This window comes from Acidovorax sp. 22279 (assembly GCF_052045435.1).
Taxonomy (GTDB): domain Bacteria; phylum Pseudomonadota; class Gammaproteobacteria; order Burkholderiales; family Burkholderiaceae_C; genus Acidovorax; species Acidovorax delafieldii.
Genome location: NZ_JBQEOV010000023.1, coordinates 1 through 55,813, shown reverse-complemented (window position 1 = coordinate 55,813; position 55,813 = coordinate 1). Strand labels below are relative to the sequence as shown.

Sequence of the window (55,813 nt, the reverse complement as noted above, 5' to 3'; positions counted from 1 at the left end):
CTACCCCGCCGCGCGGGTGGTGACGGAGTCGGTGCAGGCCGGCGACTCCAATCCCCACGAGGTGCGGATTGCCTTTGACGGTGACGCGGTGCTGTTTTCCGACGAGGCCGAGCGCGTGTACCAGGCCGAAGGGCTGGCCGCCTTCCAGCAGCACGAGACCGACAAGGCCGCGCAGCCCCTGCCCGACGGCCCTTTCAAACCCCTGCTGGCCGCCTTGCACCGACTGCAGTCAGCGGGCGAGGCCGGTGGCACCGGCATGCACATCCGCACCGCGCTCGTCACCGCCCGCAGTGCCCCCGCGCACGAGCGCGCCATCCGCACCCTGATGGACTGGAACATTGCGGTAGACGAGGCCATGTTTCTGGGCGGCCTGCCCAAGGGCGAGTTTCTGCGCGAATTCGAACCCGATTTCTTCTTTGACGACCAGACCGGTCACGTCACATCGGCAGCGCGCCATGTGCCTGCAGGGCATGTGAACAGCGGCATCTCGAATCCGGCGCGGGTTGTGGGGAACTGATCGCTGAAGCCTTCCCTGCAAGCTTGCGGGCTCTGCCACTCCGTGCCCGGCCCTCGCGAAAAGATCTGCAAAGACTTGCAACGCCCGGTGAAAGCCTGCAAAGCCTCGGTTGCAAACCACCGCCCTCGCCCCTCATGTGCCACCATGGCCATTGAGATTTCGAAGGAGAACACTTTGCGCATTCGCAAACCCTGGGTGCCCCTGTGGCTGCGGAAACCTGTCCTGGCGACGGTGGCCCTGTTGGCAGCCTGTGCAGCACTGGCACAAACGCCCCCACCAGCACCGGCCCCTCCAGCGGAGACACACGCCGCCACAGAGCTCGCAGCGGCAGTGAGCCCGGGCGAGCTGAAGGCACAACGTGAATTCAAGATGCTGGACTTCAACGGAGACGGCAAGCTCAGCCGCTCTGAGGTAAAGCTGTTCCCGCGCCTGGCGGCAGCCTTTGACGAGGCCGACACGGATGGCGATGGCTTTGTGTCGTATGCCGAAGTCCGTGCCTTCGCCGCCAAGTACCGCGCCGAGCGTGATCGCCAGCGAGCAGCGGCACAAGCGGCTGCGACGTCGGCGGCACCGGCTGCGCCGCCCCCTGCGCCAGAGACCCGTCCGTGAGGAACGCTGGTTGCACTTTGCCAAGCGGCAAAGCCCCAAAAAAACCAGTTCAATCGACTTGGAGCGCTAGTGCAATATGCGCTGTCAGCTATCCAATTAATAGCAAATAATACCTGGCGCATCGAGGCAGTACCCACAGCTTCTGTGCGCACGGCACCGTGCACCCACTGAATGCAGCGCCTGTACGTCACAGTTTGCCGCTGCGCAGTGGCTTCGCTGCACTGCACCGGGCTCGCCAAAGCACGCAATGGGCCGCCTTCAGGGCAGGCAGCCCGGCAGCGCCAGCTGCTCAGGCGCCACCGGTGCGCTTGACCTTGGGGTCGGTGTAGGTCAGCGGCTCGTTCTTGGCCTGCTGTGCCAGGCGCTCCTGCAAGGTCATCTTGTTGACGTCCTGCGCGACCTCTACCGCGCTGCCGCTGGCGCGCCACATCGACTGGATGAACTCCAGCAGCTGCTTGTAGATCGGCTCTTTGGGAGGCTCCGGCGGCTCTTCGACGGTGTCTTTCTTTTTTACCGCCGTCCAGTCCCGGTTGGGCGCCTCGGGCGCCGAGGGTTTGTCCGGCTCGCGCACGATCGCCCCCTCACCCATCCGGTCCATGGACTCGACAGGGTTGGGAGCGTTGATGGGACGCACCGGAGGCGCACCCGAGGCGCCAGTGGAATACAAATCAGCGCCCTGAGGACGCCAGGACGGCGATCGATCGACAGGTGGCATTTGCATGACATTGGCCCGTAGTTGAACAAAAGGTACAGAGGGTCTTTCGGCCTCTTCGTACATTCATTACGGCAAAAAGAAGGGTGAATTTAGGTCTTTTTCACCGATTGAACAAAATTTAGGGTTTTCCCTAGTGAAAAGCCAGCTTTTCGGGACGGTTCAGCGTCAGGCAGGGACCATGAAGGTGCCAAACAGTGCCCCGAATGGGCCGAATCGGCCGAACAGCGCGCTGGGCGCACGCCGAATGTCGCAACAGCACCACGCCGTCAGAAGGCCGGGCGCCCGCAGGCCATCACCCGCTGCAGGGGAACAGGCAGAGAAGTAAGCGGCTCGGGCCGTGCGCAAGGAATGCGCAAGAGGGGGGTCTCCGCCGGCCCCCATTCCCGACAGAGCATTTTGACGGTCTTGCAAGGAGCGCAGACAGGCCCCTAAGGCTGGCAGGACAAGGTCCGAGCCCAGGACGGAGTCGGCTTGACTCCGCCTTACAAGGTCAAAGAAAGCGTTCGAGCAACCGGCGCGAATGCTTGTCCAGCGCCGTGGTGTCCTTCACACGGAACTGCAAGCCGTCGCCCCCGGCAATCAGCAGCCGGGTGCGCCCGCCCAGGCGGCGGATGTCTTCTTCGGCCTTGAGCACCAGGCGGGCAGGCCCCCGGTCGGTCTCCACATCCCAGGTGCTAGGGGTCGAGAAACTAGAAACGGTGAGGATTCTCTGGATAGTGGGCACAAACTCGCGCACCTCCAGCTCTTCATCAATGAGCTGCCGGGCGGCGCCCGTCACGGCCTCCAGCCGGGGAACCCACAGCAGCTCATGACCGTCGGCGCCCACCAGGGACAGCCCCTCGCCCGGCGCGGCGATGGGAAAAGCACGCACGGGAGTCACGCCCTCATGGGCCGTGCCATCGGCCAGGGTCAGGACGACGCGGCCGTGCGGGTTGCGTGTGAGCTGGAAGGCAGGGGTGGACGACGATGGGGTCAGGGAAGCATTCATGGCAGGGTCGCTCACAGCGTCTCAGGGGTTGCCGGCGGGGTGGGCCGGGTGCAGCAGGCTGCTGTCGATGATCACGCCCGCCGCCTGCGCATCTTCTTCGGCGCGGCGGGCCTGGGCTTCGTACAGCCGCCAGTAGGCGCCCTGCTTTTCCATCAATTCATCGTGCGGGCCCACTTCCACCACCTCGCCGCGGTCCATGACCACCAGGCGGTCGGCCTTGCGCAGGGTGGACAGGCGGTGGGCAATGGCGATCGTCGTACGGCCTTGCACCAGGTTATCGAGCGCCTTCTGGATTTCCTTTTCGGTCTCGGTGTCCACCGCCGAGGTGGCCTCGTCCAGGATCAGGATGCGTGGGTCGATCAGCAGCGCGCGCGCAATGCTGATGCGCTGGCGCTCGCCGCCCGACAGGCCCTGGCCGCGCTCGCCCACCAGCGAGTCGTAGCCGTGCGCCAGGCGCAGGATGAATTCATGCGCATGGGCAGCGCGGGCGGCGGCCACGATTTCCTCGCGCGTCGCTTCGGGCTTGCCGTAGGCGATGTTCTCCGCGATGGTGCCAAAGAACAGGAAAGGCTCCTGTAGCACCAGGCCGATGTGGCGGCGGTAGTCGGCCACCGCAAAGCGACGGATGTCGATGCCATCGACCTGGATGGACCCGTCGCTCACGTCGTAGAAGCGGCTAATCAGGTTGACCAGCGTGCTCTTGCCCGAGCCACTGTGGCCCACCAGACCAATCATCTCGCCGGGGCGGATGTCCAGATCCAGCCCCTTGATGACCGCGCGGCTGCCGTAACGGAAGCCCACGCCCTGCATGCTGATGGCGCCCTGCACCTTGTCCACCTTGACGGGTTGGACGGGGTCGGGCACGTTGCTCACATGGTCCAGGATGTCGAAGATGCGCTTGGCGCCTGCGGCGGCCTTCTGGGTGACCGAAACGATGCGGCTCATCGAATCCAGCCGCCCGTAAAACCGCCCGATGTAGGCGATGAACGCCGTGAGCACACCCACCGTGATCTGGTTGCGCGACACCAGCCAGATGCCGAACGCCCAGACCACCAGCAGCCCGATTTCGGTCAGCAGCGACACCGTGGGGGTGAACAGGCTCCAGGTCTTGTTGAGCTTGTCGTTCACTTCCAGGTTGTGCTGGTTGGCATCGCGAAAGCGCTGGGCCTCGCGCTTTTCCTGGGCAAAGGCCTTGACCACGCGGATGCCGGGGATGGTGTCGGCCAGCACATTGGTCACCTCGGACCACACACGGTCGATCTTTTCAAACCCGGTGCGCAGGCGGTCGCGCACGGTATGGATCATCCAGCCAATGAAGGGCAGCGGCACCAGCGTGACCAACGCGAGCCACGGGTTAATGGAGAACAGGATCGCCGCCGTCATCACGATCATCAGCACATCGGTGATGAAGTCGAGCGCGTGCAGCGACAGGAACACGTTGATGCGGTCGGTCTCCGACCCGATGCGCGCCATCAGGTCGCCGGTGCGCTTGCCCCCAAAGTAGTCGAGCGACAGGCGCAGCAGGTGCTCGTACGTGGTGGTGCGCAGGTCGGCGCCGATGCGCTCGGACACCAGCGCCAGGATGTAGGTGCGCGCCCAGCTCAGGCCCCAGGCGGCCAGCGCCGACAGCAGCAGGCCGCTCAGGTACAGCAGCACCAGGCCAGGTTCGATCTGTTTGCCGTTCTGGAACGGAATCAGGATGTCATCCATCAGCGGGATGGTGAGGTAGGGCGGCACCAGGGTCGCTGCGGTGGACGCCAGCGTCAGGGCAAAACCGGCCGCCAGCTGTTTGCGATAGGGCCGCGCAAAACGCCACAGGCGCAGCAGCACCCAGGTGGAGGTCTGGGGTGGCTGGGCACGGGCACAAGCCGGGCACTCTTCGGTGTCGGGCGGCAGCGGCGTGTGGCAGGTAGGGCAAGCGGGCTCGTCGGCTTCGTCCTCGGCACCGCTGTCGCCCCGGGCGCTTTGCTGCTCAAAACGTTGCACCAGGCGCAGCGCCTGCGCATGGTGCGCCAGGGTAAAGCGCCACTGGGCCAGGCGCTCCTGGGGGTTGTGCAGCTCGAGCGAGCCCACTCCGCCATGGTCATGCAGCTTGAGCGTCAGCCCTTCACCCAGGGGCCAGCTGCGCCAGGTCGTGGTACCAGGGTCGCAGGCCAGCAGCCGTTCGGAGGTCACCACCACCCACCCCGCCGCAAAGCGCAGTGTGGCGCTCAGGTCAACCGGCAAAGCCGCCAACACGTTCTCTTTGGAAGCGAGCATGGCCCGCAAATCGGCCCCCACAGGGCCAGAAAAGACACCCGAGGCGTCCACAGAATGGTGATGTTGCATTTTTGGTTGGGTTTTCCGCCACCGGCTGCCTGCGGTGGCCGCTCTCGCGAAAGCAAGAATTCTCACCGATACTGCACGCCACGGTGCGACGGCATCCTCCTGTAACGTCTGTGGCGGCCTTTTGGCTGACACTGCGCACAGGCCCTGGACTGGCGCACAATCATCGTCCACAAAATTCCCTTTCGTCCCCCTACCGCACAGCCCTTACCAAGGCCGGAACCACAACCGCTGCAATCCATGGCGAAACTCAACGACATCCAACTGCTTCGCATCAACTACCTGCGGGGCCCCAATATCTGGACCTACCGGCCGGTCCTGGAAGTCTGGCTGGACCTGGGCGAGCTGGAGGACTACCCCTCCAACACCATCCCCGGCTTCAATGACCGCCTCACGGCCTGGCTGCCAGCGCTGATCGAGCACCACTGCGGCGTGGGCGAGCGCGGCGGCTTCCTGCAGCGCCTGCAGGAAGGCACCTGGTGCGGCCATGTGCTGGAGCACATCGTGATCGAGCTGCTCAATCTGGCAGGCATGCCCACCGGCTTCGGCCAGACGCGCAGCACCAGCCAGCGCGGCGTGTACCGCATGGTGTTCCGCGCCCGCGACGAAAGCGTGGCCCGCGTGGCACTGGCCCAGGGCCATGCACTGATCATGGCGGCCATCAACGACCAGCCTTTTGATGTGCAGGCCGCCGTGGCGCGCGTGCGCACCGAGGTGGACGACCAGTACCTCGGCCCCAGCACCGCCTGCATCGTCACCGCTGCCACCGACCGGGGCATTCCCCACATCCGCCTGAATGACGGCAACCTGGTGCAACTGGGCTATGGCGCCCGCCAGCGCCGCATCTGGACCGCTGAGACCGAGTACACCAGCGCGATTGCTGAAGGCATTGCCAGCGACAAGGATCTGACCAAGGGCCTGCTCAAGTCCTGCGGCGTGCCCATCCCCGAAGGCCAGGTCGTCAACAGCCCCGAGGAAGCCTGGGAGGCCGCGCAAGACATCGGCCTGCCCGTGGTGGTCAAGCCCTCCGACGGCAACCACGGCCGGGGCGTGACGCTGGACCTACGCAAGCAGGAAGACATCGAAGCGGCCTACCACGTGGCCTACCCCGAGGGCAGCGACGTGATGGTGGAGCGCTTCATCCCTGGCGACGAGCACCGCCTGCTGGTGGTGGGCGGCAAGGTGGTCGCCGCAGCACGCGGCGAGCTGGTCACCATCACCGGCAACGGCCGCTCCACCGTCAAGGAACTCATCGACACCCAGCTCAACTCCGACCCGCGCCGGGGTTACGAAGAAGAGTACCCGCTCGAAATCATCGACCTGGCCACCGACACCAAGGTGCAGCTCGAACTCAAGCGCCAGGATCTTGAAGCCGACTCGGTGCCCGCCGCTGGCCGCCAAGTGGTGGTGCAGCGCAATGGCAACGTGGCCGTGGACTGCACGGACGACGTGCACCCTGAAGTGGCGTACATCGCCCAGCTTGCCGCCAAGGTGGTGGGCCTGGACATCGCAGGCATCGACATGGTGGCCCGCGATATTTCCAAGCCCCTGCACACACAGGGCGGCGCGATTGTCGAAGTCAACGCGGGCCCTGGCCTGCTCATGCATTTGAAACCCGCCGTGGGCGCGCCGCGCCCTGTGGGCCAGGCAATTGCCGAGCACCTGTTCCCCTCCGACGCCGATGACGAAGGCCAGGCCGGTCGCATTCCGCTGGTGGGCGTGGCCGGCACGCGCAGCACATCGACCATCTCGCGCGTGGTGGCCTGGCTGCTGCACCTGAGCGGGCACCACACCGGCCTGGCCTGCCGCGAAGGGCTGTTTCTGGATCGTCGCTGCGTGGAGGCCACCGACTGCGCCCACTGGGAAGCCGCCCACCGCCTGCTGATGAACAAGATGGTGCAGGCCGCCGTGATCGAAAGCGACGCCCGCACCATCCTGCGCGACGGCCTGGCGTATGACCGCTGCCAGGTGGGCGTGGTGACCGACATGGACGGCGTGGAAACGCTGGCCGAATTCGATGTGCACGAACAGGACCAGATGACCAAGGTGATGCGCACCCAGGTGGATGTGGTGCTGGCCGAAGGCGCTGCGGTGCTCAATGCCGCCATCGCCCAGGTGGCCGACCTGGCCCCCCTGTCCGACGGCGACGTGGTGCTGTATGCGCAGGACGGCACGCTGCCCGTCATCGCCGAACACCGCGCCAAGGACAACGGCCGCGCCGTCTTCGTGAAGAACGGCCGCGTGGTGCTGGCCACGGGCAGCGCCGAGCATGTGCTGGGCGCCCTGTCTGATCTGACTTTTGGCCGCAACGCCGTGGTGCCAGACACCGACGCCCTGCTGGCCGCCATCGGCACGGCCTGGGCGCTGGACATTGCCCCCGACCTGATCGGCGCAGGCATCAAGACCTTCGAGCCCGAACTGGTACCCACCGCCGCCCTGCGGTCGTGATGGCCTCTCGTGCATTTGCCTTTGTTTGTTGTTTGACCCCACATCCCACGACCTGAACAGGGCCCCAGCGCTCTGATGGACCACTGAAAGAGACTTCCATGGATGTAACCCGCACCCGGGCCCTGCGCGGCCCCAACCTCTGGAGCCGCCACATGGCCATCGAGGCCGTGGTGACCTGCGCCGAGAACGAGCGCGCCGTGGGCCAGATGGCCGGATTCGAAGCCCGCCTGCGGGCCCTGTTCCCCGCCATCGGCGCACTGCACCCGGAAACCGGTGGCGGCGATGTGTCGCTGGCCCACGTGCTGCAGACCGCAGCACTGGCGCTGCAGGCGCAGGCCGGCTGCCCCGTGACCTTTGCGCGCACCACGGCCACCAGTGATGTCGGCGTGTACCAAGTGGTTGTCGAATACAGCGAAGAAGCCGTGGGCCGCAAGGCGTTTGAAGACGCGCAGCAACTCATCCAGGCCGCGCTGGGCAACGGCAGCTTCGATGCCGAAAAGGCCGTCGCCGACCTGCGCGAGCTGGACGAAGACGAGCGCCTGGGCCCCAGCACGGGCTCCATCGTCGAGGCCGCCGTAGCCCGGGGCATCCCCTACCGCCGCCTCACGCGCGGCAGCCTGGTGCAGTTTGGCTGGGGTTCCAAGCAGCGCCGTATTCAGGCAGCCGAGGTCGATTCGACCAGCGCCGTGGCCGAATCCATCGGCCAGGACAAGGACCTGACCAAGCGCCTGCTGCACGCCGCTGGCGTGCCCGTGCCGCTGGGCAAGCCGGTGGAGACTGTGGACGAAGCCTGGGAGGTCGCCCTCAAGGTCGGCCTGCCCGTAGTGGTCAAGCCGCAAGACGGCAACCAGGGCAAGGGCGTCACCGTCAACATCACCGACCGCGCACAGCTTGAAGAAGCCTACAAGAACGCGGCCGACTACGGCACCGTGATGGTCGAGCGCTTCTTGCCCGGCCACGACTTCCGCCTGCTGGTGGTGGGCGACCAACTGGTGGCCGCCGCCCGCCGCGAGCCGCCTCAGGTGCTGGGCGATGGCGAGCATACCGTGCGCCAGCTGGTGGACGTGGTCAACCAGGACCCCCGCCGTGGCGAAGGCCACGCCACCTCGCTGACCAAGATCCGCCTCGATGACATCGCCGTGGCCCGCCTGGCCATGCAGGGCCTGACACCCGACTCGGTGCCCGAGAAAGGCCAGCGCGTCATCTTGCGCAACAACGCCAACCTGTCCACCGGCGGCACCGCCACCGATGTGACTGACGACGTGCACCCCGAGGTTGCGGCCCGCGCCGTGGCCGCCGCCCAGATGGTGGGCCTGCACATCTGCGGTGTGGACATGGTGGCCGAGACCGTGCTGCGCCCCCTTGAAGAACAAGGCGGCGGCTTTGTGGAAGTGAACGCCGCCCCCGGCCTGCGCATGCATCTGGCCCCCAGCTACGGCAAGCCCCGCAACGTGGGCCAGGCCATGGTGGACAAACTGTTTGCCCATGGCGACGACGGCCGCATCCCTACCGTGGCCGTGACCGGCACCAACGGCAAGACCACCACCGCCCGCCTGATTGCGCACCTGTTCACGGCCCAGGGCCTGCGCGTGGGCATGACCAACACCGACGGCGTGTACGTGAACGGCCGCCAGATTGACAGCGGCGACTGCAGCGGCCCCAAGAGCGCCCGCAACGTGCTGCTGCACCCCGAGGTGGACGCCGCCGTGTTCGAGACCGCCCGTGGCGGCATCTTGCGCGAAGGCCTGGGCTTTGACCGCTGCCAGGTGGCCGTGGTCACCAACATCGGCGCGGGCGACCACCTGGGCCTGAACTACATCACCACGGTGGAAGACCTGGCCGTGCTCAAGCGCGTGATCGTGCAGAACGTGGCCCCCACGGGCTACGCGGTGCTCAACGCCGCTGACCCCATCGTGGCGGCCATGGCTTCGGCCTGCCCCGGCAAGGTGATCTACTTTGCGAGCGACCGCCACCACCCCGTGATGGTCACGCACCGCGCCCAGGGCCACCGCACCGTCTACGTGGATGGTGACTCCATCGTCGCCTCCGAAGGCTCGTGGCGCGAAACCATCCACCTGCGCGACGTGCCCATCACGCGCAACGGCAAGATCGGCTTCCAGGTCGAGAACGTCATGGCCTCCGTGGCTGCCGCCTGGGGCGTGGGCATGCCCTGGCAGACCATCCGCCGCGGCCTGTCGGGCTTTGTGAACGACAGCGACAACGCCCCCGGCCGCTTCAACATCATGGACTACCGGGGTGCGACGGTGATCGCCGACTACGGCCACAACCCCGACGCCATGCGCGCCCTGGTGCAGGCCGTGGACGCCCTGCCCGGCAAGCGCCGCAGCGTGGTCATCAGCGGTGCGGGCGACCGGCGCGACGAAGACATCCGCGAGCAGACCGTGATCCTGGGCGCCGCGTTTGACGACGTGATCCTGTACCAGGACGCTGCCCAGCGCGGCCGCGCCGACGGCGAAGTGATGGCCCTGCTGCGCGAAGGCCTGGCTGGCGCGCCGCGCACCACGCATGTGGAAGAGATCCGTGGCGAGTTCATCGCCATTGACACCGCCCTGGAACGCCTGCAACCCGGCGACCTGTGCCTGGTGCTGGTGGACCAGGTCGAAGAAGCGCTGGCCCACCTGGCCCAGCGCTGCACCGAAGGCGAGACCGCGGCATGACCGCTGCGCGCACGTTGGCAACTGCCGCCGTTGTGGCGCTTGCCGCCCTCGCGGGCGGCACAGTGCAGGCCGCATCGGGCGAAAAGATCGGCACCGTGGACACCGCGTTCCAGTGGATCGGCCGCGACCACGACATCATCGTCGAGGCCTATGACGACCCGGGCGTACGGGGCGTCACCTGCTACGTCTCGCGGGCACGCATCGGTGGTGTCAAGGGCACGCTGGGCCTGGCCGAAGACCGCGCCGAGGCCTCCATTGCCTGCCGCCAGGTCGGCCCCATCAGCATTCCCGAGCCACTGAAGAAACAGGAGGAAGTGTTCAGCGAACGCATGTCCATCCTGTTCAAGCGCCTGCGCATCGTGCGCATGGTGGACCCGGCCCGCAACACGCTGGTGTACCTGACCTACTCTGAAAAGCTCATCGACGGCTCCCCCCAGAACAGCGTGACCGCCGTTCCCGTGGACCGCGCCACCGCCATCCCGCTGCGCAAGTGACGGTAGCCCGGTGTGGCCGGGGCATCGCTCAGACATTAAAAAAAGGGGCTCCAGGCCCCTTTTTTGATCGTAGATGCCAGTAGCGCTAGTGCAATATACCTGAGCAGCTATCAAATAAATAGCATCTAGCCCTGAGCGGCAATCTGCCGCAGCGCCTGCTCAAACACCTCCACCGGCTGCCCACCCTGGATCAGGTGGCGCTCGTTGACGATGATCGCGGGCACCGAATGGATGCCGTTTTGCAGATAGAACTGCTCGCGCTCGCGCACCTCGTCGGCGTAGCGGTCTGAGGCGAGCAGCGCACGCGCCTCGGCCACATCAAGCCCTACCTCCCCCGCCACGCGCACCAGCACCTCGTGGTTGCTCGGGTCCTGCCCGTCGGTGAAATACGCCGTGAACAGCGCCTTCTTCAGCGCGGGCTGCACGCCCTTCTCTTCGGCCCAGTGCAGCAGCCGGTGCGCATCAAAGGTGTTGTAGATGCGGCTGCGCTTGTCCATGCTGAAGGTAAACCCCAGCGCCGCGCCGCGCGCCGCGATGGCCTCGCGGTTCTTCTGGCTCTGCTCGGGCGTGGCGCCGTATTTTTCTTGCAGGTGCTCGCCAATGTCCTGGCCCGCAGGACCCATCTGCGGGTTCAGCTCGAACGGCTGAAAGTGCAGGTCCAACGCGACCTCGCCCTGCAGCCGGTCCGCCGCCTGCTCCAGCGCCTTGAGGCCGATGATGCACCAGGGGCAGGAGACATCGGAGACGAAATCGATCTTGAGGGTGGTGGTCATGGGTCAAGTCTGTGGATGGCAAGCCAGGATGGTAGGACGGGCTGCAAAACCGCGGAGGCCGCAGGCTTAATGGTGCACCAACCAGCGCCTGCTTCGGGTATCACACCACCATGGGCGTTGCTCCGCCGTCCATCGTCAGAACCACGCCCGTGACGTAGCTTGCACGCTCGGACGCCAGAAACAGCACCACGTTGGCGACCTCCTCCGGCTGCGCCAGGCGACCCAACGGCACCTTGCTCGTCGCCTGTGCGAGCGCTTCCTGCTCCGAGATGTTGTGCATGCGTGCCGTGGCGATCATCCCTGCCTGCAACCGCTCGGTGTGGGTGGCGCCCGGGTTGACGGCATTCACGCGTACACCCTTCGGCCCGTAGGCGGCAGCCATGCCCGCGCTCATGAGCATCAGCGCCGCATTGGCCGCCCCGCCAGGCATATGGATGGGGCTGGCGACCTTTCCTCCGGCGCCCACCACATTGACGATGGCTCCCTGGCCCCGTGCGCCCATCTTCTTGACCACCAGATCCACCATGTGGACGTACGTGAAGAACTTGGCGTTCATCGCGTCGTGCCAGGCCTGCGCGCTCAAATCCTCGGGCGGTGTGCGCCGGGCAGCCCCTGCAGAGTTGACCAGCACATCGACGTCCCCAAAGGCGGCTTCAGCAGCCGACAGCGCTTTCGCCGCCGACTCGGGCTGCTGCAGGTCAGCGACATGGACGCTGATGCGCCCAGCGCTGCCATTGACATCCACCAATAACCGACCACGTGCGGCCTCCAGGTGTTCGGTGCTGCGCGATACCAGGCTGACGTGCGCCCCTTCGGCCAGAAACGCCGCCGCGCAGGCATAACCAATGCCTTTGCTGCCCCCCGTGATGAGGACATGCTTGTCCTTGAGATTCAGATCCATTGACTTGCTCTGAGAAAGGTGAAGTTGACCGGACCACGCCGCGTCATTCGATCGAAATGCCAGCCGCCTTCACCACGGCACCATACCGATCCAGGTCCCGCTTGATTTCGTCGCGGTATTGCTCGGCAGTTCCGGGTGTGGGCTCGATGCCCATTACACGCAATTTCTCACGCACGGCGGCATCGTTCAGCACCGCGTTCAGTTCTGTGTTCAGGCGCGTGATCACCGCCGCAGGCGTACCCACCGGTGCCAGCAGCCCCACCCACGAGTTGACAACAAAGTCGGGTACACCGCTCTCGACAAACGTGGGCACATCGGGCAAGGCGCTGGTACGCTGCGCGCTCGACACCGCAATGGCTTTGAGCTTGCCGGACTTGATGTGTCCGTGAGCGCCCGCCACCGCCGTGTACACCAGTGGAATCGTTCCCCCCAGCACGTCGGTCATGGCTTGGCCACCGCCCTTGTAGGGCACATGGGTCAGGTTGGCGCCCGTCCGGATTTTGAGCAATTCACCGGCAATGTGGGGTGTACCACCCGTCCCCGAGGTTCCAAACGAGAGACCTCCTTGTTGGGTCTTCGACAAGGCAATCACATCGGCCAGGCCCTTCACCGGCACGCCAGGGTTCGCCACGAGCACCAGGGTGGCATCGCCAATCTTGCCGACTGGCGCAAAGTCTTTGGCCGTATCAAAAGGCAGTTTCGAAAACACATGTGGATTGATCACCATGGTGCCGTCAAAACCCAGCACCAAGGTGTAGCCATCTGCTGGCGCAGACTTGACCAGCGCCGTGCCAATGTTTCCGGAGGCTCCCGGCTTGTTGTCCACCACGATTTGCTGGCCGAGGCGCTTGCCAAGACTTTCGGCAATCAGACGCCCGCTGGTGTCGGTGACGCCCCCAGGGGTGAACGGAACAATCAGCCGGAGGGGTTTGCTGGGCCAGACGTCCTGAGCGTACGTGGCCGCGGGCATCCCCGCCGCCGCGCCCAGGCACACCAGGGCTGACAGGGCGAGCAGCTTGCGCCGACATTGCAAGCCGGGCGCAGGCGGCACGTTGCCGTAGGGGATGAGAGATGGATGAGGTTTCATGTTTGTCTCCTTCGTGTTGTGTTTTGACGTCGTCATGTCGAGGGGGCGAAAGGCTCCAGCAGCCACGCGCCTCGCAAGTCAGGGTGTCTCGGCGTACTGGCGCTCAAATGCCCAGACGTCCTCGAAACCCATGAGCTGCGTCAACTCCGCGAAGGGCATCAAGCCAGCGTCGCTGTTCACCGACGAGCCCGTGCGCTGAAACTGCGCATACACCGTCTTCATGGCCTGGGTGGCGGCCAGCAAGGCAGTCACCGGAAAGATGGCGAGCTTGTAGCCAATGGACTCCAGCTCGCTGTGCGACAGCACGGGCGTCCGTCCGCCCTCCACCATGTTGGCCAGCAGGGGCTTATCCACGGTATGGCCGATCCTTCGCATCTCTTCCTCGCTCTCGGGCGACTCGACAAAAAGGATGTCCGCTCCAGCACGGGCGTAAGCCTCTGCCCGGCGCAGGGCCTCATCGAGACCAAGGCTGGTACGGGCGTCCGTGCGCGCAATCACCAGGAAATCGGACGAACTGCGGCTGTCGACAGCGACGCGAATCTTGCGCACCATGTCTTCCATGGGGATCACCCGGCGGCCAGGGGTGTGGCCACATTTTTTGGGGTATTCCTGATCCTCCAGCTGGATGGCTTGCGCGCCAGCAGCCTCGTAGCCCTGCACCGTGTGGCGCACGTTGAGCAAACCGCCATAGCCCGTATCGCCGTCCGCAATCAGCGGGGAGCGGGCCATGCCTGCCATGGCCTTCACCCGCCCCACCATGTCCGAATACGTGGCCAGCCCCGCATCTGGCAAGCCCAGGTGCGAGGCCACGGTGCCAAAGCCCGTCATGTACAAGGCATCAAAGCCGAAGGTGTCGGCCAGCCGCAGCGAGACCATGTCGTACACCCCGGGGGCGATCACCAGCCCGGGCTGGGTCAGGCGCTGGCGCAAAGAGGTGGGAGTAGGCATGGAGGTCTTGGAAAAAGAAGCAGATTCAGACATGGCAAAGGGAGTGATGTTGCAAACCGGGGTGTATGGGTCCGTTACTGCACAGTACGTGCCAACCCGCTACTCCGCCGTAAGCCGCTGATTTGATTGAAATTTCTCACATCAATGTGGCTCAGCAGCGGCGTGCATGTTCCATTGGTCGTTCCAATGTTTCATATTTATGTTTCACTTGCAGGTCAATGAAACGCAACAGCCTTTCGTTGAAATGCTTGCACAGCCAGTGCATCGTCCACACGCCCCTCCGCTCTATGCCAACCCCGGTCACACCACTTGCCAGCCGCCCTCGCCTTTGTTTCATGAGCTATCGCCAGATCCGGCTGATGGCCATGCCCATCGTGGCGGAATACCGGGACAGAGCGGATATCGAGGTGATCGACGGCAGCTTTGAGGTGGCGCTTGAGCTGGCCCGCCAGCGCCTGGACAGTGGGCTGGTCGATGTCTTTGTGAGCGCCGGGTCCAACGCCAGCCTGCTGCGCAGCGGGATCAGTGCCCCGGTAGCCACCATCCAGTTGAGTGGCTTTGACATCCTGCAGGCGCTCATCAAGGCGAGGGCAACGGCCGACCGCGTGGGCATCGTGATGTACGGCCACACGCTACCGGAGCTGGAATCCGTCAAGGGCCTGCTGAACATCGACATCCACCAGTACGCCTACCAGACGCCTGACTCGGCCCGCGCGTGCATCCGCCAGCTGCATGGCGATGGAATCCGCGTGGTCGTGGGTTCCAGCCTGGTGGTGGAACTGGCAGAAAACGCAGGCCTCGTTGGATTGCTGGCGTATTCGCATGCCAGCATCCGCCAAGGCTTTGAAGACGCCCTGGAGCTGGCGCGGGTGGCGCAGCTGGAGGCCGGGCGATACGAACAGCTCAACACGGTGCTGCACACGCTGCAAGAGGCAGTCCTGGCGGTGAATCAGTCCGAACAGATCATCGCCATCAACCCGGCGATGCAACGCATTTTGGGCCTGGTGCGTGCGCCGCGCCTGGGTGAACCCCTCGCGTCCGTCACCACCGATCTGTCGCTGCGCGAGACGCTGGAGGGCGGCCAGCCCGAACATGGCGCAGTGCTGCGCCTGCAAGGCCGCGACTGGATTGCCAATCGCACGCCCATTTACGAGGGCGGCCACACCACGGGTGCGGCGCTGACCTTGTACGACGCACGCACCATCCACGAAGCCGATAACAGCCTGCGCATTCAGCACCGCCGCAGTGACCACGCTGCGCGCCACCGCTTTGAAAGCTTGGCGGGGCAAGCCCCCGCGTTTTTGCAAGCCATCGCCAGAGCCCGCCTGTATGCCGCCACCGACTTCAGTGTCCTGATCACCGGCGAGAGCGGCACCGGCAAAGAACTCTTTGCACAGGCCATGCACAACGCAAGCCAAAGGGCGCGTCGCCCGTTTGTCGCCATCAACTGCGCAGCGTTCCCGGAAACGCTGCTCGAAAGCGAGCTGTTCGGCCACGAGGAAGGCGCTTTCACCGGTGCGCGCCGCGGCGGCAAGCGCGGGCTGTTTGAAGCAGCCCACACGGGAACCCTGTTTCTGGACGAAATCGGCGACATGCCACTCACGCTGCAAACCCGCTTGCTGCGCGCCTTGCAGGAGCGGCGCATCACCCGCTTGGGGTCTGTCACGTCCATCCCGGTCGATGTGCGTGTGATAGCGGCAACCCACCAGCCACTGCTGCAGATGGTGAATGCGCGCCAATTCCGCCAGGACCTGTACTACCGCCTCAACACCCTCACTTTGGCATTGCCTCCGCTGCGGGATCGCAAAGGCGACGTCCAAGTCTTGGCTGCGCGTTTGCTGGCCCACAGTCTGAGCCGGGTCGGCGTAACCGGCATCACAGCCGCTGAGGTGTTGGCCCAATGGGGAGGTGCCATGGAACAGCATCCCTGGCCCGGCAACGTGCGCGAGCTGGAAAACCTGTGCGACCGCATCGCCGTATGGCTGTCTCAGTACCGCCGCAGCGACAGCGTGGAGTGGAGCGGGCTGCGAGACGAATGCCCAGAACTGTTTGCGGCGATGCCAGACATCGAACAAGCCCCCGGTGCCCCAAACGCCACAGAGCACCCGCCAGAAAAACCTGACCGGCACACACGGGCCCTGGCAGCGCTGGAGCGCCATGAAGGACGCACCGGCGCAGCCGCTGCAGAGCTGGGGATCAGCAGGTCAACGTTCTGGCGATGGTGTCGAAAGCCGGTTTGAAAAGCGTACGAACTTGCGCAGGCACCTATCCACAAACAACCCGCCGACGAAGGCCAGCCGTGTTAGCGGGCTATCTCGACGCGCTACTGCCCATCGTGCCGCACCGCCGCAGCACTAGCTCTTGGCACGCAACTCCGTCTTCAACACCTTCCCATAGGCATTCTTCGGCAACGCCTCCACCCACCGGTATTCCTTGGGCCGCTTGAACCGCGCAATGTGCTCCAGGCACAGCGCATCCAGCACGGCATCGGCCACCGCACCGCCCTCCCCTGCAACCAGGAAGGCCACCACCACCTCGCCCCATTCCGTATCGCGCTGGCCGACCACGGCGACCTCGCGCACCTGGGGGTGGAGCAGCAGCACCTCTTCCACTTCGCGCGGGTAGATGTTGCTGCCGCCGGAGATGATCACGTCTTTGGACCGGTCCTTGAGCGTGAGAAAGCCATCGGCATCCAGCGCGCCCATATCGCCGGTGTAAAGCCAGCCGTCGCGCAGGGTCTGCGCTGTGGCGTTGGGGTTGTTCCAGTAGCCGGGCATCACGGTGTCGCCGCGCACCACCACCTCGCCGGTCTCGCCGGTGGGCAAGGGCTGACCCATGGCATCGACCACACGCACTTCCACCAGCGACTGCGCCACGCCCACCGACACCATGCGCTCGGCCCAGCGCGGGTGGTCGCGGTCGGCCAGCTGGGCGCGCGACAGGGCGGTGATGGTCATGGGGCTTTCGCCCTGGCCGTAGATCTGTGCAAAGCGGTTGCCCATCACGGCCAGGGCGTTGCGCAGGTCGTCGGCGTACATGGGGCCGCCGCCGTAGACGATGGTCTTGAAGCCTGAGACGTCGGCACCCATGGCACGCACATGGTCCACCAGGCGGTGCACCATGGTGGGTGCTGCAAACAGCGTGAGCTGGCCCACGCTGGCCGCGAGCTGCACCAGTTCGGCCGGCTCGAACCCGCCCGACAGCGGCACCACATGCCGCTCGCCGCGCAGCACCTGGGCGTAGTTGTAAAGCCCCGCCCCGTGCGACATGGGTGCGGCGTAGACCATGGCGTCGCCGGGCAGGATGTCGTCCACATCGGTGAAGTAGCAGGCCGTCATGGCCAGCAGGTTGCGGTGGGTCTGCATCACACCCTTGGGTCGGCCGGTGGTGCCCGAGGTGTAGAACAGCGAGGCCACGTCATGCGGCGCGCGGTCGCACACGTCCATGGGCGTGTGGGCGACTGCGGCGCGGTATGCGTCGGAGCCAAAGACCAGCACCGCGTCCTGCGGCGCCCCTGCCTCACGCACGGCGGGTGCCAGCGCTTCAGAGGTCAGCACCACGCGCGCGCCAGAGTCGGTCAGCACGTAGGCGAGTTCTTTGGCATGCAGCTTGTAGTTGACCGGCACCGACACGGCCCCTGCCCACAGGATGGCGTGCAGGGCTTCCAGGTATTCGGGCGCATTGGCGGCGTAGATGGCCACGCGGTCGCCCGGGGCCACTCCACAGCGTGTGCGCAGATGGGCGGCCAGCGCGGCGGTGCGGGCAGCCAGCGTGCCGTAGCTCCACAGCACCTGGTCGCCACGCAGCAGCGCGGGCTGGTGGGCGTACAGCAAGGCGCTGCGGCGCAGCAGGTGGGCGATGTTCATCGGACGCGCTCCAGAATGCACACGTAGTTGGCCACGGCCGAGCCGCCCATGTTGAACACGCCCGCCAGGGTGGCACCCGGCACCTGCAGGTCGCCCGCCTCGCCCAAGAGCTGCATGGCCGACACCACATGCATCGACACGCCCGTGGCGCCGATCGGGTGGCCCTTGGCCTTGAGCCCGCCCGAGGCGTTGACGGGCAGGCGGCCGCTGCGCAGCACGGTGCCGTCTTCCAGCAGGCGGTGGCCCTGGCCTGCGGGCGCCAGGCCCATGGCCTCGTACGTGAGCAGCTCGGCAATGGTGAAGCAGTCGTGCACCTCGGCCAGCGACAGGTCGTGCACCGCGCACCCGGCCTGCTGCAGCGCCTGCTGCCAGGCACGCCGGGGGCCTTCAAAGTCCACCACACGGCGGCGCGCCATGGGCAGGTAGTCGTTCACCTGCACCCGCGCCCGCAGGCGCACGGCGCGGGGGAAGTCGGCCACCGCATCATCGGCCGCCAGGATGAGCGCTGCGGCGCCGTCAGACACCAGCGAGCAGTCCGTCTTGCGCAGGGGCGCGGCAATCATCGGGTTGCGGTCGGACACGGTGTTGCAGAACTCAAAGCCCAGGTCCTTGCGCATGTGGGCCCAGGGGTTGAGCGCGCCGTTGGCGTGGTTCTTGGCGGCGATGCGTGCCAGGGTGGACGAGTGGTCGCCATGCGCGGCAAAGTAATCCTGCGCGATGGAGGCAAAAATGCCCGGGAAGCCGCCGGGCGGGTGGCCCGCCTCGCCGGAGTAGCCGCAGTCACCCAGGATGCGCGTGGTCTCGGCGCCGGAGACAGAGGTCATCTTTTCGGCGCCGATGACAAGGGCAACCCGGGCGCGGCCGGCTTCGATCGCGTCACACGCGGCATAGAGGGCCGCCGAGCCCGACGCGCAGGCGTTCTCCAGCCGTGTGGCGGGCTTCCACCGCAGGGCCTCGTCGCATTGCAGGGCCAGCGACGAGGCAAACACATCGGGCGTGAAGCCGCCGTTAAGGTTGCCCAGCCACACGCCATCCACCGCTGTGCCGTCGATGCCCGCGTGCTGCAGGGCCTCGCGGCCCGCGCGGGTGATGAGGTCTTCCAGGCCCATGCCGTCCAGCCGTCCAAACGGCAAATGCGCCCAACCCACAATCGCTGCACCCATGTCCATCCTCCGTTGATGCACGCCACGACGGCGCGATGGCAAGCACTGTAGGCAAGCGACGGCCCTCCGCACAGTCGCCGAACTACCCAAGGGAAAACCCGAAGCCCTGGCGCCCCGCGCAGCCAGCGCCATCAATCCCCCACACGCTATGGCGTTGAAACCGCATTGCCTAGACTGCACCTAAGAACCTGTTCACAAGCCACCGCACAACACACTGCAAGCAGTGTGCACCCCCTCCCACCCCTTTTTTCTGCACGACGACCATGACCCTGGACCAGCAAAAATCCATCCTTACCATCGCCCTTCTGGCAGCGTTTGCCGATGGCAACAAGGACGATGCCGAACGCGAAGAGATACGCCGCATTGCCGAGTCGCTCGCGGGCGACGGGGGCGTGGCCGACCTGCCGCGCATCTACCAGGACGTGCTGCTGCAGCGCACCAGCGTGCAGGCCGCCGTGCAGGGTTTGAGTGAGCCCATGCACCGCCAGCTGGCCTACGAGATGGCTGTCTGCGTGTGCGATGTGGACGGCCGCCAGACCGCGGCGGAGCGCGAGTTTCTGACCCGCCTCAAGGCGGCCCTGCAGCTGGGCGACCCGCAGACGGCAGCGTTTGACCAGCAAGCCGATGCGCTGGTGGACGTGGCCGAAAAGGCCGTGCCGATGGCGGTGCCGGTGGCCACTGCTGCGGCAGCGCCTCTGGCCGCAGCAGTCGGTGCAGGTGCCTCGGACGCAGAGCTGGACAAATCCATCCTGAACTATGCGCTGCTCAATGGCGCGCTGGAGCTGCTGCCGCAGTCATGGGCGTCGATGGCCATCATCCCGCTGCAGGTGAAGATGGTCTACGGCATTGGCAAGGCGCACGGGGTGGAGCTGGACCAGGGCCACATCAAGGAGTTCATCGCCGCTGCCGGCGTGGGCATGACGTCGCAGTACCTGGAGCAATTTAGTCGCAAGCTGCTGGGCGGCCTGTTGGGCAAGGTGGCGGGCCGCACCATCGGCGGGCTGGGCGGCGCTGCCACAGGCATGGCGTTTTCGTTTGCCACCACCTACGCGCTGGGGCAGGTGGCCAAGCGCTATTACGCCGGTGGCCGGGTCATGAGCACGGCCATGCTGCGCGAGACCTTTCAGGGCCTGCTCACGCCCGCCAAGCAGCTGCAAACGCAGTACTTGCCACAAATTCAGCAGAAGGCTGCGACGCTGGACGCGGGCCAGATCATGGCCCTGGTACGGGGCAAATAGCGAATGCTATCAAATTAGTAGCTGCTTGCACATATTCGACTAGCGCTTGCAGCCGATTTGACTCAAAAACCGTCCCACAGGCACGTAGTGGCCTGCTCAGACGCCCCGCCGCGCGCCACCACGCTGCGCGCACCCGTTGCCGCCGCGCAGCACCTTGCGATTCGGCAGGCAACACACCGCCCGGTGCATGACAGAATCCGACCATGCTCGACCACACGGATCCTGTCGCCTCCATCATCCCGGCCATGTCGCTCGATTCGCCGTCCGACAATGCCATGGCGGCCATGTCGCGGCTGGCCCTGGGGCCCGTGAACACGGACTATTACCTGAAGGTGTTCGAGCGCTTTGACGACACGGGCCGCACGACCACCACCTGGAACTGGGCCGCCTGCCTGTGCACCCTGAACTGGATGCTGTTTCGCCAGCTGTGGGGCGCCGCGCTGGTCTATGTGGCGGCAGCCGAGGGGCTGGCACTGATCGTGTTTGGCGTGGGCCGTTCGTTTTTGCACTGGCCCGTGGGCATCGAACTCGGGGTGCTGGGCGCCTTTGCGGTGCTGGCCTTTGCCGTGCCGGGGCTGTACGGCAACGCCATCCTGTACGCCGACATCCGCAAGCGCATTGCTCGCGCGCTGGCCGCGTCGCGCACCGTGCCGGAAGCCTGTGCGCTGCTCGAAAAGCAGGCCAGCTCGCGCAAGCGGCTGCAGGTGCTGGTGCTCGCAAACGTGGTGCTGGGCCTGGCCGCACTGATCGCCTACCTGGCGCTGTCGCCGTCGGACGTGAAGCCCCTGGCGCTGGAACCCGCCGTCACGGTGGCGCAGGCCACGGCAGCGGCCCAGGCGGCATCTGCCACCAAGCCTGTGGGTACCTTGCCGGTGCCGGAGGCCGAAGGGATCACCACACCGCCAACGCCGGCCCCTGAAGTGGCAACAGAACCACCGCCAGCGCCACCGCCAGCGACCACACCCGCGCCCCAGGCTCCTGCTGCAGCAGCAGCCCCCAAGCCTGCACCTGTGGCGTCGGCACCTTTGGCTGTCGCGCCCGCTCCTGCCGCCACTGCCGTTCAAAAATCGGCCGAGCCCCCAGCTCCAGCACTGTCCGCATCGGCCACGGCCGCCCCCCCAGCCGCCAAAGCGTCCACACCCAAGCCAGCCACGCCAGCCGCATCTACCCGCGCACCGACGCCTGCGGCCAGCGCCACCGCTACCGCCCCTGCACGCCGTGATGCCGCCAGCCGCGCAGCAGCCCCCACCAAGCCCAAGACACCGGCGGCAGCAGCGTCCTCCACCGCCGACACCGCGCTGCCCACGGTGGGCACTGCCCCGGGCTACTACATCAACGTGGGCCTGTTCGCCGAAGAAGCCAACGCCCGCAAGACGCAGGCGCGCTTGCTCAACGAAGGCCTGCCCGCGTTTCGCCAGGAGCTGAACAATTCCAAGGGTCGCCGCATCCGCGTGCGGGTGGGGCCTTACGCCACCCGCGCCCAGGCCGATGCCGCGGCCGAGGCGATCCGGGCGATGGCGCTGGACGCCGTCGTCTTCAAGCAGTAGCCCCCTGGATCTGGGGCGTAGCACTGTCCTACGCATGCGAATGCCCGACGCCGACGCAGGGTCGCCGAGTCTGCAGGTACGCTGAGCCCAGAGCAACTTTGGGCGTATGCACCATGACGCGAAAGACCTCCCCGCACCACAACGCCACCCGCCGGTGGGCCACCCTGGCCGCGGTGGCTGCGGGCGCACTGCTGCTGACGGGCTGTGCCCCTTGGCGCATATGGACGGCCGCCGACCTGGCCCGCGATGCACGCCCCTACACCGCTCAGCCCCCGCAGCCGACGCGGCGTGTGCTGGTGGTGGGAGACAGCACCGCCGTGGGCACTGGTGCCAGCACCGCAGCAGACAGCCTGCCGGGGCGCATCGGCCAGGACCATCCCCAATGGCGCATCGACAACCTGGCGGCCAACGGCGCCAAATTTGGCGATGTGGTGCAGCAACTGGAGCGCGCTGGCGGCGGCTACGACCTGGTGCTGGTGCTGGCAGGAGGCAACGATGTGATCCGCTTCACGTCTGAAGAGACGCTGCGCGACCAGGTACAGCAGACCGTGGCGCTCGCGCGCCGCAAGGGGCAGCAGGTGGTGCTGATGCCTTGTGGCAATGTGGGCCACGCGCCCTTTTTTGTGCCGCCCCTGTCGTGGGCCATGTCGCGCCGGTCCGAGGCACTGCATGCGCTGGTGCGGGAGGCAGCCAGCGCGCAGCAGGTGCACTACGTGCGCTTGCTCAAGCCGCGCGACCAGGACCCGTTCGTGACCCGCAGCCAGGAGCTGAACGCCGCCGACGGCCTGCACCCCAGCAGCGCGGGCTATGCGGAGTGGTACCGCGAGCTGGTGGCACAGGGTGCGTTGAACAGCCTCACGCCGTAGCCCCCGTTACCCGTCCGTTGACTCGCTACGGGACAGCCACTGCAGCACGGCATCGATGACCCACTGCGGGTCATCCAGCGGCAGGTCGTGCCCCGCCCACGGATGCGACCGCAGCGGCAGCCCCCAGGCCTGCGCAATGGCCTGCGAGCATTGGGGGGACACCAGGTGGTCTTTCAGGCTGCCCAGCAGCAGCACACGGTCCACGGGTGCGGCTGCCGGCGCGCGGTACCGCGCGGCCGCCACCAGCTGGCGCAGGGCATTGTGGGCCGACACCGGCCGTTGCCTGCGCACAGCAGCCCACTGCGCCAACACTCCGGTGGCAGCGGATGGCGCGCTGCGGCTGGTGATCTGCCACACCAGCTGCTCCGCAGCGTCCGCAGATCGCCACCGCCACGCCAGCCGCAGCAGGGGTGCGACGTTGTGCAGTTGCAGGCGGTGCCAGAACGGGCTGAACAGGCGCAGGCTGGTGTTGATGAGCACGCAGCCCGCCACCTCGTGGGGCGCCACGCGCGCCCATTCGGTGGCCACCATCGCCCCCAGCGACATGGCCAGCAGGTGGTAGGGCGGCGCCACGGCACGCTGCGCCAGCTCTGCACGGCAGGCTTGCACCATGCCCTGCACCGACAGGGGCGACACCAGGCCATGGAACTCGCCATTGCCCGGCAGGTCCAGCGCCAGCACCTGGTCGCCCGGCACCGCTTGCGCAAAGCGCTCGCCAAAGGCGCCCCAGTGCGCGGCCTCGCGCGTCAGACCGCGCAGCAAGATCCATTGGCGGGGTGGGCGCACTGGCATCTCAGTACCACGCCGCCAGGGCATCGGCACGGCGCTGCGCACGCTGACCGGGCGCGGGCACCCAGCGCGCGTGACTGCAAGCCGCGCGCGACAGAAAGTCGAGCAACGACAGGTGCCGCCGCAGCACCCGCTGCTGGCGGTGGTTGATGAGCGGATTGAAGATGCCGTTGCGCGAGAACAGCTGGCGCGGGTTCTTCTTGATCCACAGCCAAGAGCCCATCTCCAGCGTGAGCGGCAAGAAGGTGTGTGCGGGCACGTCGCGGCAGGCCTGCAGGTAAAGGTGGTCCCACAGATCGCCGTGGGCGAGGTACTGCGCGCTCTGCGGCTCGATGATGTACTGGTGGTTGCTGTGCGCCTGCAGAAAGATGTCTTGCAGCGCATGCAGCTCGGCCAGGTGCGGAATGGGCCGGCGGGTGTGGGCAAACGGGAACCACAGCCGGTCCTTGACCCCGAAGCCCGAGTGGCAGTCCAGCGCAATGCTGAAGGGCCGCGCCAGCAGCTGCTGCGCCACCACGTCGCACAGCGCCTGGCTCTCGGCCTCCATGGCCTCGCCCAGCCTGCCCCGGTACCAGGGCAGGCCCGCGCTCACGCGCTGCCCGCCAATGCCCCAGGGCACCGGGTCCACCGCGTCGACGGGCGCATTGCGCATCAGGTCCACCCCGCGCGGATTGGCGCGCGTGGCAGACCACATGCCGCCGGGGTTGACGATGGGCATGAAGACCAGGCGCACACGCTCCAGCTGCTGGTGCAAGGTAGTGTCCCACTGCAGCCGCATGACCACGTTTTGCAGGTAGGCGATGACCACCTCGGCACCAATGCGCTCCAGCCCATGCACGCCGCCAAAGAATCCGACGGCGGGCACGTCCAGCGCCGGGTTGCCCAACCCAATGGCATAGATGGGAAATTGCGTGCCCGATGCCACAGACACCTGCTGGACGACCTGCACCTGCAGATGGGGCGCCCCCAGGTCCAGGATTTTTTCCAGCGCCGCAAGCTCGGGCAGCATGTTCAATGGGTGGGGGTAAGTCGGTGTGTGGAGCACGCCAGAGCGCGTGCCAGGCAGTGAGGATAGCGCCCGGGGCCCAGCACGAACAGCGCTGCGGCCAACCTGTGGGGTTTGCGCGAACCGACGCGAAACCGTCACACAAGGGCGCTACCTTGCCTGCAGTCACCACCCTTTGGAAGAGGCGCAACATGCTCTGGAAACTGTTCGGACTGCAGCGGCTGCTCGATGAGCTGTTCGATGAACGCGGGTGGCTGAGCCTGGACCTGCCCCGCACCACCGGCTGGGACCACGATGATGTACCCGCCATCGCGCAAGACTGAGGCCTACCGCTGGGCCATGGGCTGGGCGATGCTGGCCTGTGCACTGGCCTGGGGAGTGGTGGAGTTTCTGGCCCTGCAGCGCGCGCGCTGGCAGCTGTGGCGAGAGCGGCTGCACACGCCTGCCCACCACTAGCAAGATCGCCATGAGCGACCGGCCGCAGGACCTGCACGAAGAGGTGGCCAACAGTGCGCTGCACGGTGCTGCGTTGGTGGGCGCCTGCCTTGCCGTGCCACAACTGCTGCAATCAGCGCCCGCCGCGCATCCCGCAGCCATAGGGGGTGTGCTGGTGTTTGTGGCCACCATGGCGCTGCTGTATGGCGCGTCCACCCTGTACCACGCGCTGCCGCCGGGGCGGGCCAAGGAATGGGCGCTGCGGCTGGACCATGCGGCGATCCACCTGTTCATTGCGGGCAGCTTCACCCCGTTTGCGTTGAGTGCGCCGGGCCACACGCACCATGTCACCGCCCTGGCCCTCGTCTGGCTCGCGGCCCTGGCGGGCTGCTGGCTGCAGCTGCGCACAAGGCGCACTGCGCCCTGGCTGTCCACGGCCTTGTATGTGGCGATGGGCTGGGTGGCGCTGCTGGCGGCCTTGCCCCTGATGGCCCATGTGCCCGCCGTGAGTGCGGCCTGGCTGGTCATCGGCGGGGCCGCGTACACGGCCGGTGTGGTGTTTTTTGTGATGGACGCCGTGGTGCGCTACGCCCACGCCGTGTGGCATGGCTGTGTCATCGCAGGCACGGGCTGTCACGTGATCGCGGTGCTGGGCCTGCAGGCGGCAGCTTAGCCACGCAGACAACAACGGGGCGCAAAGCGCGCTCGTGCAACGACCTCGCGGGCCCTGCGCAAGCCGTTGGCACAGCACCCATGCGACGGCTGCAAACACCTGCGGCACGCAGGCCCTATCGCGTCTGGCGTTATCGCACCTAAAATCACGCAGGTCCTCGCCCGCAGAGGCAGGGCCCATCGTCATTCCAATCAACGAAAAAACATCATGGCAACTGCAAAGAAAACTCCCGCTCCCGCAAAGAAGGTGGCCGTCAAGGCCGCAGCACCCGCCGCCAAGAAGGCAGCACCTGCAGCCAAAAAGGCGGCTCCAGCCGCCAAGAAAGCAGCCGCTCCCGCCGCCAAGCCCATGGCCGCTGCTGCCGCCCTGAAGCCCATCAAGGCTGCGTTCAACAAGACCACGCTGGTCGCCCATCTGGCCGAACAGTCGGGTGTGGAGCCCAAGGCCGCCAAGGCCGTGCTGGCTGCGCTGGAAGCCGCCATCCTGGGCTCGGTGCACAAGAAGGGCTCTGGCGAGTTCACGCTGCCTGGCGTGCTCAAGATCGGCCTGCAGCAAGTGCCTGCCAAGAAAAAGCGTTTTGGCAAGGACCCGTTCACGGGTGAAGAGCGCTGGTTCCCCGCCAAGCCTGCTTCGGTCAAGATCAAGACCCGCGCCCTGAAGAAGCTCAAGGACGCAACCGCCTGATGCACCCAGCGCCGCAAGGCGCCTGCTTCAGCACCGGGGGCCGCGAGGCCCCTTTTTCTTTTGGCGGAACCCGCAAGGGTGCACGACGACGCCTCCCCTACACGCCCTGGGCCCCGCGCAATCAGGCCCTGATGACCCATGGCGCTGCAGGGTGGGCGTACAACGCCTGCACCGCCGCCGCGCGGCGTGACAGCACCGCCCCCTGGTTGATGTAGCCCTTGTCAGTGATCTCCCCGGCGTCTGCATCAGGCGCCATGTCCATCACCATGGCCCGTGTGGGGCATTGCGAAGACCCAGCGCCCGCATCCCGGCGCGCGCGCATCACGGCCTGCAGTGCCTGCTCCAGCCGCTCAGCGTCGGCCGCACCGGCCGCAGACGGAAACACCAGCATGCCCACCTCATCGCGGTCATGCCCGGTGAGCACGATGTCCTGGACCAGCGGCGCCAGTTGCGACACCAGCTCCACCCGCAACGTGCCCACCGACACCCAGCTGCCGCTGGACAGCTTGAAATCCTCCGCCACGCGTCCGTTGAAGACCACGCCTTTGTCTGGCTGCTCCGCGTCCACCAGATAGCCCGCATCGCCGATGCGGTAGAACCCCTCGTGATCGAACGCGGCCGCCGTTTCGCGCGGCGCATTGCGGTAGCCTGCAAACACCGACACGCCACGAACCCGCATCTCCAGCTTGCTACCGTTGGGCACCAGCTTCAGCTCCAGCCCTGGCAAGGGTGCACCAATACAGCCCGCGCCTTCAAGGTGCCAGTGCGCGGTGGTGACGGCCGGCGCTGTCTCTGTGGATCCCCACGATGTCGTGAGCCACAGCGGCTGGGCGGGGCGCACGCGCCGCGCAACGGCCTGCAGGCGCTGCCAGGTCGATGGAGCCAGCGCCGCCGCCGCATAGAAGGCCAGCCGCATGCGCGCCAGCACGTCAGCGGCCAGGCCGTCGTCGGCCTCCAGAAACGGCAGCAGCATGTCAAAGCCCCGAGGGACGTTGAACAGCATGGTGGGCTGCACCTCGCGCAGGTTGCGCACCGTCTTGTCGATGAGCCCCGGCACCGGCCGCCCCTCGTCGATGTAGAGCGTGCCGCCGTGGCACAGCACCATGTTGAGGTTGTGGTTGCCGCCAAAGGTATGGCTCCAGGGCAACCAGTCCACCAGCACTGGCTTTTCGTGCTCCAGAAAGCGCCACGCCTGGGCCATCATCTGCTGGTTGGCGCAGAGCATGCGGTGGGTGTTGATGACCACCTTGGGCCGACCGGTGGAACCGGAGGTGAGCAGGTATTTGGCATGGTCATCGGGCAGCAGCGCCTGCATGGCCTGCTGCACCTGGGGCGTTTCCTGCCCAGCGAGCAGATGCTCCCAGGGCAGCGCACCCGGACACGCGGAGGCGTTGCGGCTGAACACCCGCACGGCATCGCTGTCCCAGCCGTGCAGGGCTGCCGCATAGACGCTGGCATCGGACGCATAGACCAGGCTGGGCTCCAGCACCGACAGCATGCTGTGCAGGCGGCTGTGGTCCTGGGAGCGCGCATACGCGCTCGACAGCGAACAGGGGGTGATGCCCACATGCATGGCCGCCAGCATGAGCACCGCATGATCCACCGCGTTGTCGGACAGGATGGCAATGGGCCGCCCTACTGGTAACCGCAGGTCCAGCAGCGACTGGGCCACGGCGCCCACCTGGCGGCGCAGCTGGGCATAGGTCAGGCTGCGCCAGCCTTCTGCATCGTCGCCGCGCTCGGCCAGCGCCAGCGCATCCGGCGTCTCGCGCGCCCAGCGTTCCAGCCATTCCCCCACACAGCGGGCGTAGGGTTGCAGCGCCATGGGAGAGCGCAGCGTGAAAGAACCATCGTCAAACTGGGTGCGCACAGCGCGCGCAGGGGCAATCTGGCGCTCGTCATCAAGAAAGGCTGGGTACATGGTGGGTTCTCGGGAACGATGGAGGTTCAAAACAGGGAACGCTGTGCCTTAGGTGTGCAGACCGGGATCGGGCTTGTTCAACAGGCCGGACACCTGCTTGGCGCGAAGCAACTCAATGAGCAAGGCATCCCGCGCACGGGCCAGATCGCTGGCTTGGCGCGTGCCTAGTGCTTGTGCGACCCCATCGGTCACCTGGCGCTGCAAGGTTTCGGTCATGGACGGCGTGCCCAGGTCCTGCCACCAGCTTTCGATGGGACCGCCCAGGTGGGCCAGCAGGTGGGCTATGCCACCTTCGCCACCCGACAGGTGCAGGTTCATGAACGGCCCCATCAGCGCCCACCGCAAGCCGGGACCCTGGGAGATGGCTGTGTCGATGTCTTCCACAGTGGCTACGCCCTGGTCCACCAGATGAAAGGCCTCGCGCCAGAGCGCCGCCTGCAGGCGGTTGGCAATGTGCCCCTTGATCTCACGCCGCACGTGGATGGGACGCTTGCCAATGCGGGTGTAGAACGCCATGGCATCGGCCACCGCCTGGGGCGTGGTGCGCTCGCCGCCGCCCACTTCGACCAGCGGGATCATGTGCGGCGGATTGAACGGGTGGCCCAGCACCACGCGCCCGGGATGTGCGCAATCCTTCTGCATGTCCGTCACCGCCAGCCCCGAAGAACTGGAGGCCAGCACCACATGCGCCGGGGTCACTGCATCCATGCGGCGGAACAGGTCCACCTTGAAGTCGAGCCGCTCGGGCCCGCTCTCCTGCACAAAGTCGGCCTGCGCCAGTGCATCTTCCAGCCGCACATGAAAGTGCAGGCGCTCCTGGCTTGCCCCCGAGGCCAGCCCCTGCTGCGCCAGCGCCACCCAATGCGAGGCGACGGCGTCCCGCAGTCGCTGCTCGGCCCCTGGCGACGGGTCGATGGCCTCCACGTCCAGGCCCCGCGCCAGAAAGTAGGCGGCCCAGCTTGCGCCAATGGTGCCGGTGGCCACCACAGCCACGCGCTTCACGGTGTGTGCCATGGGGAACCTTTCAGGACTCTGCCGTGAAGCCGACCTTCTTCACCAGCGGCCCCCAGCGCTCATATTCGGCCTGTTGCGAGGCCAGCATCTCCGCAGGCGTAGAGCCCTTCGCGATGAGCCCCACCACGGCCAGGCTGTCCATGACGGCCTTGTCCTTGATCGCTGCGTTGATGGCGGCATTGGCGGCAGACACCACGGCTGCCGGCGTGCGGGCCGGGGCGTAAAAGCCAAACCATTCCTCGGTCGTGAGTTCTGGAAAGCCCTGCTCTGCAAACGTGGCGACCTCGGGCGAAAACGGCGACCGCGCCTGACCCGAGGTGGCGATCAGCCGCAGCTTGCCCGCCTTGTGGTTGGGAATGAAGTCTCCGCTGGGCGTGACCATCGACGCGATCTGCCCGCCCACCACATCGGTGACGCCCGGGATGGAACCGCGGTACGGCACATGCTTGAGGTCCACGCCGTTGTTCAAGCCCAGCAGCGCACCGATGAAGTGCGGCGTGGAGCCCGCTGCGGGTGAGCCGTAGTTCGCCTGCCCGGGGTTGGCCTTGGCCCAGGCCAGAAAGTCCTTCACCGTCTTGACGGAGGCAGGCACCAGCGGCCCCACAGCCAGACCATGGTGCATGACGGCGCCGATGGACACCGGCACAAAGTCCTTGGCCGGGTCGTAGCTCAGGCGGCTGTAAATGTGCGGGTAAATGGACGTGCACGAAAATGGCGACAGCGTGAGCACGCTGCCATCGGCGGGCGCACCCTTGAGCGACTCCAGCGCGATGCGGCCGCCCGCGCCGGGCTTGTTTTCCACCACCGCGGGGTTGCGGGTGTAGGGCGATCCCGCCAGCTTCTCGCCCACCCTGCGCGCCACGCTGTCACCCGCGCTGCCTGCGGGAAAGCCGTAAAAGATCTTGACCTGGTCGATGGTCTGCGCCCAGGCGGCCAGCGGCGACAAGGCCCCCAGCGCAGAGGCGCAACCAACGTGGTGCATGAACTGGCGGCGGGTGTGCATCATCATGTGTCTCCTGTGGATGGAGCCGTCATTATTTTTTGACGCCCCTGCACATTCAGTCATCGCGATGACATTTGGACTCAGGGAATACGCGCACGCGCCTGTACAGCACACAGTGGCGCAGGAGACACTCTCACCATGTTGGTCAAACTGGCGCCCCCTACCCTCACCGATCTGCTGCTGCACTCTGCCTGGTTCCCGGCCCTGGACAGCGCCGCCCAGCAGCGGGTGATGGACGATGTGCGCGAGGTCGAAGTGCCCCAGGGCGGCGAGCTGTGCCGGCGCGGCCATACCCCGGTGCACTGGTATGGCGCCATCGAGGGGCTGCTGAAGTGGACTGTGACCTCGGGGGATGGCCGCTCGGTCACGCTCGGCGGACTGTCGGCGGGAAGCTGGTTTGGCGAGGGCACCTTGCTGCGCGGCACGCCCCGCACGGCCGACGTGATCGCACTGCGCCCCAGCCGCGTTGCGCTGGTGCCGATGGAGACTTTTGAATGGCTGCACGCCACGCAGCGCAGCTTTGACCACTTTCTGCTGCGCCAGATCAACGAACGCATGCACTGGTTTCTGGGTAACTTCACGGCCCACCATTTGCTCGATACCGACAGCCAGGTGGCCCGCGCGCTGGCAGGCCTGTTCCACCCCTGGCTGCACCCGGGCAGCGACACGCACTTGCAGGTGTCGCAAGAAGAAATTGCCAATCTCTCGGGCGTATCACGCCAGCGCTGCAACGCGGCGTTGAAGCGGCTGCAGGCCGCTGGCCTGCTGGAGATCGAATACGGCGGCATCACCGTGACCGACCTGGAAGGCCTGCGGCGTCAGGTGGAATAGCCCCTTTTTTTTGGCGTCACTGGGTGCATGGGCTACCGCCCGCTACTGCACCATCTGCCGCTATGTGGGCGAGTGGTGCGCTTGGATGAAGGCGACCGCAGCGGCCATCACCGCACCAGGCTGGTCACGGTGCGGAGAGTGCGCGCAGTCCGGCAATTCCAGCAACCGGGTGCCTGGCACCCGCTGGGCAATGCCCCGGATCTGGGCCAGGGTGCCGTATTCGTCATCACAGCCCTGGATGGCCAGCACGGGGGCGCGGATCTGGGCGACCTCTGGCTCGATGTTCCACGCACGGAAGGCCGGGTCCAGCCAGACGCGGTTCCAGCCCCAGAAGGCCGAATCCCCATCGTCGTGGTAACGCGCCAGCTTGTGGCGCAGATCGGTCTGTTCGTAAGCGTCCCGCGCGCGTTCGATGTTTTGCACCGTCACGTCTTCCACAAAGATGTGCGGCGCCATCACCACCAGACCTTGCACGCGCTGCGGCCAGCGTGCAGCCAGCAACAGGGCAATCGATGCGCCATCGCTGTGACCGAAGAGCCAGGCGGCTTCCTGCACTCCCAGTGCATCTAGGAATGCGGGCACCACCTCGTGTGCCTGCTGGTGCATGAAGTCCACGCCCCACACCTCGTCCGCGCGCCGGGGTGTGGAACGGCCATAAGCAGGACGAGAGAACACCAGCCCCCGAAACCCACCCGCATCGCACAGCTGGCGCGGGAAGTCCTTCCACATCGCCACGGAGCCTAGGCCCTCGTGCAGGAACACCACCAAGGGGGCAGTGCTGCGCTCGGGGGCTATCCACTGGTACTCGATATGGACCGTGCGGTTGCGCCAGCGCACTGGCACATGCTCTGTGCGCCCCACGGGGCTGGGTGGAACGCCGTTGGCACTCACGCCCGCTGCTCCCGTTCGCGCAGCCGAAAGCGCTGGATCTTGCCGGTGGCCGTCTTGGGCAGCTCGGGCAAGAATTCGATCAGACGCGGGTACTTGTACGGCGCCAGGCGTTCCTTCACAAAGTCCTTGAGTTCATCCGGTGTGACCGCCTGCCCATCTTTGAGCACGACAAACGCCTTGGTCTTGGTCAGGCCATCAGCATCCTGCGTGCCGACCACGGCTGCCTCCAGCACGGAAGTGTGCTGCATCAACGTGGCCTCCACCTCGAAGGGGGACACGTAAATGCCGCTGACCTTGAGCATGTCGTCGCTGCGCCCGGCGTAGGTGTAGTAACCCTCGGCATCGCGCACATATTTGTCGCCGCTTTTGGTCCACGCGCCCTGGAAGGTCTCGCGGGTCTTGGCGCGGTTGTTCCAGTACATCAGCGCAGCGCTGGGGCCCTGGATGTAGAGGTCACCAATTTCGCCCTGCGCCACCTCGCTGCCGTCTTCGCCGCGCAGGGAAATCTCGTACCCCGGCACCGGTTTGCCCGTGGTGCCGTAGCGCACATCGCCAGGGCGGTTGGACAGGAAGATGTGCAGCATCTCTGTCGAGCCAATGCCATCGATGATGTCGCAGCCGAAATGGTCCTTGAAGCGCTGCGCAATCTCGGCCGGCAGCGCCTCGCCGGCAGACGAGCACATGCGCAGCGCCACCGCACTTCGGGAAGGCAGGCGAGGCGAGGCGAGCATGCCGGCAAAACCGGTGGGCGCCCCAAAGAACACCGTGGGCTGGTGGCGCGTCCAGCGCTCAAACGTGGCGTCTGGCGTGGGTCGCTCGGCCATCAGCACCACTGTGGCGCCCACTGACAAAGGGAAGGTCAGGCTGTTGCCCAGCCCATACGCAAAGTAGAGCTTGGCGGCTGAAAAGCACACATCCTTGTCGGTCAGGCCCAGCACCGCCTTGCCATACAAATCGGCCGTCCACCACAGGCTGACCTGCGTGTGCACCGTGCCCTTGGGCTTGCCCGTGGAGCCCGAGGAATAAAGCCAGAACCCGGGCTCGTCCGGGCCGGTGCGGGCGGGCGCAGTCAGCGCGGAGGTGCTGGCGATGGCGGCCTGCATGTCCACCGCCCCTGCAGCCAAAGTGCCCTGCGGCTGCGACACCACGCAAGCACGCACCTCATGGTGGGGTGCCAGGGCCAGCGCCTCGTTCAGCACCGGCAGCAATGCGCCGGAGACCAGTGCCGCCTGCGCCCGGCAGTGCGTCAGCATGTAGGCGTAGTCGTCGGGCTTGAGCAGGGTATTGACCGCCACCGGCACCACACCCGCGTACAGGCACCCCAGAAACGCCACCGGCCAGTCGCTGGTGTCCAGCATCAGCAGCAGCACGCGCTCCTCGCGCCGCACGCCAGTGTTGGCCAGCACCGCCGCCAGCCGCCGTGCGCGGTCTTCCAGCGCGCTGTAGCTCAGGGTACCCTGGTCATCGATGTAGGCGATGCGGTCACCCCGCGTGCGGTTGAGAGCAAACAGATGCTCTGCAAAATTGAACTGTTCCGGAAGGCTGTTCATGGGGTGTCTCCGTCGCGATGGCGTTGTTTTTGTGGGTGGGTACGGGGGTCAGCAGCCCAGCGCAGCAAGCACTTCGGGGCTGGCCTGCACCGCACTGCGCTGGTGGTAGAAGTCCAGCGCCCGCAAGCCGCCCAGCTCGGCACCACCACCAGCCCGGCCGGGCCCGCCATGCAGCGACATGGGCATGACATTGCCGTGGCCCGTGTGCGCAGTGGCCACTGCCGGCGTCACCACATGCACACGGCCATTGCTCGCAGCCAGCGCAATGGCGGCCTGGGCCAGGGCCTTGTCGTCGGCACCATAGAGCGAGGTCACCAGCGAGCCCTGGCCACGCTGCGCAAGGGCCAGCGCATGGGGCAGGTCGTTGTAGGGCAGCAAGGTGGCCACCGGTCCAAACACCTCCACGTCATGAACGACGGAGGCCTTATCGGCATCGCGCGCGCCCAGCAGCACCGGTCCGACGCAGGCCGCCACGGCAGGGTCGGCATCGACCAGCGGCCGCGTTCGGCCGTCATACACAACGTCGGTATGGCCCCCCAGGGTGGCAATGCCTGTCTGCACCCCATCGAACTGCGCGCGGCTGACCAGCGAACCCATGCGCACTTCCGGGTTACGGGGGTCGCCCACCACCACGCGGGCCAGCTGGGCGCTGACCGCCTCGGCCACCGCAGCGTACGACGCAGCGGGGACCAGGATGCGGCGGATCGCGGTGCACTTCTGGCCGGACTTGACGGTCATCTCACGAACGACTTCGCGCACCAGCAAGTCAAAGGCGGCGCCGCCCGGCTCTGCGTCGGGCATCAGTAGCGCGGCATTGAGGCTGTCCGCCTCGATGTTGGCGCGCACCGAACGCTGCGCCACCGCCGGATGCGCCCGGACAACGCCCGCCGTCTCGGCAGAGCCGGTGAACGACACCACATCAAAGGGTTGCAGCGCATCCATCAGGCCCGCCGAGCTTCCCGCGATGATCGACAGTGCACCGGCGGGCAACACCCCTGCGTTCACCACGTCTTGCACCATGCGCTGGGTCAGCCATGCCGTGGATGTGCCGGGCTTGACGATGACCGGCATGCCCGACAACAAGGCGGGCGCAGCTTTTTCCCACAGCCCCCAGGCGGGAAAGTTGAATGCGTTGATGCACACCGCCACCCCTGGCCTCGGCACCTGCAGGTGCTGCGACTGAAAGACCGGTTCCTTGCCCAGCCTGACGGCGTCCCCGTCACGCAGCACGCGCACATCGCCCAGTGCGTCACCCCATTTGGCGTATTGGCCGAGCGTGAAGATGCCGCCGTCGATGTCCACCGCAGAGTCCGTCTTGACGGTGCCGGAATTGGCGGTGGCGATGTCGTAATAGCTGTCGCGGTACGCCTGCAGCACCTTGGCGACCGCGCCGAGCATGGCGGCCCGCTCGCGATAGGTGGCAGCGCGTAGCGCAGCTCCCCCCTGTTCGCGGGCAAACGCAAAGGCCTCGGGCAGATTCAACCCCGTGGCGTCCACCCGCACCAGGGCGGTGCCCAGCACAGGATCGCGCAGCTCAGTGCCGGGCCCTGTTCCGTGTTGCCAGCGGCCGGCAAGGTGGTTGGCGAGCAATTCAGTCATGCAGTCAATCTTTCAGAGCAAGCAAGTCAATAGGGAGCAGCGCTGGCGCCAGCCCTAGCGGGTGAACTGGATCTGCCCCTCGGGCAACAGGTACAAAACCAGCGCCCTGCCGCGCGCCACCGTAGGGTGGTGGGCACTGCCGGGCGGGTAGACGCACCAGCCGGCAGGGTGGCCGTCAAACAACGCCTCCCCCTCCAGTGGCATGATCAAATCGATTTCGCCCTGCGGGTGGGTGTGGTGGGGGCCAGCAATGTTTTGCATGTCCACCACGTCCACAGAAAACCGGTGCAAGGCATCTTCGGGCTTGAACACACGGCCATAGCGGATGCCGCCGCCTTCGCGTTCACACAGCCAGCCTTCACGTGCGCCCTGAATGCACGCCTCCCGCAAGCGCTGGTAGGTCGCACTGGTGGGGCCGTGCATGGTGTTCAGCCATTGCGCCAGAGCGGCATCCAGGGGTTTGCCAGCGAGCTGGGCGGTCACATCAACCAGGGCTTGGTGAAATGCAGTTTTGTCGGACATGGGCAGTGGGTGCAGCTAGAGTCGGGGCCCAATCTGCACCGTTTTTGATCCACCGCCTTGCGCGCATCCAAAACATGCAGTATTTTGCCAATTAATGAACCATAGTTACCTCAAAGATCCATGTCAAGCACTATAGTGCATGAATGGCGTTTTCCCTGAGAAGACCAGGGCGCTCCATGAAAAGGATGGGTATGAATGAAACAGAAACGGCGGGGCTGCTCGCACCCGCCTCCGCGCAGGAGGGTGCGCAGTCATCGGCCGAGGAGCCCAAGAACCCTCTTCTGGTGTCGCTGGGCGAGCGCGTTCGCAATCTGCGTGCACAGCGGGGCCTGACCCGCAAGGCGGTAGCGGTGGCCGCCGACGTGTCGGAGCGCCACCTGGCCAACCTGGAGTACGGCACGGGCAACGCCTCCATCCTGGTGCTGCAGCAGGTGGCCCATGCGCTGCACTGCTCGCTGGCGGAGCTCGTGGGCGATTTCACAACGCAATCGCCCGAATGGCTGCTGATCCGCGAACTGCTGGAACACCGCAGCGAGCCCGAACTGCGGCGTGCCCGCCTGGCGTTGCACGAGCTGCTGAGTGGGGGGCACAACGACGCAGCAAGGCACCGCCGCATTGCGCTGGTGGGTCTGCGGGGGGCTGGCAAATCCACCCTGGGGCCGCTGCTGGCGCGCGAGCTGGATGTTCCCTTCATTGAACTGAGCCGCGCCATCGAGGCCCTCGCCGGGTGCAGCGTGCGCGAAATCCACGACCTGTACGGCACCACCGCCTACCGCCGCTACGAGCGCAGGGCGCTGGAAGAGACCATCCAAATCCACAGCGAGGTGGTCATTGCCACGCCGGGTGGCATTGTGTCGGACCCCGCCACTTTCAACGAGCTGCTGGCCCACTGCACCACCGTGTGGTTACGGGCCGCGCCCGAGGAACACATGGGGCGGGTGGTGGCACAGGGCGACATGCGCCCGATGGCCGCCAGCAAGGAGGCCATGGACGACCTCAAGCGCATCCTGGACGGGCGCGCTGCTTTCTATTCCAAGGCCGAAATCACGGTGGATACCTCCGGCCAAACCCCCGAGCAGAGCCTGCAGACCTTGAGTGCCAGCGTGCGCAAGGCCATGGCCCGCGTGGCGTAAAAACCTGCACCCGGTCTGAACGGCTGCCGCCCGGACATCGGCGCCGCAGCACCCACGCCCATCCCGGCACAGCACAGCGCCCGCCACCGCGGCGGCCTGTGCAGCTCGCCCCTCCCAATCGACCCGTGCACAGCTCTCAGCAGAGCTGCCCGTCTACCCGAATGCCATCGGCAAAAAAATGCATTGACACACCGAACAACATGCACGATGATGCACATCAACAACTGCGAACAAGCACTATATTGCATTAATTCTCCACGGAGACCTCATGGCAGACCTCACCCACGTTCCCGAACGCGTTGACTACCGCACTGATCCCACGCAGTACCGCCACTGGACCTTGTCGGTCGAGGGTGCCATTGCACGGCTGTCCCTTGACATTGCGGAGGACGGCGGGATCCGTCCTGGCTACAAGCTCAAGCTCAACAGCTACGACCTGGGGGTGGACATTGAGCTGCATGACGCGCTCAACCGCATCCGCTTCGAGCACCCCAGCGTGCGCAGCGTCATCGTCACCAGTGGCAAGGACCGTATCTTTTGCTCGGGCGCCAACATCTTCATGCTGGGTGTGTCCAGCCATGCCTGGAAGGTCAACTTCTGCAAGTTCACCAATGAGACGCGCAACGGCATTGAAGACTCCTCCAAACACTCGGGCCTCAAGTTCATTGCGGCTGTGAATGGCGCCTGCGCGGGCGGTGGCTATGAGTTGGCACTGGCGTGCGATGAAATCATCCTGGTCGATGACCGGTCGTCTGCCGTGTCGCTGCCCGAAGTGCCTTTGCTGGGCGTGTTGCCCGGCACCGGTGGGCTGACACGTGTCACGGACAAGCGCCACGTGCGGCACGATCTGGCCGACATCTTCTGCACCAGCGTGGAGGGTGTGCGTGGCCAGCGCGCGGTGGACTGGCGGCTGGTGGACCGTATCGCCAAGCCCGCGCAATTTGCCGCCACGGTGCAAGAGCGCGCCGCCGCCCATGCACAGACCAGCACCCGCCCCGGCAGCGCACAAGGCATTGCCCTGCCACGCGTGGAGCGGCAGGACCATGCCGACGGCATGCGCTACCAGCACGTGACGGTGGACATCGACCGCGCACGGCGCACGGCCACGCTGTGCATCCGCGCCCCCGAGGGAGCGCAGCCCGCTGACACGGCAGCCATTGAAGCAGCGGGCGCCGCCTGGTGGCCGCTGGCACTGGCCCGCGAGCTGGACGACGCCATCCTGAACCTGCGCACCAACGAACTGGACATTGGCACCTGGCTGCTGAAGACAGAAGGGGATGCGCAGGCGGTGCTGGCCAGCGATGCCATCTTGCTCGCGCATCAGCACCACTGGCTGGTGCGCGAGACCATCGGTGCGCTGCGACGTACGTTTGCCCGTCTGGATGTGTCCTCACGCAGCCTCTTCGCGCTGATCGAGACGGGATCGGCTTTTGCCGGCACCCTCGCAGAACTGGCCTTAGCGGCAGACCGCACCTACATGCTGGCCCTGCCCGACGCGCCAGAGCAGGCCCCAACGCTCACCCTGAACGCATTCAACTTTGGCCTGCTGCCCATGGTGAATGACCAAAGCCGCTTGCAGCGCCGCTTCTATGAAGAGGCGGGCCCGCTGGAAGCGGTCCGCGCTGCCGCGGGCCGGCCGCTGGAAGCAGACAGCGCACTGGCGCTGGGCCTGGTCACGGCAGCCCCCGACGACATCGACTGGGCCGACGAAATCCGTATCGCCATTGAAGAACGCGCCGCCATGTCGCCCGATGCGCTGACCGGCCTGGAGGCCAACCTGCGCTTTGCCAGCAGGGAGAACATGAACACCCGCATCTTCGGGCGCCTGACCGCGTGGCAGAACTGGATCTTCAACCGCCCCAACGCCGTGGGCGAGAAGGGCGCGCTCAAGGTTTACGGCACCGGCCAGAAGGCCGGGTTTGACCAGACGCGCGTCTGACCCCCTGCCCTGCATTCGATTTCCATCCAGAGGAGCACCCCATGAGCAGCATCAACTACAGCGAGAAGATTCCCAACAACGTGAACCTGAGCGAAGACCGCACGTTGCAGCGCGCGCTAGAAGGCTGGCAGCCCAACTTCATCAACTGGTGGGACGACGTGGGTCCCGAGGGCTCCACCAACCATGAGGTCTATCTGCGTACCGCCGTGAGCGTGGACCCGAACGGCTGGGCCCAGTTCGGCCACGTGAAGATGCGCGACTACCGCTGGGGCATCTTTTTGAACCCAGGCGACAGCAACCGCGAGATCCACTTTGGCGACCACAAGGGCGAAAAAGCCTGGCAGGACGTGCCCGGCGAGCACCGCGCCAATCTGCGCCGCATCATCGTGACCCAGGGCGACACCGAGCCCGCCTCGGTCGAGCAGCAGCGCCACCTGGGCCTGACGGCGCCCAGCATGTACGACCTGCGCAACCTGTTCCAGATCAATGTGGAAGAGGGCCGCCACCTGTGGGCCATGGTGTACCTGCTGCACAAGCACTTCGGCCGCGACGGCCGCGAGGAAGCAGAAGCGCTGCTGCAGCGCCAGTCCGGCGACGAGAACAACCCGCGCATCCTGGGCGCGTTCAATGAAAAGACGCCGGATTGGCTGGCGTTTTTCATGTTCACCTACTTCACTGACCGTGACGGCAAGTTCCAGCTCTCGGCCCTGGCAGAGAGCGCTTTTGACCCGCTGGCGCGCACCACCAAGTTCATGCTGACCGAAGAGGCCCACCACATGTTTGTGGGCGAAAGCGGCATCTCGCGCGTGCTGTCGCGCACCGCACAGGTGATGAACGACCTCAAGACCGACGACCCTGCCAAGGTGCGTGCGGCTGGCGCCATCGACCTGCCCACCGTCCAGCGCTACCTCAACTTCCACTACAGCGTGACCATCGACCTGTTCGGCGCCGACCAGTCGAGCAACGCCGCCACGTTCTACAGCTCGGGCCTCAAGGGTCGCTACGAAGAAGGAAAACGCACGGACGATCATGTGCTCAAGGGGCAGACGTACAAGGTGCTGGAGGTCAAGGACGGACAGCTGCTGGAAAAAGAAGTGCCCATGCTCAACGCGCTGAACGAAGTGCTGCGCGACGACTTCATCAAGGACTCCATGGCGGGCGTGGGCCGGTGGAACAAGGTGCTGGAGAAAGCGGGAGTCCCCACCCGCCTGGTGGTCCCCCACAAGGCCTTCAATCGCCAGATCGGCGCGCTGGCGGGCATCAAGATGTCGCCCGACGGCCGCGTGGTGAGCGAGGCAGAATGGACCGCGCGCAAGGCCGAATGGCTGCCCACGCCCGAAGACTTCGCGTTTGTGGCGTCGTTGATGGGCCGTGTGGTCGAGCCGGGCAAGTTCGCCGGCTGGATCGCGCCCCCCGTCATGGGCATCAACCGCCAGCCGGTGGATTTTGAGTACGTGCGTTTTAATTGATCGCCGCTGAGTTGCCCGTGCCGCATTCGCCGCCCCTGGCAAGACGGCGCGAGCGGCACGGCGAAGCGGGCTCTGCGTTGTGGCACACCGAATGCCTCCACTGTATGCAAGGTCCCAGCACTGGTAGCCGGATATTGCTCGAAGAATGAATATGGACACCCACACGCTGATCGACAACGGCATCCTGAAGCAGCATCTGATCGACCCGGAGATCTGCATTCGCTGCAACACCTGCGAGGCCACCTGTCCGGTCAACGCGATCACGCACGACGACAACAACTACGTGGTGCGAGCCGATGTGTGCAACGGCTGCATGGCCTGCATCTCGCCCTGCCCCACGGGTTCCATCGATAACTGGCGTGCGGTGCCAGTGGCCCGCGCCTACACCGTTGAGGAACAGTTCAGCTGGGAAGAACTGCCGGGCGAGCTTGCCCCCCATGAACTGGTCGCAGCAGGCGGAGAGCCCGCCACAGAGGTAACGGCGCTGCAGCAAGCCCCCGAAGCGCCTGCTGAGCCGGGCACGCAGGTTTTTCGCTCCGCCCAGTACGGAGCCACGGTACCGCCCTGGTCTGCAGCCCATCCCTACACCAATCTTTTTCCGCCCAAAAACCCGACCACAGCCACCGTGGTCGGCAACTTCAATTGCACCGAGGTGGGTTTTGAGAGCGAGACCCACCATGTGGTGCTCGATTTCGGCAGCATGCCGTTCCCCGTGCTGGAAGGGCAATCGATTGGCATCATCCCGCCGGGCGCCGATGCGCTGGGCAAACCCCACCACGCGCGCCAATACTCGGTGGCCAGCCCGCGCAACGGCGAACGCCCCGGCTACAACAACCTGGCGCTGACTGTGAAGCGCGTGACCGTGGACCACGATGGCAACCCTGTGCGAGGCGTTGCCTCCAACTACGTTTGCGATCTGAAGGTAGGCGACAAGGTGCAGGTGGTGGGGCCGTTCGGCAGCAGCTTCCTCATGCCCAACCATCCGCGATCGCACATCGTGATGATTTGCACCGGCACCGGCAGCGCGCCCATGCGCGCCATGACCGAGTGGCGGCGCAGGCTGCGCAACAGCGGCAAGTTTGAGGGCGGCAAGCTCTTGCTGTTCTTCGGCGCACGCACGCAGCAGGAACTGCCCTACTTCGGCCCCCTGCAAAGCCTGCCCAAGGATTTCATCGACATCAACCTGGCTTTCTCCCGCACGCCCGGGCAGCCCAAGCGCTATGTGCAAGACCTGATGCGCGAGCGCGCCGCCGACCTGCTGGCCCTGCTGCGCGATGACAACAGCCACTTCTACGTCTGCGGCCTCAAGGGCATGGAAGAAGGCGTGGTGATGGCGCTGCGTGACATCGCCCAGGAGGCGGGGCTGAGCTGGGACGCCCTGGGTGGGACGCTTCAGCGCGAAGGGCGACTGCATCTGGAGACGTACTGAGGCGGGCATGGCATCGGCCTGAGCCAAACCCAAGCCATGGCGCCCCCCCCAAAAAGGCCCATTGGCCGGGCCTCGAGGCGCTGCATGGAGCCCTTTCCCTTTGTAACAGCTGCAACGCCGGAGGCTGACTGGCAGACTGGTCTGTCGTTCCTGCGAAAATAGCGGGCTTTGCCTTCGGGAGGACTCCTTCCCCCGATGCACGCGCCGCCGGACCGTCCCGCTCGGCCGTGCCCACCCAGTGCACAGCCTTCACGGGATGACCCAACACCACCGACTCAACAGCTCACGCCTCGTGGTCCTGCTCCAGCAATGGACGCGGGAAGCCAGCGAGCGGGCCGCGCCTCCGCTACCAGCAGCCAAGCCCCCCGATGTGGCAGAGCAGCTGAGCCTATGGCTGGGAACCGTGGACGCCGTCCAGCTCAGCCGGGCGCTGCACGCGATCGAGAACCTGCCGTCGCAGGCGGCGACTGCACAGCACCCGGCACTGGCGCTGAACATGACGGTACTCGCCGGCCTGGTAGCGAAGGTTCAGGCCGACCTCGAAGTGCAGCTGGCCACGAGGCCCACTGCACCCAAGCCACTGCGAGCCCGGGCGGACAACACCCCCGTGGAACTGCCCGACCCGAGGGTGGACACGGATTTCGCCACCCACGCGCCACGCTATCTGGACCTGCAAAAGCAGATGGAGCTGCGGCTGCAGCCCCTTCGGGCACAGTTGCGCCAGGCGATCGCACAAGGCTCCCCCAGATTGCGCCAGGTGGCGGCGCTGGACGCCGTGATGGAGCGCATGTTGGCACCGCGTGAACAACGGCTGTGGGCCTTGCTGCCCGCGCACCTGGAGCGCCGTATGGCGCACCGCCACCGGCAACACCAGCACAGGCTGATCACCCAAGGGTTGACCGATGAGCCTGCGCGCTGGCGGCAGGCCGGAGGCTGGCTGTGGGCCTTCGAGCGCGACATGCAGGCCCTACTTGCCGCAGAGCTGCAAACGCGCATGGAACCGATCACGGGACTGCTGGAAGCAGCCCAGAACGACACAACAGGACAACAGGAATGAACAAGAGTGTGATGACAGCCATCTTCGCTGCGGGCCTTGCGGCCGCTGGCTGGGTGGGCTGGGGTTTTGTGGGCCACAGCCCGCTGGCACTGGCAATGACGGTGATGATCGCCGCCACCTACCTGCTGGGAGCCTGGGAGCTGATGCGCTATCGCGCGGCCACCGCCTCGCTGACGCGTGCGCTAGAGGCCCATCAAGAGCCCCCTGCCCTGGATGCCTGGCTGGAAAGCCTGGACCCCGCACTGCGCCACCCGGTTCGCCAACGTATCGAAGGGGAGCGTGTAGCCCTGCCTGGACCTGCACTCACGCCTTACCTGGTGGGGCTGCTGGTCATGCTGGGCATGCTGGGCACCTTCGTGGGCATGGTGGTGACGTTCCACGCCGCCGTGTTTGCCCTGGAGGCCTCAGGCAACCTGGAATCCATCCGCAATGCACTGGCTGCGCCCATCAAGGGGCTGGGTCTGTCGTTCGGCACGTCCGTCGCGGGGGTCGCCACATCGTCCGCACTGGGCCTGTTGTCCGCCCTGAGCCGCCGGGAGAGGCTGCAGGCGGTGCGCCAGCTGGATGCGCGCATCCCCACGCTGTTCCGTGCCTTCTCGTCCGCCCAACGGCGTGAGGACACCTTGCTGGCCCTGCAAGCGCAGGCCCAGGCCCTGCCGCTGATTGCCGATCGCCTGCAAGCCATGATGGAAGGACTGGAGCGCCGCCACAGCCAGCTCAACGACCAGCTGCTGGCGCAACAGCAGGGGTTTCATCAAGAGGCCTCTGCCGCGTACACCCAATTGGCGCAGTCCGTGGGTACATCGCTGCAAGACAGCCTGAGCACCAGTGCCCAGCAGGCCACCGCCGCCATGCGCCCGGTGGTGGAACAGGCCATGGCGACGCTGGCACAAGAGTCCCAGCGCACCCACGAGCGGCTGCGAGAGCACACAGGCCAGCAGCTGCAAAGCCTCAGTGCGCAATGGGAGGGTACAGCACGCAAGGTGGCCGACACCTGGGCCCAGGCGCTCGACCAGCAGTCGAACACACAGGGCACGCTGATCACCCAGTTTGAGGTTGCAGTGCAAAAGCTCACGCAGACTTTCGACGAACGATCGAAAACACTGCTGGACTCCCTGCACGTATCGGCTGCACAGCAACAGGCTGCCCAGGCGGAGTCCGACCAGCGGCGACTCCAAGGCTGGGAGCACTCCATGCAGGACATGGCTCGCAACCTGGCCAGCGAATGGCATCAAGCGGGCAACCAGACGCTGGCCCAGCAGCAGGAGGTGGGCCAGGCCTTGGAGCGCACGGCACAGCAGATGGACCGGCAATTGCAAGCCACCACCCAGGCATTTGCACAACAGGCCGAAGCCCTGGTCACCACACTGCAGGCGACGGTAGCCGAAGCCCACGGTGCGCAGCGCGCTGCGGATACGCAGCGGCTCGCCGACTGGACGCAGTCCATGCACCAGATGGCCCAGAAACTCAGCGGCGAATGGCAAAGCGCGGGGGCACAAACTGCCGAACAGCACCAGACAACCGGCGCGGCACTCGCCCAAGCGGCCCAGCAGCTGGAGCACCGCCTGCAGTCAGCCAACAACGCATTTGAAGAACGCTCCGAGGCTTTGCTGGCTGCGTTGCAAAGCACCGTCACCGATGCTCAGCAGGCGCAGCGCGACGCCGATGCGCAACGGCTGGCAGGCTGGAGCCAGTCCCTGGAGAGACTGGCCCACACGCTCAGCGCTGAATGGCAGCGTGCAGCCACACAGACCGTGGAACAACAGCGCGCCCTGATGCAGACCCTGGAAGACACCGCCACGCAAGTGAGTCTGCGACTGAACGCCCAGGTGGACCGTACATTGGGCAGCGCCACCGCGCTGATGGAGCAATCCGACGCCCTGCTGCGCACACGCATCGACAACGAAGCGCAATGGGTGCAAGCCCAGGGGCAACGCATGGATGCGCTGACCCTGGTGTGGCGCGAGGAACTGACCACCCTGCGCGATGCAGAAGCCGCGCGCGGACAGGCGGCAGTGGACCGCCTGGATACTCTGCAAGCCGCCGTGGCAGAGCACCTGGCCACCCTGGGCGCTGCGCTGGAAGCCCCCTTCACGCGCCTGCTGCAGACCGCCTCCGAAGTGCCGCAAGCGGCGGCCGAAGTCATTACCCAGTTGCGACAGGAAATGACACGCCTGGACGAACGCGACAACATCGCACTGGCCGAGCGCACGGCCATGACACAGCAGCTGGGCAGCCTGCTGCAATCCGTGAACGAAGCCGCTGTGCAGCAGCGCGCGGCCATTGACGCACTGGTGGGTTCCGCCGCCGAGGTGCTCGAACAGGCGGGCCAGCAGTTTGCACAGGCCCTGGGCGCACAGGCGGGCAAGGTGGACGAAGTGGCAGCGCAGGTTGCGGCCAGCGCCATCGAGTTGTCCAGCCTGGGGGAATCCTTCCAGCACGGCGTCGGCCTGTTCAGCGCCAGCAACGAGAAGCTCGTGGAGAGCCTGCAAGGCATGGAGGACGCCCTTCGCGAGTCCATGGGCCGCAGCGACGAACAGCTGGCGTACTACGTGGCGCAGGCCCGCGAGGTGATTGACCTGAGCATCAGCGCACAACAAGGCATCGTGGAAGACCTGCGTCGACTGCATGGCAAGGCCACGGCAGAACAAGGGGCGCCCGCGTGACCGGCGTGGACGACACCCTGGATGATGCTACCGACCAGACGGCACCGGTGTGGGCCGTCTTCGGCGATCTGATGGCGGGGCTGCTGGGTGCGTTTGTACTGATCCTCGTGGGCGTGCTGGTGGTGCAGATCGACCTGGTGGCCAGCCTGCAGCAGGAAGTGCAAAAGCGCCAGATGGAAGAGCAGCGGCGCATGGCGCTTGAGAAGGCCCTGGCCATTCCGCTGGCCAGCGGGCGCGTGACGGTGAACAACGGGCGCATTGGTATCAGCGGCAGCGTGCTGTTTGCCACCGGTTCGGACGAACTGCGTGCCGAGGGACGGCAACTGCTCAAGAGTCTGGTTCAGCCGTTGGGGGTTTACTTGCGGGAGCGCGACGAAATGCTGATGGTCAGCGGCTTCACCGACAACACCGCGCTGCTACGCGGCAGCCAGAAGCGTTTTGCGGACAACCTGGAGCTGTCAGCCCAGCGTGCACTCACCGTGACCCGGGCTCTGATTGACGAGGGCATGCCATCGTCCCAGGTGTTCGCCGCAGCCTTTGGCGCCGAACAACCCGTGGCTGACAACAGCGACGAAAAAGGCCGTGCACAAAACCGCCGGGTGGAGATGGCCCCAGTCCCCAAGGCCGCCAACACCCGGTCCACCGAGTCTCCCCGCGCACCATGACAGATCCCCGTCTGGAGGCATTGCGTGCAGTGGGCGCGCACCACAACGACCCCGCGCGTTTTCACTACCTGGAGATCCTGGCGCGCCGCCTGCCTGGCCAATCAGCGGCCGTGCAGCGGCTGTTGGCGCACAAGCTCGATACGGCGCTGGCGAGCTACCCCGAAAGCCCGCCCCACACACCTCCATCACAGGGCAACCAACGCCCCGCCCCTGCAGCATCTGCGCTGGCACAACTGAACCAAACCCTGGGAACCCCTCGGCGCAGCATCGCCAGGGACGACCCCTTTGCGATGGACAGCGCTCCATTGCCCGCGCTCAAAAGCGTGCGCCATTTCAGCGAGGTCTGGTCGCACATCGCCGCCGAGCAGCAGGTGGTGCAGGCCCTGCACAGGGGGCCTGAGAACGCCGGGCCACTCAACGCCCACAAGCTGATGCTGCGCTCACTCAACCTGATGCGCTCCCTGTCCCCCGACTATTTGCGCCATTTCATGGCGCAAATGGACACCTTACTGTGGCTGGATCAGGCAAGCACCCGAGCCACAAGCCCCGCTCCGCGTTCGGTGCGCAAGACACGCAACAAGCCATAGACCGATAGATCCGCAGGCCTGCAGCCAGGGCACAAACCACGGCTGTGTAGTCCCCGGCCCAACGCCCGGGGCGATGGAAACTGACGCTTCGGCGCCTCCAACCACTGACGCGAAACGTCACAGTACGTGGCCCAGCCATTGTTTTCAAAACTGGAACAGTTAGTTTGCGACTGGGTGGTTTTTCCCTGAACACCATCGGCGTACAGTTCATCCCATCGATGAGCCGAACCCGCAAGGCGACTCACCGAACCCGGTTCAGGAATGGTTTTTGATCCGGCTTTTTTGAGACGCTTTTTTAGCTTTTAAGGATTTTCATCATGAACAAGACCGCCCGTTTCCTCTCCGTTGCCGCTGTTGCCGCTTTCGCCGCTTTTGGCGCCCATGCCGACGAAGCCGATGGCTCGCAATTTGCCCTGAAGTTCGACACGAACCGCACCCGCGCTGAAGTGCAAGCCGAAGCTGTAGTGGAAGCCAAGACCCACAACATGGAACCCGCAGGCTCGCGTGTGGTGACCTACAAGTCCACCGCTGACCGCGCTGCAGTGCGTGCACAGGCTGCCGAAGCCGTGCGCACCGGCCAGATCCCTTCTGGCGAATTCAGCGCCATGTAATTTGGCAGACCAACTGCTCGGGTTGGATTGAAGCAGTTGCGGGACTTCCCATGGCGGTGGCACTTCGCGCGGTGCGGGTGCTGTTGCCATGGGGAGTGTTTTAGACAAGCACTCACTCCCGCACTGGTCAAGCAAACGGGGCTCCCATTGGGAGCCCTTTTTGTTGCGTGCGAACACAAGCAAAACGTCGAACGCCTGTTGCATCTCCAAGCCGAAAGCCTTCGCGTTATCGCGAAAAACGAGCGTTCGCTACGCGCTCCCGGCCTTCAATGCCGCGCGTCGTTCAGCAAACTGCGCAGCCCACTCGGATACCGGCATAAAGCTGGGGTCCGAACGCACCACACGCTCCGTCTGGGCCCAGATGGCTTCGTCATCCTGATCCAGGTCCAAAGGATCACCGTGGGGCTGGCTCACGTACCAAGGAGTGTCCAGATAAACCTCCACAGTGTTGTCTTCCGGGTCCATGCAGTAAATGGATATCGCATTCCCGTGGTTAAGCCCACGCATCTTCGACGCGCCCAGTGCCAACGCGCGGCGACGCGCCTCGCGCAGATGATCAATGGTCTGGACCTTGAACGACAGCTGCATCACGGTGCTCGGTGCATCTTCACCCCGCCCTCCAGCCAGCACCAACTGGTGGTGCTGATCACCACGCCCGCTCAGAAACACGATCTCGAAGCGAAAGGTCACGCCCTCGCCACGATCCGTCTCCTGCATGTCGAACACTCCGGTATAGAAAGCCTTCATCACCTCCAGGTCACGGCAAAAAATGCCACAGTGAGCGAGATTGGCGGTATAGGGTGGATTCACGTTGCAAGACTCCATGGGTTCAGGGAATGAGGACCAGCTTGCCCAGCGTGCCGCCGGTGTCCAACAGCTCATGAGCCTGACGAACCTCTGCCAGTGGCATGCGCATGGCACGCGGTGCACGCACCTGGCCACTCGCCATGAGCGCAATGGCTTGCTCCATCAAGCCGCGGCGCTGAGCCACATCGGCATCCACCGCGTGAATGGAGAAGGTGCGTATCGCCAGACTCTTGGCGAGCAGTTTGCGAAGCTCATCGAACACATCACTCGATGGTGGGCCTGCAAGGATGTTGTACGACACCGCCATGCCTGAGGGGGCCAGCGACCGCAGACAGGCGATAAACAGCGCCGCACCCACATGATCAAAAGCGAGGTCGACGCCACGTCCCCCAGTGAGCTCCATGACGCGTTGCGGCAGGGCCTGCACGTCGCCATCAACAAGATCGCTGACTCCGTTTTCCAAGGCGAACTGGCGTTTTTCCGGGGTTGATGCAGTACCGATGACGCGCAGGCCTCGCGAGCGCGCCACCTGTGCCAGCGCGGTGGCAACCCCACCTGCTGCACCGGGAATCAGGATCGCTTTAGCGGGTAGATTGCCGTTGCTGGCCAGTAGCGCCAGTGCGAGCTGGAAGTTACCGAGACTCACCGCGTCCTCGAACGCAATGCTCTCAGGCAGCACAAATGGCACAACTTCGGGCACGCAGATCGCCTGCACGTAGCAGCCCCCGCGCTGTGGCAACTCTCGTGCACTGACCAGCACGCGGTCACCCACAGACAGGCGGGTGACGCCCTCGCCGATGGCATCGATGACCCCGGACAGCTCATTGCCGGGCACCGCGGGCAGTGGGGGCATCCACTTGTAAGTACCGTTGCGAATCAGAACGTCCGGCCCACCTGCGCCTATGGCATGAGCCCGGACGCGTACCTGACCCGGTCCGGGATGAGGTAGAGGGATGTCCACCAAAGACAGAACCTCCGGACCACCCGTGACCTGGAGCTGCACGGCCTTCATCGTGCGAGTGGAAGAAGTCGCCATGTCTAACCTCAGCGCTGGCCGTCGTGTACAGACACCTGCTCGCGCGTCAGGCCGCCCAGGCGCGAGTGGACGCGTCCGCCATCGGCCATCACCAGTGCGAAAAGGATTTCGTCGGGGCGGGGCGCGTCCTGGATCCCCACCTCGGCACTGTTGAAATGGCTGCGGACATAGGCCGCATGGATGTAATGCAGTGGCACCATCAAGCGGTAGCCCGTAGCGGCCACGGCCTTCGCCGACGGCACGATGGCTTTGGGTTCACCCAGCACTTGTCGCATTGCCCAGCCCCCCGCTTCATGCCAGACGGCGCCATGCTCCAACTCGCCATTCACGCCGACGATGGCTGCCTTGCTATAGGCCTGTACTTTTTCCTTGCCCAGCGTAGCCACCAGCTCTTCAGCGAGCATCGTACCGAGGGTGCGCAGCTCGGCCATGAAGGGCAGCAGATCTGGCTCATAGCGGCCAGCGTAAGGATTGCGAATCACAGCGCAAGCAGAAGCGATGCGCAGCGGCGTGTCTACCGGTGGTCCGCCCTCGTGGTACACCGTTTCAATGGTCAGGCTGCGTTTGCGGATAGCGATCAAGTTCATTCAAAAGTCCTTCGACAAGGTGATTGGAGTCATTGTTTGGGAATCTTGGCATCAGCCACTACCTGCTGCCATTTTTCGATCTCGTGGCTCACCATGACCTTCATTTCCTCGGGCGAGCTGCCGCGTGCTTCGCCACCCATGTCCTCCAGACGCTGCCGTACTGCTGGCGCCTGTAGCGCACGAAGCACCTCCGCATTGAGGCGATCAACGATCGGTCGGGGTGTTCCTGCGGGCGCCAGAAGGCCGGCCCACGAGCGCACGTCATAGCCCGTCACACCTTGCTCCACGACGGTGGGAACATTGGGCAGGCCTGGCCACCGTTGGGGGCCGGTGGTTGCGATGGCGCGCAGCTTCCCCGCCTGGATGTTGGTCAATACCGCGGTCGGCGGAGCGATGATGAATGGCACATCGCCTGCCAGCAGCGCCGTGATTGATGCAGCATCGCCCCGATAGGGAACGTGCAAAAGATTGACTCGAGCCATCTTGGCCAGCAGCTCGCCCGCCAGATGGTGGGTTGAGCCCACGCCCGCAGTCCCGTAGCCAACCGATCCCGGTGTGGCCTGCGCGTTTGCGATGACTTCACGCAGGCTCTGGACTTTCGAATTGGCGTTGACAACCATCAGGAATGGAAAGAAGGTGATCGTGGAAACCATCTCGAAGTCCGCAACTGACTTGTAGGGGAGCGTGTTGTAGAGAGCGCCCGCCACCGCATGCCCCCCGGTGGCGAGCAGCAACGTGTATCCATCGGGCTTTGCCCGCGCTACTGTGGTGGCGGCGATGGTGCCGCCGGCTCCAGACTGTGCCTCCACCACCACGGCCTGGCCCAAGGCTTTGGCCATCTCTGCGCCCACAGCGCGGGCGATGGCGTCCGCATTTCCACCAGGAGCGAACCCCTGATAGAGCTTGATCGCTCGCTCGGGATAGGCTTGGGCCAGGGCCGGCAGCGCCGGCCATCCAAGAGCGGCCGCGCTGCAGGCGGCCAGGACGTGTCTTCTTTGCATGGTGTTTGTCTCCGTGGGCGGCGGCCGCGTGGGGCCTTGCTCTACCCTTGCAGGGTCTGGATGGAAGATCGAACGGGTAAATGACGCCAAACGATGGTCAGCCCTGCGCAACCACTGGATTGCGCAGCACGCCGATGGCTTCAATCTCCACTTCCACGACGTCGCCAGGTTTCATGAACTGCGGCGGCTTCTTGCTCCAGCCCACGCCGGCAGGAGTGCCAGTGATGATCACGTCACCGGGGACCAACGTAAAAATGGTGGAGGCATACGCAATCAGGCGGGGGATCGAAAAAATCATGTGCCCTGTATGGCTGGACTGCACCACAACGCCGTTCAGACGCGTCTCCAGCTTGAGTTCGCGACCAGGCGCGATCTCGTCTGCAGTCACCATCCAGGGACCGAAAGCGCCAGTGGATTCGAAGTTTTTGCCGGAGGCGATCTGCTTGGCATGGAACTGCCACTCACGCACGCTGGCATCGTTGTAGCAGCTATAGCCTGCAATGTGCGCCCAGGCGTCTGCCTCGCTGATGTCACGACCTTCCTTGCCAATCACTACGGCCAGCTCGCCTTCCCAATCCAGTGACTCCGAAACATGGGGACGGACGATCGGACCTTGATGTGGCGTCTGTGAACGCCACACGCGCAAGAAGATCGGCGGCTGCTCGGACAGCTCGCGCTGCATGCCAGCAGCGAGCACCTCCTGGTGGTGATCCATGTAGTTGCGCACCGCGCAGACAATTTTTTCGGGGCGAGGAATCACCGGCAGATACGTCACTTCGGCCAACTTTGCGTCGGCCTTGAGATCTGCCACCAACTCATCCCGGCGCGCGAAGTCCGGGCTTGCGATGAAGCCAGCCAGCGTGGCATGGCCGGTTCGGATCGCCAGTTCGGCAACACCTTCACCGAGGACGGCACCCCAGGTTTCACGGCCGGCGATTGAGTAGGACATCAGCTTCATGGGTTTCCTAGAAAAGGGATGAAAGAGGAATCTGAGAAGGCACAACGATCAGAACTTGAACTTTTGAATCTTCGAATCTAGTGCATGAATGTATTTTTATGCACAAAATACAAATTATGCGTAGTGGTTTACACCGAGCGATTTGAGGGAACTTGCTTGGCCCCTTGCGCAAGAAAAGGCACTTGCAGACAACGGAAATGGGGAACTCAGAAGCGAAAAAGCCCACATGCGCGATGCATGCGGGCTCTGCACCACGCGAGTCGGGTGCAACCAGGAATGAGGAGGGGCAGGGCTGCCCAGGAACCGGCGAAATGCCTGTACCTAGACCATGCTCTGGCTCGCAATGGCAGTGGAGGGTCAGCCTCCCTGACCGTGCTCCAGCTTGCTCAGCACCAAGAGCACATTGCGCTCGGTACTCAAGATGTGCTCTTGCAAGAGTGCACAGGCGGTGTCTGCATCGCGCCGCAGCGTAGCGTCCATGAGCTTACGATGCTCGCTGGATTTGTGCTTAAAGGTCTTGCGAAAGCGCGCTGAAAACCGCCGGTAACGCTCCGCCTGGTCGAAGAGGCTTGCACTCCACGTCCGCAGGCGCTCTGATGGACTGGCTGAAATCAGTGCCATGTGAAAGGCAGTGTGCACGTCCGTCCACCCTTGGTCCAAAACGACCGGACCATCGCTAAGTCGGCCTTCTACCTTCTCCAAGCGGTGAAATGCCCCCACTACTTGCGCCTCCCACACGTCGTCACCGTGGGCAATCGATTCGCGCAGCGCCTGAACGTCAAGCATCACACGCATGCGCGTGATGTCGCCCAAGTCCTCTGCAGAAATCGCCGTTACACGAAACCCTCGCCGTTCATCTGCCCGGATCAACCCCTCCTGGGCCAGACGACTCAGCGCCTCCCGCAACGGACTGCTGGAAAAGCCGTAGGCAGCTTGCAGTTCATCGAGCTTGAGCTTGGCGCCTGGACCGTAGGTGCCATTCAACACATCCCTGCGCAATTGCGCGAAGGCCTGATCCACCAGGGGCGGGGTGCGAGGGGATGTGTCTGTTTTGTACATGTTTTGAATTTTATGCATAAACTTCAGGCATTGAAAGAACGAAAGAATCTCAATGAACACCAACCAGATGACACGTCCTATCCGCCTCCTCGCCATCTCCGGAAGCCTTCGCCGCGCGTCGCACAGCACTGCCGTGCTGCGAAGCCTCCAGCCGCTGCTACCTTCTGGAACCACACTGGAGTTGTTCGCTCTCGACGAGATCCCCATGTACAACGCAGATCTGGATGGGGAGCAACCACCGCCTCCAGTCGTCCAGCTCAAGAACGCCATTGAACGTGCGGATGGCCTGGTACTGTGTTCTCCTGAGTACAACTACGGCATACCCGGGGTACTCAAGAACGCGATCGACTGGGCTTCACGGCCGGGATTTGCATCTCCTCTCAAGGGCAAGCCCGCGCTCATCATGACGGCGTCGCCAGGCACGGCAGGGGGAGTGCGGGCACAGGCCCAAATTCGTGATGCATTGGCAGCCACACTGGCACGCCCCTTGGTGCGGCAGCACATCGCCATTGCGGGAGTCGCCGCGCGCATACAAGACGGTCACTTAGTGGACAAGCCTACTCTGGATATCATCCAAACAGGATTGCACGAGCTGGTCGAGGAGATCCGGTGGATCGCCGCGCGCAGCCAACAAGTCTGAGACAGAAGTCGCTAATAAGGCCGGGTTTTAGCGGCCAGTGCCGATAGGGCTGGACTCGGCACCCAATCTTTGAATATGTGCCGGGTCACCCGAATGGAGTTCGCTCATGAAGATCACCGTCTCAACTGTGGTTGCCGCACCGTTGAAAGAAGTCTGGCGGGCATACACAACACCCGAAGACATCAAACAATGGAATACAGCGTCCCCAGACTGGCACACGACCACCTCGTCGGTGGATCTGCGGCCAGGTGGCAAGTTCTCCTCTCGCATGGAGGCGAAGGACGGCTCATTCGGGTTTGACTTTGCAGGTGAATACACCAAGGTTGTGCCGTGCCAGCTCATCGAATACGCCTTCGGAGATCGAGCAGGACTCGTTGAGTTCAACGAGGGCACGGACGGAGTCAAAGTTACGGTCACATTCGACGGGGAGCAAACGCACTCCGAAGAGCAGCAGCGAGCCGGCTGGCAGGCTATCCTGGACAACTTTTCCAGCCACGTGGTCGCAAAGCTGGCGCGGCAATAGCGGCCAGCTCGCAGAGCCTCTTGCCCGTACATGCAACCTGCCCGAGGCCCGCATGCGCGCCGCACTGCAGTCAGTGGCCGTGTTCGACCACCCCGACCGCAGCCAGCGCGGTCGCACCATCACGCATGCACACTACTTTGACCTGGGCGATGCGCCCTTCCCGGTGGTGCAGGCCGATGACGATGCAGCGCTGGTGCAGTGGATCCCCATCGACCAGCTGGCAGGCCTGGAAGAGGAATTCTTCGAAGACCACTTCCACATGCTGGACCACTTTCTGGGGCTGACGAAGCTGGACTGATCCGTTCCACCCGCTTTTTGCATCCAAACGGGTGCAAGCGCTACGGAATCATGTATCTGCCGCTATATTTTGTATAGCATTAGGTACCAGCCCGCTCCAGCATGGCGTGCAGCAGCACGTTGCATCCCGCCTCGATGTGCTCGGGTTTCGCATCCTCGATCTCGTTGTGGCTGATGCCGTCCTTGCAGGGGATGAAGATCATGCCGCTGGGTGCGAGCTTGGCCATGTACACGGCATCGTGCCCCGCGCCGGAGACGGCAGGCATGTGGCTGTAGCCCAGCTTGGCGGCGGCGCGGCCCACGGCCTGCACGCATTCGGGCTGGAAGAGCTGTGCGGGGTAGCTGGACACCATTTCGATGTGGACTTGCACGCCATGCTCCTTGGCCACTTGGTCGGCAAAGGCCTTGACCTCGGCGGCCATGGCGTCCACCAGCGCGTCGGTGCTGTTGCGCAGGTCGATGCTGAATTTGACCCGGCCCGGAATCACGTTGCGGCTGTTGGGGAACACCTGCACCATGCCCACGGTGCCGCGCCCGTGCGGCGGGTGGCGGTGGGCGGCGGCGACTACGTCTTGCATGATGCGTGTGGCGGCCAGCATCGCGTCCTTGCGCAGGGCCATGGGGGTGGGGCCTGCGTGGGCTTCCATGCCGGTGACGGTGCAGTCAAACCAGCGGATGCCCAGCACGCCGCTGACCACGCCGATGGTCTTGTCGTTGTCTTCCAGCACCGGGCCTTGTTCGATGTGGGTTTCGAAGTAGGCGCCAATGGGGTGGTCTCCCGGTTCCTGGTCTCCGATGTAACCGATGCGCTCCAGCTCGCCTTTCACGGTCTTGCCTTCGGTGTCGGTAGCTGCGTAGGCGTGATCCAGCGTGAAGGCTTTGGCGAACACGCCGGAGCCCATCATCACGGGCACGAAACGCGATCCTTCTTCGTTGGTCCAGAAGGCCACTTCGATGGGGGCCTCGGTTTCGATGCCATGGTCGTTGAGCGTGCGCACCACCTCGATGCCGGCGAGCACGCCGTAGTTGCCGTCGAACTTGCCGCCGGTGGGCTGGGTGTCAATGTGGCTGCCGGTCATGATGGGTGGCAGGCTGTTGTTGCGGCCGGGGCGGCGCATGAAGCCGTTGCCGATCTTGTCGATGGTGACGGTCATGCCCGCTTCACGCGCCCAGCGGGTCACCAAGTCACGACCCTGTTTGTCCAGGTCGGTGAGGGTCAAGCGGCACACGCCGCCCTTGGGGGTGGCGCCGATCTGCGCCAGCTCCAT

Annotated in this window: 50 protein-coding genes and 1 pseudogene (1 of these 51 cut by a window edge); 26 read left to right on the top strand and 25 right to left on the bottom strand. The window is 65.2% G+C overall.

What is annotated here, in order from left to right:
* Positions 1-517, top strand: the 3' portion of a protein-coding gene (locus ACTJKQ_RS23035; RefSeq protein ID WP_440598204.1) for a 5'-nucleotidase. The gene continues 410 nt to the left of window position 1, outside the view; only the last 517 of its 927 coding nucleotides appear in the window; the start codon falls outside the window, past its left edge; it ends in the stop codon at positions 515-517.
* A gap of 174 nt (positions 518-691) precedes the next feature.
* Entirely contained in the window at positions 692-1,126 is a 435-nt protein-coding gene (locus ACTJKQ_RS23030) for an EF-hand domain-containing protein (protein ID WP_440598203.1), read from the top strand.
* Between the two features lie 289 nt (positions 1,127-1,415).
* On the opposite strand, the gene ACTJKQ_RS23025 is transcribed toward ACTJKQ_RS23030, so the two are convergent.
* From ACTJKQ_RS23025 to ACTJKQ_RS23015, 3 genes are all read right to left on the bottom strand, one after another.
* A complete protein-coding gene (locus ACTJKQ_RS23025; protein WP_056746930.1) occupies positions 1,416-1,847 on the bottom strand; it encodes a hypothetical protein in 432 nt (143 codons plus the stop codon).
* A gap of 484 nt (positions 1,848-2,331) precedes the next feature.
* Positions 2,332-2,829, bottom strand: coding sequence for a cyanophycin metabolism-associated DUF1854 family protein (locus tag ACTJKQ_RS23020; protein WP_440598202.1), 498 nt, complete (start codon positions 2,827-2,829; stop codon positions 2,332-2,334).
* A 21-nt stretch (positions 2,830-2,850) separates the two neighbouring features.
* Positions 2,851-5,157, bottom strand: a complete 2,307-nt coding sequence (locus tag ACTJKQ_RS23015) for a cyanophycin metabolism-associated ABC transporter (protein WP_440598201.1) — start codon at positions 5,155-5,157, stop codon at positions 2,851-2,853.
* Positions 5,158-5,394: 237 nt separating this feature from the next.
* On the opposite strand from ACTJKQ_RS23015, the gene ACTJKQ_RS23010 reads away from it, so the two are divergent.
* The 3 genes from ACTJKQ_RS23010 (at position 5,395) to ACTJKQ_RS23000 (ending at position 10,774) form a co-directional block, all read left to right on the top strand.
* The gene (locus tag ACTJKQ_RS23010; protein WP_436077594.1) at positions 5,395-7,602 is read left to right on the top strand and encodes a cyanophycin synthetase; all 2,208 of its coding nucleotides are present in this window, start codon (positions 5,395-5,397) and stop codon (positions 7,600-7,602) included.
* A gap of 98 nt (positions 7,603-7,700) precedes the next feature.
* Positions 7,701-10,280, top strand: coding sequence for a cyanophycin synthetase (gene cphA, locus ACTJKQ_RS23005; protein ID WP_099729296.1), 2,580 nt, complete (start codon positions 7,701-7,703; stop codon positions 10,278-10,280).
* Complete coding sequence (locus tag ACTJKQ_RS23000; RefSeq protein ID WP_056066440.1) at positions 10,277-10,774, top strand: CreA family protein; 498 nt, start codon at positions 10,277-10,279, stop codon at positions 10,772-10,774. Before cphA ends, ACTJKQ_RS23000 begins: the two co-directional genes overlap by 4 nt.
* 125 nt (positions 10,775-10,899) lie before the next feature.
* Here ACTJKQ_RS23000 and ACTJKQ_RS22995 read toward each other — a convergent pair whose 3' ends face one another.
* From ACTJKQ_RS22995 to ACTJKQ_RS22980, 4 genes are all read right to left on the bottom strand, one after another.
* Positions 10,900-11,547: a DsbA family oxidoreductase gene (locus tag ACTJKQ_RS22995; RefSeq protein WP_056066442.1), complete on the bottom strand. Its 648-nt coding sequence runs from the start codon at positions 11,545-11,547 to the stop codon at positions 10,900-10,902.
* A gap of 100 nt (positions 11,548-11,647) precedes the next feature.
* Positions 11,648-12,448, bottom strand: a complete 801-nt coding sequence (locus tag ACTJKQ_RS22990) for an SDR family oxidoreductase (RefSeq protein WP_440598200.1) — start codon at positions 12,446-12,448, stop codon at positions 11,648-11,650.
* Between the two features lie 43 nt (positions 12,449-12,491).
* Positions 12,492-13,535: a Bug family tripartite tricarboxylate transporter substrate binding protein gene (locus ACTJKQ_RS22985; protein WP_440598199.1), complete on the bottom strand. Its 1,044-nt coding sequence runs from the start codon at positions 13,533-13,535 to the stop codon at positions 12,492-12,494.
* A 78-nt stretch (positions 13,536-13,613) separates the two neighbouring features.
* A complete protein-coding gene (locus ACTJKQ_RS22980) occupies positions 13,614-14,483 on the bottom strand; it encodes an isocitrate lyase/PEP mutase family protein (protein WP_440598198.1) in 870 nt (289 codons plus the stop codon).
* A gap of 287 nt (positions 14,484-14,770) precedes the next feature.
* On the opposite strand from ACTJKQ_RS22980, the gene prpR reads away from it, so the two are divergent.
* On the top strand, positions 14,771-16,723 hold the full coding sequence (gene prpR, locus ACTJKQ_RS22975) for a propionate catabolism operon regulatory protein PrpR (RefSeq protein WP_440598197.1): 1,953 nt from the start codon (positions 14,771-14,773) through the stop codon (positions 16,721-16,723).
* A 114-nt stretch (positions 16,724-16,837) separates the two neighbouring features.
* Here prpR and ACTJKQ_RS22970 read toward each other — a convergent pair whose 3' ends face one another.
* Together ACTJKQ_RS22970 and ACTJKQ_RS22965 are read right to left on the bottom strand one after the other, a co-directional pair.
* Complete coding sequence (locus tag ACTJKQ_RS22970; protein ID WP_440598196.1) at positions 16,838-18,349, bottom strand: AMP-binding protein; 1,512 nt, start codon at positions 18,347-18,349, stop codon at positions 16,838-16,840.
* Positions 18,346-19,512, bottom strand: a complete 1,167-nt coding sequence (locus tag ACTJKQ_RS22965; protein WP_440598195.1) for an acetyl-CoA acetyltransferase — start codon at positions 19,510-19,512, stop codon at positions 18,346-18,348. The genes ACTJKQ_RS22970 and ACTJKQ_RS22965 overlap by 4 nt, the downstream gene beginning before the upstream one ends.
* A 263-nt stretch (positions 19,513-19,775) precedes the next feature.
* Here ACTJKQ_RS22965 and ACTJKQ_RS22960 point away from each other — a divergent pair, with 263 nt between their 5' ends.
* The 3 genes from ACTJKQ_RS22960 to ACTJKQ_RS22950 all read left to right on the top strand — a co-directional run bounded on the left by ACTJKQ_RS22960 (position 19,776) and on the right by ACTJKQ_RS22950 (position 23,163).
* Positions 19,776-20,750 carry a YcjF family protein gene (locus ACTJKQ_RS22960; RefSeq protein ID WP_440598194.1) on the top strand — a complete coding sequence of 325 codons (975 nt, stop codon included), beginning with the start codon at positions 19,776-19,778 and terminating at the stop codon, positions 20,748-20,750.
* A gap of 203 nt (positions 20,751-20,953) precedes the next feature.
* A complete protein-coding gene (locus ACTJKQ_RS22955; RefSeq protein WP_440598193.1) occupies positions 20,954-22,297 on the top strand; it encodes an SPOR domain-containing protein in 1,344 nt (447 codons plus the stop codon).
* A 113-nt stretch (positions 22,298-22,410) separates the two neighbouring features.
* Complete coding sequence (locus tag ACTJKQ_RS22950; protein WP_440598192.1) at positions 22,411-23,163, top strand: SGNH/GDSL hydrolase family protein; 753 nt, start codon at positions 22,411-22,413, stop codon at positions 23,161-23,163.
* Between the two features lie 6 nt (positions 23,164-23,169).
* Here ACTJKQ_RS22950 and ACTJKQ_RS22945 read toward each other — a convergent pair whose 3' ends face one another.
* The gene (locus ACTJKQ_RS22945) at positions 23,170-23,955 is read right to left on the bottom strand and encodes an alpha/beta fold hydrolase (RefSeq protein ID WP_440598191.1); all 786 of its coding nucleotides are present in this window, start codon (positions 23,953-23,955) and stop codon (positions 23,170-23,172) included.
* A 1-nt stretch (position 23,956) separates the two neighbouring features.
* The gene (locus ACTJKQ_RS22940) at positions 23,957-24,961 is read right to left on the bottom strand and encodes a M14 family zinc carboxypeptidase (RefSeq protein ID WP_440598190.1); all 1,005 of its coding nucleotides are present in this window, start codon (positions 24,959-24,961) and stop codon (positions 23,957-23,959) included.
* Between the two features lie 188 nt (positions 24,962-25,149).
* On the opposite strand from ACTJKQ_RS22940, the gene ACTJKQ_RS22935 reads away from it, so the two are divergent.
* The 4 genes from ACTJKQ_RS22935 to ACTJKQ_RS22920 all read left to right on the top strand — a co-directional run bounded on the left by ACTJKQ_RS22935 (position 25,150) and on the right by ACTJKQ_RS22920 (position 26,750).
* Positions 25,150-25,281 (top strand): hypothetical protein, encoded by a 132-nt coding sequence (locus tag ACTJKQ_RS22935; RefSeq protein WP_255342784.1) that lies wholly within the window; start codon positions 25,150-25,152, stop codon positions 25,279-25,281.
* Positions 25,253-25,414 (top strand): hypothetical protein, encoded by a 162-nt coding sequence (locus ACTJKQ_RS22930; RefSeq protein ID WP_167514362.1) that lies wholly within the window; start codon positions 25,253-25,255, stop codon positions 25,412-25,414. The genes ACTJKQ_RS22935 and ACTJKQ_RS22930 overlap by 29 nt, the downstream gene beginning before the upstream one ends.
* Before the next feature lie 10 nt (positions 25,415-25,424).
* Positions 25,425-26,066 carry a PAQR family membrane homeostasis protein TrhA gene (trhA, locus tag ACTJKQ_RS22925; protein WP_440598189.1) on the top strand — a complete coding sequence of 214 codons (642 nt, stop codon included), beginning with the start codon at positions 25,425-25,427 and terminating at the stop codon, positions 26,064-26,066.
* Between the two features lie 207 nt (positions 26,067-26,273).
* The gene (locus ACTJKQ_RS22920; RefSeq protein WP_440598188.1) at positions 26,274-26,750 is read left to right on the top strand and encodes an HU family DNA-binding protein; all 477 of its coding nucleotides are present in this window, start codon (positions 26,274-26,276) and stop codon (positions 26,748-26,750) included.
* 121 nt (positions 26,751-26,871) lie between these two features.
* On the opposite strand, the gene ACTJKQ_RS22915 is transcribed toward ACTJKQ_RS22920, so the two are convergent.
* From ACTJKQ_RS22915 to ACTJKQ_RS22905, 3 genes are read right to left on the bottom strand one after another with little or no spacing between them, the layout of a single operon-like run.
* Complete coding sequence (locus tag ACTJKQ_RS22915) at positions 26,872-28,671, bottom strand: feruloyl-CoA synthase (RefSeq protein WP_440598187.1); 1,800 nt, start codon at positions 28,669-28,671, stop codon at positions 26,872-26,874.
* Between the two features lie 48 nt (positions 28,672-28,719).
* On the bottom strand, positions 28,720-29,685 hold the full coding sequence (locus ACTJKQ_RS22910; RefSeq protein ID WP_440598186.1) for a 3-hydroxyacyl-CoA dehydrogenase NAD-binding domain-containing protein: 966 nt from the start codon (positions 29,683-29,685) through the stop codon (positions 28,720-28,722).
* 10 nt (positions 29,686-29,695) lie between these two features.
* Positions 29,696-30,688: a Bug family tripartite tricarboxylate transporter substrate binding protein gene (locus ACTJKQ_RS22905; protein ID WP_099731989.1), complete on the bottom strand. Its 993-nt coding sequence runs from the start codon at positions 30,686-30,688 to the stop codon at positions 29,696-29,698.
* A 138-nt stretch (positions 30,689-30,826) separates the two neighbouring features.
* Here ACTJKQ_RS22905 and ACTJKQ_RS22900 point away from each other — a divergent pair, with 138 nt between their 5' ends.
* The gene (locus ACTJKQ_RS22900; protein ID WP_056746945.1) at positions 30,827-31,519 is read left to right on the top strand and encodes a Crp/Fnr family transcriptional regulator; all 693 of its coding nucleotides are present in this window, start codon (positions 30,827-30,829) and stop codon (positions 31,517-31,519) included.
* Positions 31,520-31,579: 60 nt separating this feature from the next.
* Here ACTJKQ_RS22900 and ACTJKQ_RS22895 read toward each other — a convergent pair whose 3' ends face one another.
* From ACTJKQ_RS22895 to ACTJKQ_RS22880, 4 genes are read right to left on the bottom strand one after another with little or no spacing between them, the layout of a single operon-like run.
* Positions 31,580-32,410 (bottom strand): alpha/beta fold hydrolase, encoded by an 831-nt coding sequence (locus tag ACTJKQ_RS22895; protein ID WP_440598185.1) that lies wholly within the window; start codon positions 32,408-32,410, stop codon positions 31,580-31,582.
* A complete protein-coding gene (locus ACTJKQ_RS22890) occupies positions 32,407-33,960 on the bottom strand; it encodes a benzoate-CoA ligase family protein (RefSeq protein WP_440598184.1) in 1,554 nt (517 codons plus the stop codon). Before ACTJKQ_RS22890 ends, ACTJKQ_RS22895 begins: the two co-directional genes overlap by 4 nt.
* Before the next feature lie 48 nt (positions 33,961-34,008).
* Entirely contained in the window at positions 34,009-35,559 is a 1,551-nt protein-coding gene (locus ACTJKQ_RS22885) for a 3,4-dehydroadipyl-CoA semialdehyde dehydrogenase (protein ID WP_440598183.1), read from the bottom strand.
* 54 nt (positions 35,560-35,613) lie between these two features.
* Complete coding sequence (locus ACTJKQ_RS22880) at positions 35,614-36,081, bottom strand: 4-hydroxylaminobenzoate lyase (protein ID WP_440598182.1); 468 nt, start codon at positions 36,079-36,081, stop codon at positions 35,614-35,616.
* A gap of 191 nt (positions 36,082-36,272) precedes the next feature.
* On the opposite strand from ACTJKQ_RS22880, the gene ACTJKQ_RS22875 reads away from it, so the two are divergent.
* The 9 genes from ACTJKQ_RS22875 to ACTJKQ_RS22835 all read left to right on the top strand — a co-directional run bounded on the left by ACTJKQ_RS22875 (position 36,273) and on the right by ACTJKQ_RS22835 (position 47,637).
* Positions 36,273-37,214, top strand: coding sequence for a helix-turn-helix transcriptional regulator (locus tag ACTJKQ_RS22875; RefSeq protein ID WP_056746950.1), 942 nt, complete (start codon positions 36,273-36,275; stop codon positions 37,212-37,214).
* Positions 37,215-37,482: 268 nt separating this feature from the next.
* Positions 37,483-39,153: a 2,3-epoxybenzoyl-CoA dihydrolase gene (gene boxC, locus ACTJKQ_RS22870; RefSeq protein WP_440598181.1), complete on the top strand. Its 1,671-nt coding sequence runs from the start codon at positions 37,483-37,485 to the stop codon at positions 39,151-39,153.
* 41 nt (positions 39,154-39,194) lie between these two features.
* Complete coding sequence (boxB, locus tag ACTJKQ_RS22865) at positions 39,195-40,622, top strand: benzoyl-CoA 2,3-epoxidase subunit BoxB (protein WP_440598180.1); 1,428 nt, start codon at positions 39,195-39,197, stop codon at positions 40,620-40,622.
* Between the two features lie 151 nt (positions 40,623-40,773).
* Positions 40,774-42,051 (top strand): benzoyl-CoA 2,3-epoxidase subunit BoxA, encoded by a 1,278-nt coding sequence (boxA, locus tag ACTJKQ_RS22860; RefSeq protein WP_260668500.1) that lies wholly within the window; start codon positions 40,774-40,776, stop codon positions 42,049-42,051.
* A 256-nt stretch (positions 42,052-42,307) separates the two neighbouring features.
* Positions 42,308-43,108: a DUF3348 family protein gene (locus ACTJKQ_RS22855; protein ID WP_440598179.1), complete on the top strand. Its 801-nt coding sequence runs from the start codon at positions 42,308-42,310 to the stop codon at positions 43,106-43,108.
* On the top strand, positions 43,105-45,774 hold the full coding sequence (locus ACTJKQ_RS22850; protein ID WP_440598178.1) for a DUF802 domain-containing protein: 2,670 nt from the start codon (positions 43,105-43,107) through the stop codon (positions 45,772-45,774). The genes ACTJKQ_RS22855 and ACTJKQ_RS22850 overlap by 4 nt, the downstream gene beginning before the upstream one ends.
* Positions 45,771-46,439 (top strand): OmpA family protein, encoded by a 669-nt coding sequence (locus tag ACTJKQ_RS22845; RefSeq protein WP_288851983.1) that lies wholly within the window; start codon positions 45,771-45,773, stop codon positions 46,437-46,439. The genes ACTJKQ_RS22850 and ACTJKQ_RS22845 overlap by 4 nt, the downstream gene beginning before the upstream one ends.
* Entirely contained in the window at positions 46,436-47,026 is a 591-nt protein-coding gene (locus tag ACTJKQ_RS22840; protein WP_146871618.1) for a DUF2894 domain-containing protein, read from the top strand. Before ACTJKQ_RS22845 ends, ACTJKQ_RS22840 begins: the two co-directional genes overlap by 4 nt.
* Positions 47,027-47,343: 317 nt before the next feature.
* On the top strand, positions 47,344-47,637 hold the full coding sequence (locus tag ACTJKQ_RS22835; protein ID WP_015013846.1) for a DUF4148 domain-containing protein: 294 nt from the start codon (positions 47,344-47,346) through the stop codon (positions 47,635-47,637).
* 249 nt (positions 47,638-47,886) lie between these two features.
* Here ACTJKQ_RS22835 and ACTJKQ_RS22830 read toward each other — a convergent pair whose 3' ends face one another.
* The 6 genes from ACTJKQ_RS22830 to ACTJKQ_RS22805 all read right to left on the bottom strand — a co-directional run bounded on the left by ACTJKQ_RS22830 (position 47,887) and on the right by ACTJKQ_RS22805 (position 53,103).
* The gene (locus ACTJKQ_RS22830) at positions 47,887-48,447 is read right to left on the bottom strand and encodes a VOC family protein (RefSeq protein ID WP_082565053.1); all 561 of its coding nucleotides are present in this window, start codon (positions 48,445-48,447) and stop codon (positions 47,887-47,889) included.
* Positions 48,448-48,466: 19 nt separating this feature from the next.
* On the bottom strand, positions 48,467-49,456 hold the full coding sequence (locus ACTJKQ_RS22825; RefSeq protein ID WP_440598177.1) for a zinc-dependent alcohol dehydrogenase family protein: 990 nt from the start codon (positions 49,454-49,456) through the stop codon (positions 48,467-48,469).
* Between the two features lie 32 nt (positions 49,457-49,488).
* Positions 49,489-50,067, bottom strand: a complete 579-nt coding sequence (locus ACTJKQ_RS22820) for an amino acid synthesis family protein (protein ID WP_056066523.1) — start codon at positions 50,065-50,067, stop codon at positions 49,489-49,491.
* Positions 50,068-50,096: 29 nt separating this feature from the next.
* Complete coding sequence (locus ACTJKQ_RS22815; protein WP_440598176.1) at positions 50,097-51,068, bottom strand: Bug family tripartite tricarboxylate transporter substrate binding protein; 972 nt, start codon at positions 51,066-51,068, stop codon at positions 50,097-50,099.
* A 97-nt stretch (positions 51,069-51,165) separates the two neighbouring features.
* Positions 51,166-52,026, bottom strand: a complete 861-nt coding sequence (locus ACTJKQ_RS22810) for a fumarylacetoacetate hydrolase family protein (RefSeq protein ID WP_440598175.1) — start codon at positions 52,024-52,026, stop codon at positions 51,166-51,168.
* A 357-nt stretch (positions 52,027-52,383) separates the two neighbouring features.
* Entirely contained in the window at positions 52,384-53,103 is a 720-nt protein-coding gene (locus ACTJKQ_RS22805) for a GntR family transcriptional regulator (RefSeq protein WP_440598222.1), read from the bottom strand.
* Positions 53,104-53,137: 34 nt separating this feature from the next.
* Here ACTJKQ_RS22805 and ACTJKQ_RS22800 point away from each other — a divergent pair, with 34 nt between their 5' ends.
* The 3 genes and pseudogenes from ACTJKQ_RS22800 to ACTJKQ_RS22790 all read left to right on the top strand — a co-directional run.
* The gene (locus ACTJKQ_RS22800) at positions 53,138-53,725 is read left to right on the top strand and encodes an NADPH-dependent FMN reductase (RefSeq protein WP_440598174.1); all 588 of its coding nucleotides are present in this window, start codon (positions 53,138-53,140) and stop codon (positions 53,723-53,725) included.
* A gap of 106 nt (positions 53,726-53,831) precedes the next feature.
* Complete coding sequence (locus ACTJKQ_RS22795) at positions 53,832-54,248, top strand: SRPBCC family protein (RefSeq protein WP_440598173.1); 417 nt, start codon at positions 53,832-53,834, stop codon at positions 54,246-54,248.
* Positions 54,249-54,279: 31 nt separating this feature from the next.
* A pseudogene (locus tag ACTJKQ_RS22790) lies at positions 54,280-54,546 on the top strand (cytidyltransferase); the annotation flags it as partial.
* Between the two features lie 79 nt (positions 54,547-54,625).
* On the opposite strand, the gene ACTJKQ_RS22785 reads toward ACTJKQ_RS22790, so the two are convergent.
* On the bottom strand, positions 54,626-55,813 hold a 1,188-nt coding region (locus ACTJKQ_RS22785; protein WP_440597513.1), incomplete at its 5' end, for a Zn-dependent hydrolase.

What these genes read in the sequence shown, in the direction of transcription:
- boxA (WP_260668500.1), top strand. Translation starts at nt 40,774, where the DNA reads ATGGACACCCACACGCTGATCGACAACGGCATCCTGAAGCAGCATCTG.
- ACTJKQ_RS22835 (WP_015013846.1), top strand. Translation starts at nt 47,344, where the DNA reads ATGAACAAGACCGCCCGTTTCCTCTCCGTTGCCGCTGTTGCCGCTTTC.
- ACTJKQ_RS22985 (WP_440598199.1), bottom strand. Translation starts at nt 13,535, where the DNA reads ATGAAACCTCATCCATCTCTCATCCCCTACGGCAACGTGCCGCCTGCG.
- ACTJKQ_RS22920 (WP_440598188.1), top strand. Translation starts at nt 26,274, where the DNA reads ATGGCAACTGCAAAGAAAACTCCCGCTCCCGCAAAGAAGGTGGCCGTC.
- ACTJKQ_RS22850 (WP_440598178.1), top strand. Translation starts at nt 43,105, where the DNA reads ATGAACAAGAGTGTGATGACAGCCATCTTCGCTGCGGGCCTTGCGGCC.
- ACTJKQ_RS22940 (WP_440598190.1), bottom strand. Translation starts at nt 24,961, where the DNA reads ATGCTGCCCGAGCTTGCGGCGCTGGAAAAAATCCTGGACCTGGGGGCG.
- ACTJKQ_RS22980 (WP_440598198.1), bottom strand. Translation starts at nt 14,483, where the DNA reads ATGCCTACTCCCACCTCTTTGCGCCAGCGCCTGACCCAGCCCGGGCTG.
- ACTJKQ_RS22795 (WP_440598173.1), top strand. Translation starts at nt 53,832, where the DNA reads ATGAAGATCACCGTCTCAACTGTGGTTGCCGCACCGTTGAAAGAAGTC.
- ACTJKQ_RS22915 (WP_440598187.1), bottom strand. Translation starts at nt 28,671, where the DNA reads ATGTACCCAGCCTTTCTTGATGACGAGCGCCAGATTGCCCCTGCGCGC.
- ACTJKQ_RS22810 (WP_440598175.1), bottom strand. Translation starts at nt 52,026, where the DNA reads ATGAAGCTGATGTCCTACTCAATCGCCGGCCGTGAAACCTGGGGTGCC.
- trhA (WP_440598189.1), top strand. Translation starts at nt 25,425, where the DNA reads ATGAGCGACCGGCCGCAGGACCTGCACGAAGAGGTGGCCAACAGTGCG.
- ACTJKQ_RS22820 (WP_056066523.1), bottom strand. Translation starts at nt 50,067, where the DNA reads ATGAACTTGATCGCTATCCGCAAACGCAGCCTGACCATTGAAACGGTG.
- ACTJKQ_RS22900 (WP_056746945.1), top strand. Translation starts at nt 30,827, where the DNA reads ATGTTGGTCAAACTGGCGCCCCCTACCCTCACCGATCTGCTGCTGCAC.
- ACTJKQ_RS22800 (WP_440598174.1), top strand. Translation starts at nt 53,138, where the DNA reads ATGAACACCAACCAGATGACACGTCCTATCCGCCTCCTCGCCATCTCC.
- ACTJKQ_RS22950 (WP_440598192.1), top strand. Translation starts at nt 22,411, where the DNA reads ATGACGCGAAAGACCTCCCCGCACCACAACGCCACCCGCCGGTGGGCC.
- ACTJKQ_RS22840 (WP_146871618.1), top strand. Translation starts at nt 46,436, where the DNA reads ATGACAGATCCCCGTCTGGAGGCATTGCGTGCAGTGGGCGCGCACCAC.
- ACTJKQ_RS23020 (WP_440598202.1), bottom strand. Translation starts at nt 2,829, where the DNA reads ATGAATGCTTCCCTGACCCCATCGTCGTCCACCCCTGCCTTCCAGCTC.
- ACTJKQ_RS22875 (WP_056746950.1), top strand. Translation starts at nt 36,273, where the DNA reads ATGAATGAAACAGAAACGGCGGGGCTGCTCGCACCCGCCTCCGCGCAG.
- ACTJKQ_RS22945 (WP_440598191.1), bottom strand. Translation starts at nt 23,955, where the DNA reads ATGCCAGTGCGCCCACCCCGCCAATGGATCTTGCTGCGCGGTCTGACG.
- ACTJKQ_RS22890 (WP_440598184.1), bottom strand. Translation starts at nt 33,960, where the DNA reads ATGAACAGCCTTCCGGAACAGTTCAATTTTGCAGAGCATCTGTTTGCT.
- ACTJKQ_RS22930 (WP_167514362.1), top strand. Translation starts at nt 25,253, where the DNA reads ATGATGTACCCGCCATCGCGCAAGACTGAGGCCTACCGCTGGGCCATG.
- ACTJKQ_RS22970 (WP_440598196.1), bottom strand. Translation starts at nt 18,349, where the DNA reads ATGAACATCGCCCACCTGCTGCGCCGCAGCGCCTTGCTGTACGCCCAC.
- ACTJKQ_RS23010 (WP_436077594.1), top strand. Translation starts at nt 5,395, where the DNA reads ATGGCGAAACTCAACGACATCCAACTGCTTCGCATCAACTACCTGCGG.
- ACTJKQ_RS22960 (WP_440598194.1), top strand. Translation starts at nt 19,776, where the DNA reads ATGACCCTGGACCAGCAAAAATCCATCCTTACCATCGCCCTTCTGGCA.
- ACTJKQ_RS23015 (WP_440598201.1), bottom strand. Translation starts at nt 5,157, where the DNA reads ATGCAACATCACCATTCTGTGGACGCCTCGGGTGTCTTTTCTGGCCCT.
- ACTJKQ_RS22905 (WP_099731989.1), bottom strand. Translation starts at nt 30,688, where the DNA reads ATGCACACCCGCCGCCAGTTCATGCACCACGTTGGTTGCGCCTCTGCG.
- ACTJKQ_RS22885 (WP_440598183.1), bottom strand. Translation starts at nt 35,559, where the DNA reads ATGACTGAATTGCTCGCCAACCACCTTGCCGGCCGCTGGCAACACGGA.
- ACTJKQ_RS22935 (WP_255342784.1), top strand. Translation starts at nt 25,150, where the DNA reads ATGCTCTGGAAACTGTTCGGACTGCAGCGGCTGCTCGATGAGCTGTTC.
- ACTJKQ_RS22910 (WP_440598186.1), bottom strand. Translation starts at nt 29,685, where the DNA reads ATGGCACACACCGTGAAGCGCGTGGCTGTGGTGGCCACCGGCACCATT.
- ACTJKQ_RS23000 (WP_056066440.1), top strand. Translation starts at nt 10,277, where the DNA reads ATGACCGCTGCGCGCACGTTGGCAACTGCCGCCGTTGTGGCGCTTGCC.
- ACTJKQ_RS22965 (WP_440598195.1), bottom strand. Translation starts at nt 19,512, where the DNA reads ATGGGTGCAGCGATTGTGGGTTGGGCGCATTTGCCGTTTGGACGGCTG.
- ACTJKQ_RS23025 (WP_056746930.1), bottom strand. Translation starts at nt 1,847, where the DNA reads ATGCAAATGCCACCTGTCGATCGATCGCCGTCCTGGCGTCCTCAGGGC.
- boxB (WP_440598180.1), top strand. Translation starts at nt 39,195, where the DNA reads ATGAGCAGCATCAACTACAGCGAGAAGATTCCCAACAACGTGAACCTG.
- ACTJKQ_RS22955 (WP_440598193.1), top strand. Translation starts at nt 20,954, where the DNA reads ATGCTCGACCACACGGATCCTGTCGCCTCCATCATCCCGGCCATGTCG.
- ACTJKQ_RS22880 (WP_440598182.1), bottom strand. Translation starts at nt 36,081, where the DNA reads ATGTCCGACAAAACTGCATTTCACCAAGCCCTGGTTGATGTGACCGCC.
- ACTJKQ_RS22825 (WP_440598177.1), bottom strand. Translation starts at nt 49,456, where the DNA reads ATGAAGGCCGTGCAGCTCCAGGTCACGGGTGGTCCGGAGGTTCTGTCT.
- ACTJKQ_RS22805 (WP_440598222.1), bottom strand. Translation starts at nt 53,103, where the DNA reads ATGCATAAAATTCAAAACATGTACAAAACAGACACATCCCCTCGCACC.
- boxC (WP_440598181.1), top strand. Translation starts at nt 37,483, where the DNA reads ATGGCAGACCTCACCCACGTTCCCGAACGCGTTGACTACCGCACTGAT.
- ACTJKQ_RS22815 (WP_440598176.1), bottom strand. Translation starts at nt 51,068, where the DNA reads ATGCAAAGAAGACACGTCCTGGCCGCCTGCAGCGCGGCCGCTCTTGGA.
- prpR (WP_440598197.1), top strand. Translation starts at nt 14,771, where the DNA reads ATGCCAACCCCGGTCACACCACTTGCCAGCCGCCCTCGCCTTTGTTTC.
- cphA (WP_099729296.1), top strand. Translation starts at nt 7,701, where the DNA reads ATGGATGTAACCCGCACCCGGGCCCTGCGCGGCCCCAACCTCTGGAGC.
- ACTJKQ_RS22855 (WP_440598179.1), top strand. Translation starts at nt 42,308, where the DNA reads ATGACCCAACACCACCGACTCAACAGCTCACGCCTCGTGGTCCTGCTC.
- ACTJKQ_RS22995 (WP_056066442.1), bottom strand. Translation starts at nt 11,547, where the DNA reads ATGACCACCACCCTCAAGATCGATTTCGTCTCCGATGTCTCCTGCCCC.
- ACTJKQ_RS22990 (WP_440598200.1), bottom strand. Translation starts at nt 12,448, where the DNA reads ATGGATCTGAATCTCAAGGACAAGCATGTCCTCATCACGGGGGGCAGC.